Source organism: Streptomyces sp. 840.1 (assembly GCF_003751445.1).
Lineage (GTDB): Bacteria > Actinomycetota > Actinomycetes > Streptomycetales > Streptomycetaceae > Streptomyces.
The window spans coordinates 917,935-975,605 of the sequence record NZ_RJUU01000003.1 but is presented as its reverse complement, the minus strand read 5'-3'; the positions used below and the strand labels follow the sequence as shown (position 1 = coordinate 975,605).

Annotated in this window: 42 protein-coding genes, 1 tRNA gene, 1 pseudogene and 1 riboswitch (2 of these 45 only partly in view); of the genes and pseudogenes, 27 read left to right on the top strand and 17 right to left on the bottom strand. The window is 71.9% G+C overall.

All coding sequences use genetic code 11. From position 1 onward, the window contains the following. The 12 genes from EDD93_RS36790 to EDD93_RS36735 form a co-directional block, all read left to right on the top strand. Nucleotides 1–439 carry the 3' portion of a substrate-binding domain-containing protein gene (locus tag EDD93_RS36790; RefSeq protein WP_123530890.1) on the top strand. It extends 602 nt beyond the left edge of the window, so the window shows 439 of its 1,041 coding nt (coding positions 603–1,041); its start codon lies off the left edge, out of view; it ends in the stop codon at nt 437–439. Between the two features lie 68 nt (nt 440–507). Next, the gene (locus EDD93_RS36785; RefSeq protein ID WP_123530888.1) at nt 508–1,758 is read left to right on the top strand and encodes a Gfo/Idh/MocA family protein; all 1,251 of its coding nucleotides are present in this window, start codon (nt 508–510) and stop codon (nt 1,756–1,758) included. Nucleotides 1,759–1,770: 12 nt separating this feature from the next. Beyond that, nucleotides 1,771–2,775, top strand: a complete 1,005-nt coding sequence (locus EDD93_RS36780; RefSeq protein ID WP_123530886.1) for a sugar phosphate isomerase/epimerase — start codon at nt 1,771–1,773, stop codon at nt 2,773–2,775. Between the two features lie 384 nt (nt 2,776–3,159). Beyond that, entirely contained in the window at nt 3,160–6,873 is a 3,714-nt protein-coding gene (locus EDD93_RS36775; RefSeq protein ID WP_123530884.1) for a ThuA domain-containing protein, read from the top strand. 129 nt (nt 6,874–7,002) lie between these two features. After that, entirely contained in the window at nt 7,003–8,121 is a 1,119-nt protein-coding gene (locus EDD93_RS36770; RefSeq protein WP_123530882.1) for an inositol-3-phosphate synthase, read from the top strand. After that, nucleotides 8,118–9,062, top strand: a complete 945-nt coding sequence (locus EDD93_RS36765) for an SCO3242 family prenyltransferase (protein WP_123530880.1) — start codon at nt 8,118–8,120, stop codon at nt 9,060–9,062. The genes EDD93_RS36770 and EDD93_RS36765 overlap by 4 nt, the downstream gene beginning before the upstream one ends. Then, the gene (locus EDD93_RS36760) at nt 9,059–9,916 is read left to right on the top strand and encodes a sugar phosphate isomerase/epimerase (protein ID WP_123530879.1); all 858 of its coding nucleotides are present in this window, start codon (nt 9,059–9,061) and stop codon (nt 9,914–9,916) included. The genes EDD93_RS36765 and EDD93_RS36760 overlap by 4 nt, the downstream gene beginning before the upstream one ends. A gap of 37 nt (nt 9,917–9,953) precedes the next feature. Further along, entirely contained in the window at nt 9,954–10,682 is a 729-nt protein-coding gene (locus EDD93_RS36755) for an EboA domain-containing protein (protein ID WP_123530877.1), read from the top strand. Beyond that, entirely contained in the window at nt 10,682–11,530 is an 849-nt protein-coding gene (locus tag EDD93_RS36750) for a TatD family hydrolase (RefSeq protein ID WP_123530875.1), read from the top strand. Before EDD93_RS36755 ends, EDD93_RS36750 begins: the two co-directional genes overlap by 1 nt. A gap of 4 nt (nt 11,531–11,534) precedes the next feature. Continuing rightward, nucleotides 11,535–12,710 (top strand): metabolite traffic protein EboE, encoded by a 1,176-nt coding sequence (gene eboE, locus EDD93_RS36745; protein WP_123530873.1) that lies wholly within the window; start codon nt 11,535–11,537, stop codon nt 12,708–12,710. Next, nucleotides 12,707–14,095 carry a nucleotide pyrophosphatase/phosphodiesterase family protein gene (locus tag EDD93_RS36740; protein ID WP_123530871.1) on the top strand — a complete coding sequence of 463 codons (1,389 nt, stop codon included), beginning with the start codon at nt 12,707–12,709 and terminating at the stop codon, nt 14,093–14,095. Before eboE ends, EDD93_RS36740 begins: the two co-directional genes overlap by 4 nt. A 49-nt stretch (nt 14,096–14,144) precedes the next feature. After that, complete coding sequence (locus EDD93_RS36735; protein WP_123530869.1) at nt 14,145–15,323, top strand: sugar phosphate isomerase/epimerase; 1,179 nt, start codon at nt 14,145–14,147, stop codon at nt 15,321–15,323. Nucleotides 15,324–15,424: 101 nt separating this feature from the next. Here the strand turns inward: EDD93_RS36735 and EDD93_RS36730 are convergent, their stop codons facing one another. The 4 genes from EDD93_RS36730 to EDD93_RS36715 all read right to left on the bottom strand — a co-directional run bounded on the left by EDD93_RS36730 (nt 15,425) and on the right by EDD93_RS36715 (nt 21,958). Further along, entirely contained in the window at nt 15,425–16,819 is a 1,395-nt protein-coding gene (locus EDD93_RS36730; protein WP_123530868.1) for an OFA family MFS transporter, read from the bottom strand. Nucleotides 16,820–16,888: 69 nt separating this feature from the next. Further along, the gene (locus EDD93_RS36725) at nt 16,889–19,027 is read right to left on the bottom strand and encodes an acetate--CoA ligase family protein (protein ID WP_123530866.1); all 2,139 of its coding nucleotides are present in this window, start codon (nt 19,025–19,027) and stop codon (nt 16,889–16,891) included. 2 nt (nt 19,028–19,029) lie between these two features. Then, the gene (gene frc / locus EDD93_RS36720; RefSeq protein ID WP_123530864.1) at nt 19,030–20,259 is read right to left on the bottom strand and encodes a formyl-CoA transferase; all 1,230 of its coding nucleotides are present in this window, start codon (nt 20,257–20,259) and stop codon (nt 19,030–19,032) included. Between the two features lie 16 nt (nt 20,260–20,275). Further along, on the bottom strand, nt 20,276–21,958 hold the full coding sequence (locus EDD93_RS36715; protein WP_123530862.1) for a thiamine pyrophosphate-binding protein: 1,683 nt from the start codon (nt 21,956–21,958) through the stop codon (nt 20,276–20,278). A 177-nt stretch (nt 21,959–22,135) separates the two neighbouring features. Here EDD93_RS36715 and sucC point away from each other — a divergent pair, with 177 nt between their 5' ends. From sucC to EDD93_RS36700, 3 genes are all read left to right on the top strand, one after another. Next, nucleotides 22,136–23,272 carry an ADP-forming succinate--CoA ligase subunit beta gene (gene sucC / locus EDD93_RS36710; protein WP_123530861.1) on the top strand — a complete coding sequence of 379 codons (1,137 nt, stop codon included), beginning with the start codon at nt 22,136–22,138 and terminating at the stop codon, nt 23,270–23,272. An 11-nt stretch (nt 23,273–23,283) separates the two neighbouring features. Beyond that, nucleotides 23,284–24,180 (top strand): succinate--CoA ligase subunit alpha, encoded by an 897-nt coding sequence (gene sucD / locus EDD93_RS36705; protein WP_123530859.1) that lies wholly within the window; start codon nt 23,284–23,286, stop codon nt 24,178–24,180. A gap of 286 nt (nt 24,181–24,466) precedes the next feature. Then, nucleotides 24,467–26,041 (top strand): aldehyde dehydrogenase family protein, encoded by a 1,575-nt coding sequence (locus EDD93_RS36700; RefSeq protein WP_123530857.1) that lies wholly within the window; start codon nt 24,467–24,469, stop codon nt 26,039–26,041. 130 nt (nt 26,042–26,171) lie between these two features. On the opposite strand, the gene EDD93_RS36695 is transcribed toward EDD93_RS36700, so the two are convergent. Together EDD93_RS36695 and EDD93_RS36690 are read right to left on the bottom strand one after the other, a co-directional pair. Continuing rightward, on the bottom strand, nt 26,172–26,969 hold the full coding sequence (locus EDD93_RS36695) for a phytanoyl-CoA dioxygenase (RefSeq protein ID WP_123530855.1): 798 nt from the start codon (nt 26,967–26,969) through the stop codon (nt 26,172–26,174). A gap of 107 nt (nt 26,970–27,076) precedes the next feature. After that, nucleotides 27,077–28,381 carry a DUF2254 domain-containing protein gene (locus EDD93_RS36690; protein WP_123530853.1) on the bottom strand — a complete coding sequence of 435 codons (1,305 nt, stop codon included), beginning with the start codon at nt 28,379–28,381 and terminating at the stop codon, nt 27,077–27,079. A 236-nt stretch (nt 28,382–28,617) separates the two neighbouring features. On the opposite strand from EDD93_RS36690, the gene EDD93_RS36685 reads away from it, so the two are divergent. Beyond that, nucleotides 28,618–28,705: transfer RNA gene (locus tag EDD93_RS36685), tRNA-Leu, on the top strand. 97 nt (nt 28,706–28,802) lie between these two features. Here the strand turns inward: EDD93_RS36685 and EDD93_RS36680 are convergent. Continuing rightward, nucleotides 28,803–32,768, bottom strand: coding sequence for a DEAD/DEAH box helicase (locus EDD93_RS36680; RefSeq protein WP_185092636.1), 3,966 nt, complete (start codon nt 32,766–32,768; stop codon nt 28,803–28,805). Between the two features lie 345 nt (nt 32,769–33,113). Between EDD93_RS36680 and EDD93_RS36675 the strand changes: the two genes are divergently transcribed. From EDD93_RS36675 to rbsD, 5 genes are read left to right on the top strand one after another with little or no spacing between them, the layout of a single operon-like run. Beyond that, entirely contained in the window at nt 33,114–34,151 is a 1,038-nt protein-coding gene (locus tag EDD93_RS36675) for a LacI family DNA-binding transcriptional regulator (protein WP_123530849.1), read from the top strand. After that, complete coding sequence (locus EDD93_RS36670; RefSeq protein WP_260256111.1) at nt 34,148–35,743, top strand: sugar ABC transporter ATP-binding protein; 1,596 nt, start codon at nt 34,148–34,150, stop codon at nt 35,741–35,743. The genes EDD93_RS36675 and EDD93_RS36670 overlap by 4 nt, the downstream gene beginning before the upstream one ends. Next, nucleotides 35,733–37,700, top strand: a complete 1,968-nt coding sequence (locus tag EDD93_RS36665) for a substrate-binding domain-containing protein (protein WP_123530847.1) — start codon at nt 35,733–35,735, stop codon at nt 37,698–37,700. The genes EDD93_RS36670 and EDD93_RS36665 overlap by 11 nt, the downstream gene beginning before the upstream one ends. Before the next feature lie 53 nt (nt 37,701–37,753). Continuing rightward, nucleotides 37,754–38,683: a ribokinase gene (locus EDD93_RS36660; protein ID WP_123530845.1), complete on the top strand. Its 930-nt coding sequence runs from the start codon at nt 37,754–37,756 to the stop codon at nt 38,681–38,683. Continuing rightward, nucleotides 38,680–39,069, top strand: a complete 390-nt coding sequence (rbsD, locus tag EDD93_RS36655) for a D-ribose pyranase (RefSeq protein WP_123530843.1) — start codon at nt 38,680–38,682, stop codon at nt 39,067–39,069. The genes EDD93_RS36660 and rbsD overlap by 4 nt, the downstream gene beginning before the upstream one ends. A 36-nt stretch (nt 39,070–39,105) precedes the next feature. Here rbsD and EDD93_RS36650 read toward each other — a convergent pair whose 3' ends face one another. The 7 genes from EDD93_RS36650 to EDD93_RS36620 all read right to left on the bottom strand — a co-directional run bounded on the left by EDD93_RS36650 (nt 39,106) and on the right by EDD93_RS36620 (nt 46,887). After that, nucleotides 39,106–39,480 carry a hypothetical protein gene (locus EDD93_RS36650; RefSeq protein WP_123530841.1) on the bottom strand — a complete coding sequence of 125 codons (375 nt, stop codon included), beginning with the start codon at nt 39,478–39,480 and terminating at the stop codon, nt 39,106–39,108. A 392-nt stretch (nt 39,481–39,872) separates the two neighbouring features. After that, nucleotides 39,873–41,483: an FAD-dependent monooxygenase gene (locus EDD93_RS36645; protein ID WP_123530839.1), complete on the bottom strand. Its 1,611-nt coding sequence runs from the start codon at nt 41,481–41,483 to the stop codon at nt 39,873–39,875. A gap of 127 nt (nt 41,484–41,610) precedes the next feature. Next, nucleotides 41,611–42,591, bottom strand: a complete 981-nt coding sequence (gene sph, locus EDD93_RS36640; RefSeq protein WP_123530837.1) for a sphingomyelin phosphodiesterase — start codon at nt 42,589–42,591, stop codon at nt 41,611–41,613. A gap of 167 nt (nt 42,592–42,758) precedes the next feature. Then, a complete protein-coding gene (locus EDD93_RS36635) occupies nt 42,759–43,433 on the bottom strand; it encodes a class F sortase (RefSeq protein WP_123530835.1) in 675 nt (224 codons plus the stop codon). 91 nt (nt 43,434–43,524) lie between these two features. Next, nucleotides 43,525–43,929, bottom strand: a complete 405-nt coding sequence (locus EDD93_RS36630; RefSeq protein WP_123530833.1) for a hypothetical protein — start codon at nt 43,927–43,929, stop codon at nt 43,525–43,527. A 125-nt stretch (nt 43,930–44,054) separates the two neighbouring features. Further along, on the bottom strand, nt 44,055–46,079 hold the full coding sequence (locus EDD93_RS36625) for a HAMP domain-containing sensor histidine kinase (protein ID WP_123531650.1): 2,025 nt from the start codon (nt 46,077–46,079) through the stop codon (nt 44,055–44,057). An 82-nt stretch (nt 46,080–46,161) separates the two neighbouring features. Beyond that, nucleotides 46,162–46,887, bottom strand: coding sequence for a response regulator transcription factor (locus EDD93_RS36620; protein WP_185092635.1), 726 nt, complete (start codon nt 46,885–46,887; stop codon nt 46,162–46,164). Between the two features lie 169 nt (nt 46,888–47,056). Here EDD93_RS36620 and EDD93_RS36615 point away from each other — a divergent pair, with 169 nt between their 5' ends. From EDD93_RS36615 to EDD93_RS36605, 3 genes are all read left to right on the top strand, one after another. Further along, a complete protein-coding gene (locus EDD93_RS36615; protein WP_123530829.1) occupies nt 47,057–47,878 on the top strand; it encodes a maleylpyruvate isomerase family mycothiol-dependent enzyme in 822 nt (273 codons plus the stop codon). A 148-nt stretch (nt 47,879–48,026) separates the two neighbouring features. After that, nucleotides 48,027–48,695 (top strand): flavin reductase family protein, encoded by a 669-nt coding sequence (locus EDD93_RS36610; protein ID WP_123530827.1) that lies wholly within the window; start codon nt 48,027–48,029, stop codon nt 48,693–48,695. 212 nt (nt 48,696–48,907) lie between these two features. Beyond that, nucleotides 48,908–51,058 (top strand): tetratricopeptide repeat protein, encoded by a 2,151-nt coding sequence (locus EDD93_RS36605; protein WP_123530825.1) that lies wholly within the window; start codon nt 48,908–48,910, stop codon nt 51,056–51,058. A 6-nt stretch (nt 51,059–51,064) separates the two neighbouring features. Here EDD93_RS36605 and EDD93_RS36600 read toward each other — a convergent pair whose 3' ends face one another. The 3 genes and pseudogenes from EDD93_RS36600 to EDD93_RS36590 form a co-directional block, all read right to left on the bottom strand. Next, nucleotides 51,065–52,885: a hypothetical protein gene (locus tag EDD93_RS36600; protein ID WP_260256110.1), complete on the bottom strand. Its 1,821-nt coding sequence runs from the start codon at nt 52,883–52,885 to the stop codon at nt 51,065–51,067. Nucleotides 52,886–52,951: 66 nt separating this feature from the next. Then, entirely contained in the window at nt 52,952–53,431 is a 480-nt protein-coding gene (locus tag EDD93_RS36595; RefSeq protein WP_123530823.1) for a hypothetical protein, read from the bottom strand. Nucleotides 53,432–53,646: 215 nt separating this feature from the next. Further along, nucleotides 53,647–53,814: pseudogene (locus EDD93_RS36590) on the bottom strand (SAM-dependent methyltransferase); the annotation flags it as partial. Nucleotides 53,815–54,108: 294 nt separating this feature from the next. Here EDD93_RS36590 and EDD93_RS36585 point away from each other — a divergent pair. The 3 genes from EDD93_RS36585 to EDD93_RS36575 all read left to right on the top strand — a co-directional run. Next, nucleotides 54,109–56,175: a phosphocholine-specific phospholipase C gene (locus EDD93_RS36585; protein ID WP_123530821.1), complete on the top strand. Its 2,067-nt coding sequence runs from the start codon at nt 54,109–54,111 to the stop codon at nt 56,173–56,175. A gap of 153 nt (nt 56,176–56,328) precedes the next feature. Further along, nucleotides 56,329–56,438, top strand: a riboswitch (SAM riboswitch). A 49-nt stretch (nt 56,439–56,487) separates the two neighbouring features. Next, nucleotides 56,488–56,880, top strand: a complete 393-nt coding sequence (locus EDD93_RS36580) for a hypothetical protein (RefSeq protein WP_123530819.1) — start codon at nt 56,488–56,490, stop codon at nt 56,878–56,880. A gap of 203 nt (nt 56,881–57,083) precedes the next feature. After that, nucleotides 57,084–57,671, top strand: partial view of a cytochrome P450 gene (locus EDD93_RS36575; protein WP_123530817.1) — the 5' end (the start) only. The gene runs 708 nt beyond the window's last position; 588 of the gene's 1,296 nt are visible here — the first part of the coding sequence; the start codon lies at nt 57,084–57,086; its stop codon lies off the right edge, out of view.

The following is a 57,671-nucleotide window of genomic DNA, read 5'->3' as shown; positions in this document are numbered from 1 at the left end:
CGCGCTGAAGAACTACTCCAACATCAAGCTGGTGGCCCGTCAGGCGGCCGACTTCACCGTCGAGTCCGGCCAGGCGAAGATGGCGCAGCTCCTCCAGGCGCAGAAGAAGTTCGACGCGCTGTGGAACCACGACGACGACCAGGGCGTGGGCGCGCTGCGCGCCATCGAGCAGGCGGGCCGGGACGAGTTCCTGATGGTCGGCGGGGCCGGCGCCAAGTCCGCGATGGACGCCATCAAGGCCGGCAACAGTGTCCTGAAGGCCACCGTGCTCTACCCGCCGACGATGGCCGCCTCGGCCGTCGACCTGGCCCGCGCGCTCGGCCAGGGCAAGGGTGTCGCCGGACTCTCCGAGATGGAGATCCCGACCAACCTCACGCTCTACTCCGCGGTGGTCACCAAGGAGAACATCGACCAGTACCTGCCGACGGGCTTCAACTGAGCAGCCCCGCGGGAGGGTGCTGACCCTCCCGCCGCACCCACCGAACCACCGATGAGGAGGAAGTCCGGATGGCCCGTAGGGAAGAGACGGAGCAGGAGGCGGCGGCGCCGCCGACGTACCGGCCGATGCCGAGCGTGCCCACGCTCGGGGTCGGCATGGTCGGATACGCGTTCATGGGCGCCGCGCACTCGCAGGGGTGGCGCACGGCCGGCCACGTCTTCGAGCTGCCGATGCGGCCCGCTCTCGCCGCGATCTGCGGACGCGACCGCAAGGCGGTCGAGGCCGCCGCCGACCGGCACGGCTGGGCGGCGGCCGAGACCGACTGGCGGGCCCTGATCGCCCGGGACGACGTGCAGCTCGTCGACATCTGTACCCCGGGCGACAGCCATGCGGAGATCGCCATCGCGGCCCTGGAGGCGGGCAAGCACGTGCTGTGCGAGAAGCCGCTCGCCAACACGGTCGCGGAGGCCGAGGCCATGACCGAGGCGGCGGCGCGCGCCGCCGCCCGCGGCCAGGTGGCGGTGGTCGGCTTCAACTACCGCAAGGTGCCCGCCATCACCTATGCCCGGAAGCTGATCGCGGAGGGGCGGCTCGGCACCCTGCGGCACGTACGCGCCACCTACCTCCAGGACTGGCTGGTCGATCCCGCCTCGCCGCTCACCTGGCGGCTGGAGCGGGAACACGCGGGCTCGGGCGCGCTCGGCGACCTCGGGGCGCACATCGTCGACCTCGCCCAGTTCCTCGCGGGGGAGCTGCTGGTCGGGGTGTCCGCGGTCACCGAGACCTTCGTGCGCGAACGGCCCCTGCAGAACGGCTCGTCGAACGGCCTGGCCGGGATCGCGGACACCGCCGCGCGAGGAGCGGTCACGGTGGACGACGCCGCGCTCTTCACGGGGCGGCTCGCCTCCGGCGCGGTGGCCTCCTTCGAGGCGACGCGGATGGCGGCCGGCCGGAAGAACGCGCTGCGCCTCGAGATCAACGGGGAGCTGGGCTCGCTCGCCTTCGACCTGGAACGGCTCAACGAGCTGTCCTTCCACGACCACACCGAGCCCGCCACCACGGCCGGCTTCCGGCGGATCCTGGTCACCGAGCCCGAGCATCCCTACCTGGAGGCCTGGTGGCCGCCGGGCCACGCCCTCGGGTACGAGCACACCTTCATCCACCAGGCCCGGGACGTGGTCCGCACCATCGCGGAGAACGGCCCGCCCACACCGTCCTTCGCGGACGGGCTCCAGGTGCAGCGGGTGCTGGCGGCGGTGGAGGAGAGCGCCGCGAAGAACTCCGTGCACACCCCCGTACAACCGACCGCACAGCTCTAGGAGGTCCTGCGCATGCCCCGTCCCTTCACCCTCTTCACCGGTCAGTGGGCCGATCTGCCCCTGGAGGAGGTCTGCCGGCACGCCCGTGACTTCGGCTACGACGGCCTCGAACTGGCCTGCTGGGGCGACCACTTCGAGGTGGACAAGGCCCTGGCCGATCCCGGCTACCTGGAGAGCCGGCACCAGCTGCTCGACAAGTACGGGCTGAAGTGCTGGGCGGTCTCCAACCACCTGGTCGGCCAGGCCGTCTGCGACAGCCCGATCGACGAGCGCCACCAGGGCATCCTGCCCGCCCGGATCTGGGGGGACGGGGAGCCCGAAGGGGTGCGCCGCCGGGCTGCCGAGGAGATCAAGAACACCGCGAGGGCGGCCGCCGCGTTCGGGGTCGACACGGTCATCGGCTTCACCGGCTCGTCGATCTGGCACCTGGTGGCGATGTTCCCGCCGGTCCCGCCGCACATGATCGAACGGGGCTACGAGGACTTCGCCGAGCGCTGGAACCCGATCCTGGACGTGTTCGACGCGGAGGGGGTGCGGTTCGCCCACGAGGTGCACCCGAGCGAGATCGCGTACGACTACTGGACCACGCACCGCGCGCTGGAGGCCGTCGGCCACCGGCCGGCCTTCGGGCTGAATTTCGACCCCAGCCACTTCGTCTGGCAGGACCTGGACCCGGTCGGTTTCCTCTACGACTTCCGGGACCGGATCTACCACGTCGACTGCAAGGAGGCCCGCAAGCGGCTGGACGGCCGCAACGGCCGGCTGGGCTCGCATCTGCCGTGGGGCGACCCGAGGCGCGGCTGGGACTTCGTCTCGGCCGGGCACGGCGACGTGCCGTGGGAGGACGTCTTCCGGATGCTGCGGTCCATCGAGTACGACGGACCGGTCTCCGTGGAGTGGGAGGACGCCGGCATGGACCGCCTCACGGGCGCGCCGGAGGCGCTGGCCTCGCTGAAGCGGTTCGACTTCGACCCGCCGAGCGCGTCGTTCGACGCGGCGTTCGGCGGCAAGGACTGAGGCGCCCCGGGGGCGGGCCCTCTCCGGAGGCTCCGCCCCCGGGCCCCCGCGCCTCAGTCGCCGGCCCGGCTCAGGAAGCCCCCGGCCGGGGGCGGGGCGAGTAGGGGGAAGACACCGTGCCCGGCGGCACGTGGTACGCCGCCGGGCCGCTCCGTCCTGCCCTCACCCTGCTTTGTCCTGACCAAGGAAAAAGTTCAACAAGACCGCTGCACAAGGGCTTTCCAGCCAGGACGAACAGGTCTACCGTCCAGAACGTGTACACGACATGACTCTCGTCACCGGGGCCGCACAGGCCCCGACTGACCTGCGCGGCAGTCCCCGCGCGGAACGGCACGGCAGCACCCGCACCCGCCCGTACAACCGGCACTCTCCGGAGGACAACTCGTGCACAGAACCCGAAGCAGGACCGGATCACGGCTCCGCGTCCGTAAATCCCTCGCCCTGTTCACCGGCGCACTGCTCGCCGCCGCCACCCTCAGCCTGGGCACATCGGGCATCGCCACCGCCCACGAGGAGCCCGCCCCGGCCCCGGCCGCCGAGGACTTCCAGCAGGTGACCCTCGCCAAGGGCGCAGCCGAGACCGGCGAGCCCATGACCCTCGCCGTCCTCCCCGACCTCAGCGTGCTGCACACCTCGCGCAGCGGCGAGCTCCGGCTCACCGACAGCTCGGGCAACACCAGCATCGCCGGCACCATCCCCGTCTACTCGCACGACGAGGAAGGCCTCCAGGGCGTAGGCGTCGACCCGGACTTCGCCGAGAACCGGGCGATCTACCTCTACTACGCACCCCCGCTGGACACCCCCGACGGCGACGCCCCCGAGACCGGCACCGCCGCCGACTTCGCCCCGTTCGACGGCGTCAACCGGCTCTCCCGCTTCGTCCTCAAGGAGGACGGCACCCTCGACCTGGGCAGCGAGAAGAAGGTCCTCGACGTCAAGACGTCCCGCGGCATGTGCTGCCACGTGGGCGGCGACATCGACTTCGACGCGCAGGGCAACCTGTACCTGTCGACCGGCGACGACTCCAACCCCTTCGCCTCCGACGGGTTCACCCCCATCGACGAGCGCCCCGACCGCAACCCGGCGTTCGACGCCCGGCGCTCCGCCGGCAACAGCAACGACCTGCGCGGCAAGATCCTCCGCATCAAGGTCGCCGAGGACGGCTCGTACACCATCCCGGACGGCAACCTCTTCGCCCCGGGCACGGACAAGACCCGCCCCGAGATCTACGCGATGGGCTTCCGCAACCCGTTCCGCTTCAGCATCGACAAGGCGACCGGCATCATCTACGTCGGTGACTACGGGCCCGACGCCGGAGCCGCCGACCCGAAGCGCGGACCGGCCGGACAGGTCGAGTTCGCCCGGGTCACCAAGGCCGGCAACTTCGGCTGGCCGTTCTGCACCGGCGACAACGACCCGTTCATCGACTACGACTTCGCGACCAAGCAGTCCGGCGCCGCCTTCGACTGCGCGGCCCCGAAGAACACCTCGCCGCACAACACCGGCATCGTCGACCTGCCCCCGGCGCAGGCCGCCTGGATCCCGTACGACGGCGGTTCCGTCCCGGAGTTCGGCACCGGTTCCGAGTCCCCGATGGGCGGACCGGTCTACCACTACGACGCCGACCTCGACTCGCCCGTGAAGTTCCCGGAGGCGTACGACGGCGACTTCTTCGCCGGTGAGTTCGGCCGCCAGTGGATCAAGCGCATCGAGCAGGACGCCGACGGCAAGGTTGAGTCGATCAACGACATCCCGTGGTCCGGCACCCAGATCATGGACATGGCCTTCGGGCCCGACGGAGCGCTCTACGTCCTGGACTACGGCCTCTCCTGGTTCGGCGGCGACGAGAACTCGGCGCTCTACCGCATCGAGAACGCCACCGGGGGACGCTCCCCGATCGCGGAGGCCTCGGCCAGCAAGACCTCGGGCACCGCACCCCTCAAGGTGAAGTTCTCCTCGGCCGGCACCTCGGACGCGGACGGCGACGCCCTGACGTACGCCTGGGACTTCGGCGACGGCGGCACCTCCACGGACGCCAACCCCGCCTACACGTACAAGAAGAACGGCACCTACACCGCGACCGTCACCGCGAAGGACCCGACCGGACGCACCGGCAAGGCGAGCGTCCACGTCACCGTCGGCAACACCGCACCGAAGGTGAGCCTCGAACTCCCCGGTGACGGACAGCTGTTCACCTTCGGCGACGAGATCCCGTTCAAGGTCAACGTGACCGATCCCGAGGACGGCACGATCGACTGCTCCAAGGTCGAGGTCCGCTTCGTCCTCGGCCACGACAGCCACGGCCACCCGATCACCTCGGCGCACGGCTGCACCGGCACCATCAAGACGGAGATGGACGGCGGGCACGACCCCAACGCCAACATCTTCGGAGTCATCGACGCCTCCTACACCGATGGCGGGGGCGGCGGCCAGGCCGCGCTGACCGGTCACGACCAGTCGCAGCTCCAGCCGCGCCACCGCCAGGCCGAGCACTTCAACAACTCGTCCGGCATCAAGGTCTACGACAAGGCGAACGCCGAGGGCGGCAAGACCGTCGGCGACATCGACAACGGCGACTGGATCTCCTTCAAGCCGTACATCCTCGGAGACTCCACCAAGCTCACCGCCCGGATCGCCTCCGGCGGGGCGGGCGGCTTCCTCGAAGTCCGCTCGGGCTCGGCCGACGGAAAGATCCTCGGCTCCGCACCCGTCCCGGTGACCGGCGGCTGGGAGGTCTTCCAGGACATCGACGTACCCCTGCGCGGCGTCCCGAAGAAGGCCACCGAGCTCTTCCTGGTCTTCAAGGGAGGCGACGGAGCGCTCTACGACCTCGATGACTTCGAGTTCTCCAACACCCCGCCCGACAAGACCGCCAAGCGGGTCCTGGTCTTCTCCAAGACCGCCGGATTCCGCCACGACGCGATTCCCGAGGGCGTCGCCGCACTGAAGGAACTCGGCAAGGACAGCAACATCACGGTCGACGCGACGGAGGAGGCCGGCCAGTTCACCACCTCCAACCTGGCCCGCTACGACGCCGTGGTCTTCATGTCGACCACGGGTGACGTCCTCAACGCCGACCAGCAGAAGGCGTTCGAGAACTTCGTGACCACCGGCGGCGGATACGTCGGCGTGCACGCCGCCGCCGACACCGAGTACGACTGGCCGTTCTACGGCGGACTCGTCGGCGCGTACTTCGACAGCCACCCCGCCATCCAGCCCGTCACCGTCCGGGTCGAGGACCACAAGAACCCGGCCACCGCACACCTGGGCGAGGCCTGGGACCGCACCGACGAGCTGTACAACTACCGCACCAACCCGCGCGGCAAGGTCAAGGTCCTCGCCACCCTCGACGAGACGACCTACACCGGCGGCAACATGAAGGGCGACCACCCGATCACCTGGTGCCAGAGCTACCAGGGCGGCCGCTCCTTCTACACCGGCCTCGGCCACACCAAGGAGTCGTACGCCGACCCCGACTTCCGCAAGGTCCTCTCCGGCGGGCTGCGCTACGCGGCCGGCCAGGTGAAGGCCGACTGCAAGCCGGACACCGGCTACCGCTCGCTCTTCAACGGCAAGACGCTCGAAGGCTGGAAGCAGGCGGGCCCCGGCAAGTTCAACGTCGTCGACGGTGAACTGCGCTCCGAAGGCGGCATGGGCCTGCTCACCTACCAGGCCAAGGAGCTGAAGTCGTACTCCCTGAAGCTCGACTGGAAGCTGTCGGGCGACGACAACTCCGGAGTCTTCGTCGGCTTCCCGGAGTCCGACGACCCCTGGTCCGCGGTCGACAACGGCTACGAGGTCCAGATCGACGCCACCGACGCCCCCGACCGCACCACCGGCGCCGTCTACACCTTCAAGTCGGCCAACATCAAGGCACGCGACCAGGTGCTGAGGCCGCCCGGCCAGTGGAACAGCTACGAGATCAAGGTCCAGGGTGAACGGCTCCAGATCTTCCTCAACGGAGTGAAGATCAACGACTTCACCAACACCGACCCGGCCCGAAGCCTCAAGGACGGCTACATCGGCCTCCAGAACCACGGGGCCGACGACCAGGTGTCCTTCCGCAACATCCAGCTGAAGGAACTGCCCTCCGCATAGGGCCACCGTCCGGACGGCGGGCGGGCGGGACACCACACCCCGCCCGCCGTCCGCACCCCCGTCCCCATCCCCTCAGGCACAGCGCCACCAGCTCTGCACCGCCAGGACCCCCAGCCAGGGAGGCATCCCGTGTCAGCACACGCCGTTCGTACCGGAGTCTGGTTCATCGGAGCACGCGGCTCCGTCGCCACCACCGCCACGGCGGGGTGCGCAGCGGTCGCGGCGGGCCTCCACCCGGCCGCCGGCATGGTCACCGAGACCGCACCGTTCGCCGAGAGCGGTCTGCCACCCGTCGGCTCGCTGGTCTTCGGCGGGCACGACACCCTGGACTGCCCACTTCCCAAACGCGCCGAAGTGCTCGCCGCCGGGGGAGTGCTGCCGCACGGCCTGCCCTCCGCGGTGGAATCCGAACTCGCCGCGGCCGACGCCGAGATCCGCCCCGGCGGACCGCTCCCCGGCGACACCCGCACGGACGAGGAACTCGTCACGGCGTTCGCCGCCGACCTCACCGACTTCACCCGCCGGGGTGGCCTGGCCAGGACCGTCGTCATCAACGTCGCCTCCACCGAGCCGGCCCCCGAGCCCGGCGCCCGGCGGCTGCCCGCCAGCGCCCTCTACGCCGCAGCAGCCCTCCGAGCCGGCTGCCCCTACGTCAACTTCACCCCCTCCACCGGGCTGCGCACCCCCGCCCTCCAGGCCGCCGTCGCGGCGTGCGGACTTCCTCACGCGGGCCGCGACGGCAAGACCGGCCAGACCCTGCTGCGCTCCGTGCTCGCCCCGATGTTCGTCCAGCGGGCCCTGCCGGTACGGGCCTGGTCCGGCACCAACCTGCTCGGCGGCGGCGACGGGGCGGCACTGGCCGACCCGGCGGCGGCCGCCGCGAAGAACGCCGGCAAGGAACGCGTCCTGGCCGACACGCTCGGCGCCGCCCCCGAGGGCGAGGTCCACATCGACGACGTGCCGGCGCTCGGGGACTGGAAGACGGCCTGGGACCACATCGCGTTCGACGGGTTCCTCGGCGCCCGCATGGTCCTCCAGACCACCTGGCAGGGCTGCGACTCGGCACTCGCCGCGCCCCTGGTCCTCGACCTGGCACGGCTGCTGGCGCGCGCCCACGAGGTGGGCCTGACCGGGCCACGCCCCGAACTCGGCTTCTACTTCAAGGACCCGGACGGCGGCCCCGCCGCCCTCTCCGCCCAGTACCTGGCGCTGCTCTCCTTCGCGGAGCGGCTGCGGGGCGAGAAGTGACGGTACGCGCCTGGGCGGAACTGCTCAGGGTCTCCGCGCTGTTCACCGTGCCGGGCGACGCGCTGGCGGGCGCGGCAGCCGTCGGCCGCCGCCCAGGCCGCTCCACCGCCCTCGCCGTCGGCGCCTCGCTCTGTCTGTACGAGGCGGGCATGGCCCTCAACGACTGGGCCGACCGCGAAGAGGACGCCGTGGACCGCCCGCACCGGCCGATCCCCTCGGGCCGGATCACCCCCCGCGCGGCGCTCACCGCCGCCGGTGCGCTGACCGCTGCGGGCCTGGCCCTCGCCGCCCGCGCGGGCCGCCCGGCCCTTACGGTGGCCACCGGCCTCGCGGCGACGGTCTGGGCGTACGACCTGCGGTTGAAGCACACCCCGGCGGGCCCGGCGGCGATGGCGGCGGCCCGCGGCCTGGACCTCCTCCTCGGCGCGACGGCGACCGCGACGGCCAGTACGACCGCATCCGTCACCGCCACCACCACCCCCGATTCCGCGACCCCGCCCCCGGCCCGTACCGTGCCCGCCGCGCTCCCCGCCGCCGCCCTGCTGACGGCGCACACCTACGCGGTCACCGCCGTCTCGCGCCACGAGGCACAGGGCGGCTCCACCGCCGCACCCCTCGCCGCCCTCACAGCGGTCGCCGCACTCGGCGCCGCGACCGTGCGGGAGCGGCCGGGGAAGGGGGAGCGGGCGTCGGCCCCCGCCCGGCTCCTGCTCACCGCGCTCACCGGCGCCTACCTGCGCACCGCCGGCCGCCCGCTCGTGCACGCCGCGCTCAACCCGTCGCCACCGCTCACCCAGCGCGCCGTCGGCGGCGGCATCCGGGCGATGATCCCGCTCCAGGCCGCCCTCGCCACCCGGGCCGGCGCCTCCGGCACCGCGCTCGCCGTCATGGGCCTCGTCCCGCTCGCCCGCAGCCTCGCCCGGAAGGTGAGCCTCACATGACGATCCGCCTCGGCTACGGCACCAACGGACTCACCGACCTCCGCCTGGACGACGCGCTCGGCCTCCTCGCGGACCTCGGCTACGACGGCGTCGGCCTCACCCTCGACCACATGCACCTCGACCCGATGGGCCCGGACCTGGCCGCCCGCACCCGACGGGTCGCCGCCCGGCTCCAGGAGCTGGGGCTCGGCGTCACCGTGGAGACCGGGGCCCGCTACGTCCTGGACCCGCGCCGCAAGCACGGCCCGTCCCTGCTCGACCCGGACCCCGAGGCCAGGGCGGCCAGAACCGGGCTGCTCGTGCGGGCCGTGGACGTCGCCGCCGAACTCGGCGCCCACGCCGTGCACTGCTTCAGCGGGGTCATGCCCCTGGGCACCGATGCCGGGACCGGCTGGGACCGGCTGACCGGCGCGCTCGCCCCGGTCATCGACGCGGCGCAGCGGGCCGGGGTGCCGCTGGCCATCGAGCCGGAGCCCGGACATCTCCTCTCCTATCTCTCCGACTTCCACCACCTGCGCGCACTGTGCGGCGACCCGGAACCGCTCGGACTCACCCTCGACATCGGCCACTGCCAGTGCATGGAGCAGGCCTCGCCGGTCGACTGCGTGACCGACGCGGCCCCCTGGCTGCGGCACGTCCAGATCGAGGACATGCGCCGCGGCGTCCATGAACACCTGCCCTTCGGCGAGGGGGAGATCGACTTCCCGCCCGTACTCGCCGCCCTCGACGCCCTGGGCGACAGCGGATACCAGGGGCTCACCGTCGTCGAACTGCCCCGCCACTCCCACGCGGGCCCCGAACTCGCCGAAATCTCCATCGAGTTCCTCCGCAAGCACGGTCCGTCGAGCCACTAGCCCGCCGAACCGCCAGCCCGCCGAAGGGAGCCACGCCATGCCGAAGACCCCGCCGGACGCCCCGCTGCTGACCCGTAAGGAACTCGACGCACAGCTCGGGGGCGCCGCCCGCGCCTGGCTCGACGAAGCCCTCGCCGAGGCCGCCCACGCCGCCGCCCACCCGGACACCGGACCCACCGCCAACGCCTACGCCGTCCCCCCGTGGGAACTGCGCTACGCCGCGGCCGGCCGGCACTGCGGACTCGAACGCGGCGACTCCGTACGCGTCCTGCTGCTCACCGGGGCCCGCGCCGGACTCGACGCCGTGACCCGGCTCTACGAACAGGGCACCGCCGCCGAACGGCGCGCCGTGCTGCTCGCGCTGCCCGCACTGGGCCTCGGCGCCACCGCCGTCGCCCTCGTCGAGGACGCCCTGCGTGCCAACGACACCACGCTGATCGCCGCCGCCGTCGGCCCGTACGCCGGCGAGCACCTGGACCCGCACAACTGGCGCCACGCCGTCCTCAAATGCCTCTTCACCGGCGTCCCCGTCGACGCCGTCGACCAGCTGGCCCGGCGCGCCCGGGGCGACGCGGAACTCGCCCGGATGCTGGGCGACTACGCGGCCGAGCGCATCGCCGCGAACCGCCCCGTCCCCGCCGACCTGCACCACGTACTCGCCCTCACGGCCCCCGGCGCCGGCACCACCGGCACCGCCACCACCGGCCCCGCAGCCCCCGGTCCCGCCGCCCCCACGGCCTCAACGGCCCCATCGGAGGAGTCCTGATGCGCATCTTCGACCCCCACATCCACATGACGTCCCGCACCACGGACGACTATCAGGCGATGTACGACGCCGGGGTCCGGGCGCTCGTCGAACCCTCCTTCTGGCTCGGCCAGCCCCGCACCTCACCGAGCAGCTTCTTCGACTACTTCGACGCCCTGCTCGGCTGGGAGCCCTTCCGCGCCGCCCAGTACGGCATCGCGCACCACTGCACACTCGCCCTCAACCCCAAAGAGGCCAACGACCCGCGCTGCACCCCGGTGCTGGACGCCCTGCCGCGCTACCTCGTCAAGGACTCCGTCGTCGCCGTCGGCGAGATCGGCTACGACTCCATGACCCCGGCCGAGGACACCGCGCTGGCCGCCCAGCTCCAGCTCGCCGCCGACCACGGGCTGCCCGCACTCGTCCACACCCCGCACCGCGACAAGCTCGCCGGTCTGCGCCGCACCATCGACGTCGTACGCGAATCACACCTCGCCCCGGAGCTGGTCGTGCTCGACCACCTCAACGAGACGACGGTGAAGGACGCCCTGGACAGCGGCTGCTGGGCCGGCTTCTCCATCTACCCCGACACCAAGATGGACGAGGACCGCATGATCGCCGTCCTCAAGCTGCACGGCACCGAGCGCATCCTCGTCAACTCCGCCGCCGACTGGGGCAGGAGCGACCCGCTGAAGACCCGCGGCGTGGCCGACGCGATGCTGGCCGCCGGCTTCACCGAGGACGACGTCGACCAGGTGCTGTGGCGCAACCCGGTCGCCTTCTACGGCCAGAGCGGCCGCCTCCACCTGGACACCCCGGCCCCGCAGGCGCTCCACGAGGGCAACTCCATCCTCCGCGGCGGGGAGTGAGGCCATGCGCTTCCGCCACCCCGACGGATCCGTCGTCCACCTCGCGTACTGCACCAACGTCCACCCGGCCGAAACCCTCGAAGGCGTCCGTGCCCAACTGCGCGACCACTGCGAACCGGTACGCAGACGGCTCGGCCGCGACCGCCTCGGCATCGGACTCTGGCTCGCCAGGGACGCCGCCCGCACCCTGGTCAACGACCCCGCGCAACTGCGCTCCCTGCGCGCCGAGCTCGACCGCCGGGGACTGGAGGTCGTCACCCTCAACGGCTTCCCGTACGAGGGCTTCGGCGCCGAAGAGGTCAAGTACCGGGTGTACAAACCGGACTGGACGGACCCCGAGCGCCTCGCCCACACCACCGACCTCGCCCGGCTCCTGGCCACGCTCCTGCCCGACGACGTCACCGACGGCACCATCTCCACCCTGCCCATCGCCTGGCGCACCCCGTACACCGGCGACCCCGAAGCGGCCCGCACCGCCCTGGCCGCGCTCACCACCCTCGGCGAACGCCTGGACGCGCTGGCCGAACTCACGGGGAAGTCCATCCGGATCGGCCTCGAACCCGAACCCGGCTGCACCGTCGAGACCACCGCCGACGCCATCGCACCCCTCACCGCCATCGCCCACGAACGCATCGGCATCTGCGTCGACACCTGCCACCTCGCCACCTCCTTCGAGGACCCGGACACCGCACTCGACGCGCTCGCCGCCGCGGGCATCCCCGCCGTCAAGGCACAGCTCTCCGCCGCCCTGCACGCCGAGCACCCGCACCTCCCCGAGGTACGCACCGCGCTCGCCGCCTTCGCCGAACCCCGCTTCCTCCACCAGACCCGCGTCGCCACCGCCGCCGGGCTGCGCGGCACCGACGACCTCGACGAGGCGGTCACCGGCGAGACCCTGCCCGACAGCGCCCCGTGGCGCGCCCACTTCCACGTACCCCTGCACGCACCCCCCGCGCCACCGCTGACCTCCACCCTCCCCGTGCTCCGGTCCACCCTGACCCGGCTGGTCGGCGGTCCGCAGCCGCTCACCCGGCACCTGGAGGTCGAGACGTACACCTGGCAGGCGCTCCCGGCGGAGCTGCGCCCCAGGACGCGTGCCCAGCTGGCGGACGGTATCGCCGCCGAACTCACCCTCGCCCGCGACCTCCTGGTCGACCTCGGCCTCAAGGAGCTGCCATGACCACCGAGGGCTCACCCACGCCCCTCCTCGTCCTCGACGTCGTCGGGCTCACCCCCCGGCTCCTCGAACACATGCCGAACCTCAAGGCCCTCGGCGGGAGCGGCACCCACGCCCCGCTCGGCACCGTGCTCCCCGCCGTGACGTGCGCCGCCCAGTCGACCTTCCTCACCGGCACCATGCCCGCCGAGCACGGGATCGTCGCCAACGGCTGGTACTTCCGCGAACTCGGTGACGTCCTCCTGTGGCGTCAGCACAACGGGCTGGTCGAGGGCGACAGGATCTGGGACGCGGCCCGCCGCGCCCACCCCGGCTACACCGTCGCCAACATCTGCTGGTGGTACGCGATGGGCGCCGACACCGACTTCACCGTCACCCCGCGCCCCGTCTACTACGCCGACGGCCGCAAGGAGCCCGACTGCTACACCCGCCCGCCGGCCCTCCACGACGAGCTCACCGAGAAGCTCGGCACCTTCCCCCTGTTCCACTTCTGGGGACCCGGCGCCGACCTCGTCTCCTCGCAGTGGATCATCGACGCGACCCGGCACATCATCGACACCCGCCACCCCGACCTCGCCCTCTGCTACCTCCCGCACCTGGACTACGACCTCCAGCGCTACGGCCCCGACGACCCGCGCGCCTTCAAGGCCGCGGCCGACCTCGACCGGGCCGTCGCCCCGCTCCTGGACGACGCCCGCCGCGAGGGCCGCACCGTCGTGGCGCTCTCCGAGTACGGGATCACCCGGGTGGACCGGCCCGTCGACATCAACCGCGCCCTGCGCCGCGCCGGACTCCTGGAGGTCCACACCCAGGACGGCATGGAGTACCTGGACCCGATGACCTCCCGGGCCTTCGCCGTCGCCGACCACCAGATCGCGCACGTCTACGTACGCCGCCCCGAGGACCTCGAAGCGGCCCGCGAGGCGCTCGCCGGACTGCCGGGCATCGAGCAGCTCCTGGACGACGAGGGCAAGAAGGCGAACGGGCTCGACCATCCGCGCTCCGGCGAGCTGGTCGCCGTCGCGGAGCCGGACGCCTGGTTCACGTACTACTACTGGCTCGACGACGCCCGCGCGCCCGACTTCGCCCAGCTCGTCGAGATCCACCGCAAACCCGGCTACGACCCCGTCGAACTCTTCCTGGACCCCCAGGACCCGTACGCCAGGGTCAAGGCCGCGACCGCCGTCGCCCGCAAGAAGCTCGGCATGCGCTACCGCATGGCGGTCGTCCCGCTCGACCCGTCACCGATCCGCGGCAGCCACGGCCGCCTTCCCCTGAGCGACGAAGAAGGGCCGCTCATCCTCTGCTCCACCCCCCACGCTTTCAGCGGCCCGGTCCGGGCCACCGAAGTGAAGTCCCTGCTCCTCACGCTTGCCGGCCTCGCATGAGATCGGTCCGCGCGCAGCCCTGTGCGCGTCTTCGAGAAAGAGAGAGACCGTGACCGAGTACAACGACGAATCCGGAACCGACAGCGCCCTGCGCCGCACCCTCGGCGTCAACCGCCGCCGCTTCCTCAGCACCTGCACCGCCGCCGCGGCCACGGCGATCGCCGCACCCGTACTCGGCGCGTCGCCGGCCTTCGCCCACTCCTCCCACCCCGGGAAGGGCCACGGGCACGACCACGGGCACGGCAACGGCCACGGCCAGGCGCTGGTCCCGGCGTCGAAGCGCGGGATCATCCTCTACACCGTGCGCGACGCGACGGGCCGCGATCCGCTGAGCACCAGCCTTCCCTCGGGCTTCCGCGACGTCTTCAAGGAGCTCGCCCGCTACGGCTACAAGCAGGTCGAGTTCGCAGGGTTCGGCCAGCACGCCAACGCACCCGGCGGCAGCAACCTCGAGACGGTGGCGGGCGCGAAGCTGCTGCGCTCGTGGCTGGACGACTACGGCCTGCGCGCCCAGGGAAACCACGGCTTCATCCCGTCGTCCTGGCCGCTGAGCCAGAGCGATCTGGACCAGTTCAAGCGGAGCCTCGAAATAGCGAACATCCTCGGCATGGACCACATGGGTACCGGCGGCGACCCCACCGGCAGCGCCTACCGTGCCGACTGGGACGTGGCGGCCGACAAGTGGAACGCGATGGGGAAGATCGCCCATCGCGCGGGGATCAAGCTCTACACCCACAACCACGACGCGGCCTACGGCTTCCTGCTCGACGGCGGTCCCCTGGACGACCAGGGCCGGCCCACCCGCAGCTCCGGCATCCGCAAGCTGGAGTACTTCCTCAAGGTCACCGACCCCAAGACCGTATGGCTGGAGATGGACGTCTTCTGGGCGCACGTCGCCCAGTACAAGTTCCACACCTACACCGCGCTCGACGGATCGAAGCGGGAGAACGTCTTCGACCCCGCGGCACTGGTCCGCCGCAACAACAAGCGCTACCCGCTGTTCCACGCCAAGGACGGCGTCGCCAACGAGACCAGTGGCGAGGGCTACGACATGGTCGCCTTCGGCAACGGGATCATCGACTACCGGACCTTCTTCAGCCGGGTCGGCGAGGCGAACTACCGCAACCCGATGATCGAGCAGGACAACGCACCGAGCTCGACCGACCTCGGGCAGTCGCTGGACCAGGCGCGGACCAGTTACCAGGGCATCGCGGCGCTGCGCAAGTAGCACCCCGCCGGGGGCCCGCCCCCGCCGTGCCCCGTACGTCGGGCCTCCCCGCACACTGCGGGGAGGCCCGAGGCCGTGATGGAAACGGAAATGCGCTGCTCCTAGACGACTTCCCGGCTGATCGGCTGTGGATTGGGTGCGATATCCCGTGTCCGAGGCCGTCCCGGCTGCCTCAGCATCAGCGCGATGCACGCCGCCACCATGGAGATCGCCCCGGCCAGCGCGTAGGCGCCGTTGTAGCCCCAGGAGTCGACCACCATCGAGCCGAGCCCACCGCCGAACAGCCCGCTGACCAGCTTGCCGCTGTAGACGAGGCCGTAGTTGGTGGCGTTGTAGTTCTCCCCGAAGTAGTCCGGGGTCATGGCGGCGAACATCGGGTAGAAGGCGCCGCCGCCGAAGCCGGAGAGGAAGGCGAAGAACAGGAACAGCCACTCGCTGTGCAGGTTGCCGGCCCAGATCACACCGAACTGGGCGAGGCCCAGCACGACGATGACGAACACCAGGGTCAGCTTGCGGCCCCAGATGTCGGACAGCCATCCCACGACGGCACGCCCGACGCCGTTGATGACCGCCATGACCCCCATGGAGGACGCCGCGACCAGGGGGCCGAAGCCGACCTCCTTGGCGTAGTCCACCTGGAACGAGATCCCGAAGATGGACACTCCGGCCGTCAGGACGATGGTGATCCACATGAGCGGCAGCATCCCGGTCCTGATGGCCTCCTTCGGCGTATACTGCTTGGACGCCGGAGGATTCTTCGCCAGACTCGCGGAACTCTTCGTGTTCCCGGCGTAGTTCAGCGGATCCACCTCCGCCGGCCACCAGTTCTTCGGCGGGTCCTTGAAGAACCAGGCGCATATCGCCACGACGATCAGGACGTAGACACCGATGAGATCGAGCACCTCGTTGTAGTTACCGGTGTCGAAGGCGTAGTTGAAGATGAAGATGAAGGGCAACGCACCATAGGCGAAGCCTCCGTTGACAAAGCCCGTCTTCGCGCCGCGCCGTTCCGGGAACCACTTGCCGACCATGTTGATGCAGGTGGCGTAGATCAGCCCGGACCCCAGACCGCCGATGACACCGAAGCCGCAGATCGCGGCGAAGACGTTGTCGAGGTGCGAGAGCGCGAGGAAGCCGACGAGGCAGAGCGCGGCGCCGATGTACATCGCCCGGCGCGCGGTGAGTATGCCCTTCTCACGCAGCCACCCGGCCGGGAAGGCTATCCCGGCCTGGAAGAAGACCCACACGCTGAGAATCCAGAAGGTGTTGCTCTGTGTCCAGCCGTGCGCCTCGGAGAGGGTGTCCTCCGCCGAGCCGTACGCGTACTCGGACACGCTGATGGCCATCATCGCGATCCACGGCAGATACACCATGAACTTGCGGCTGTGGCCGAGAATGCTGAGGTCCGTCTCACCGACCCGGTAGACGCGGCCCTTGCCGTCCGTCACTTCCCGGTACGCGACGGCTGACGCGCCCGGTCGTCCTTCTGTGCTCATGAAACTCCCCTTGGCTTCGAAAGAACCTGGCCAGCGCCCCCTGTCCAAACTCCTCGTGCCTGGGAAGGGTCAGGTCAGCAGCCCCGCGGCCCTTGCCCAGCGGTACTTCGCACCGAGCGCCGCGACCGGCTTCTCGGTGGTATAGGGGTAGGCCACGACGCCGCGCTCGAAGAGATACGCGCAGGCCTCCTCGACCTCGGTGTCCCCGGCCAGCGACGCCACCACCGGCTTCTCGATCCCGCGCTCCCGGAACTCCTGGACCACCCGGGCGGTCAGCTCCGCGAAGACCATCGGCGGGGTCACGATCGTGTGCCAGTAGCCCAGCACCAGCGCGTGGATGCGCGGGTCCTCCATGCCGAGCCGGATCGTCGCCTCGTACGTCGAGGGCGGCTCACCGCCCGTGATGTCGATCGGGTTGCCTGCCGCGCCGAACGGCGGGATGAAGGCCTTGAACGCGGAGTCCAGATCCGGCGGGATCTCCATCAGCGAAAGGCCGTTGTCCACGATCGCGTCGGAGAGCAGCACGCCCGAACCGCCCGCCCCGGTGATGATGACGACGTTGTCACCCTTGGGCGCGGGCAGCACCGGGAGCGCCCGCGCGTACTCCAGCATCTCGTTCAGCCCAGGTGCCCGGATCACTCCTGCCTGGCGCAGGATGTCGTCGTACACGGCGTCGTCGCCGGCCAGCGCGCCGGTGTGCGAACCGGCCGCCTTCGCGCCCGCGCTCGTCCGGCCCGCCTTCAGGACCACGATCGGCTTCTTCGGCACGGTCGCCCGCGCCGCCGCCACGAAGGCGCGCCCGTCCTTGAGGTCCTCCAGGTGCATCGCGATGCACTCGGTGTGCGGGTCCTCACCGAACCAGGTGAGCAGATCGTCCTCGTCGAGGTCCGACTTGTTGCCGAGCCCGACGATCGCGGAGACACCGGTCTTCGTCGAACGGGCGAAGCCGAGGATGGCCATGCCGATGCCACCGGACTGGGAGGTCAGCGCCACCCCGCCCTTGACGTCGTACGGGGTGCAGAAGGTGGCGCACAGGTCCTGCCACGTCGAGTAGTAGCCGTAGATGTTCGGCCCGAGCAACCGCACCCCGTACCGCTCACCGATCGCCACGATCTCGTCCTGGAGGGCCTGTTCACCGGTCTCCGCGAAACCGGACGGGATCAGGACCGCGTTCGCGATGCCCTTGCGGCCCACCTCCTCCAGCGCCGACGCCACGAACTTGGCCGGGATCGCGAAGACCGCCACATCCACCTCACCGGGAACGTCCGTGACACTCTTGTACGCCTTGCGGCCCAGAATGTCATCGGCCCGCGGGTTCACCGGGTGAATCTCCCCCGCGAACCCGCCGTCGATGAGGTTGCGCATCACCGAATTGCCGATCTTCCCCGGCTCGTTGGAGGCGCCGATCACCGCGACCGAGCGCGGCTCCATCAGCCTGCGCATCGAGGCGAGGATCTCTTCCCGCCCGTACTTCCGGCGCTCCTTCACGGGCTCGGTGGCCAGCAGGATCCGGATGTCGGCGGCGACCGCACCGTCCGGGGCCGCGATCACCGGGTTCAGGTCGACCTCCGCGATCTCCGGGAAGTCTGTGACCAGCTGGGACACCCGCCGGATCTGCTCGGCCAGCGCCCACCGGTCCACCGGCGGGGCGCCGCGCACGCCGCGCAGGACCTCGGCCGCGCCGATCGAGTCGAGCATCGAGCACGCCTCGTCGGCGGTGACCGGTGCTAGCCGGAAGGTGATGTCCTTCAGCACCTCAACGAGGACGCCGCCCAGGCCGAAGGCGACCACTTTCCCGAACGTCGGGTCCGTGACCGCGCCGATGATGACCTCCTGGCCCGGCGGCACCAGCTGCTGCACCTGAACACCGTCGATCCGCGCGTCCGGCGCGTACGCCCGGACGTTCCCGACGATGCGGCAGAAGGCCTCCCGTACGGCCGGGGCGCCCGACACCCCCACGACGACGCCGCCGGCATCCGTCTTGTGCAGCACATCGGGGGAGACGATCTTCAGGACGACCTGCCCGCCGAGCCGGTCGGCATGGGCCACCGCCTCGTCCACGTCCCGGGCCAGCGCCTCGCCCGGCACGGCGATCCCGTAGGCGTCCGCCACGATCTTGCCCTCGGGGGCGGTGAGGGCGGTGCGTCCGGCGGCCCGGACGGATTCGAGCAAGCGCCCGATCTGTTCGCGATCCTGTGATTCGACCATGCTCAGATGACTCCGCTCGTCTTCAGCAGCCGCAGTTCCTCGTCACCGAGGCCCAGCTCACCGGCGTACACCTCTTCGTTGTGCTGACCGAGCAGCGGTGAAGTCACCACATCGACGGGGGAGTCGGACAGCTTCAGCGGGCTCCCGACGGTGGTGAACGTCCCGCGCTCGGGGTGCTCGACCCGAACGATCATCTCGTTGGCGGCCAGCGACTCGTCCTCCACGATCTCCTTGGTGGAGAGGATCGGCCCGCACGGGATGTTGTGCGCGTTGAGCTGCTCCAGGACGTCCCACTTGGGGAGGGTGGCGGACCACTCCTCGATGAGCTGGAACATCTTGCCGAGCTTCGGCAGGCGGGACTCCGGTGTCGCCCACTCGGGGTCGTCCACCAGCTCCGGACGGCCGATGAGCGAGGCGAGCGGGCTCCAGCCGACGGGCTGCACGATCACGTACACGTAGTCGTTGGGGCCGCCGGGCGCGCACCGCACCGCCCAGCCGGGCTGTCCGCCGCCGCTGGCGTTGCCGCTGCGGGGCACCTCGTCGCCGAAGTCCTCGTTCGGGTACTCGGCCAACGGCCCGTGCGACAGTCGCTGCTGGTCGCGCAGCTTCACCCGGCACAGGTTGAGCACGGCGTGCTGCATGGCGACGTTGACGCGCTGTCCCCGCCCGGTGCTCTCGCGCTGGAAGAGCGCGGCCAGGATGCCGGCGACGGCGTGGATCCCGGTGCCGGAGTCACCGATCTGCGCCCCCGTCGCCAGCGGCGGTCCGTCCTCGAAGCCGGTGGTGGACATCGAGCCGCCCATGGCCTGGGCGACCACCTCGTAGGCCTTGAAGTTGGTGTAGGGGCCCTCGCCGAACCCCTTGATGGAGGCGTAGACGATCCGGGGGTTGATCTCCTGGATGCGTTCCCAGGTGAACCCCATGCGGTCCACGGCCCCCGGGCCGAAGTTCTCCACCATCACATCGCTGCGGCGGATGAGTTCGGTGAGGATCTCCTTGCCCCGCTCGCTCTTGGTGTTGAGCGTGATGCTCCGCTTGTTGCAGTTGAGCATCGTGAAGTAGAGCGAATCGACGTCGGGGAGGTCGCGCAGCTGTTTGCGGGTGATGTCACCGCTCGGCGCTTCCAGCTTCACCACGTCCGCCCCGAGCCAGCCGAGCAGCTGGGTGGCGGAGGGACCGGACTGTACGTGTGTCATGTCGAGGACGCGCACGCCCTCAAGAGCTTTGGTCATGCCAACGGCTCCTCTGCTACTTGTACATGGTCTGGTTCATGGTTCCGGGGGCGTACGCGTCTGGATCGACCCATACGTTGATCAGGGACGGCAGACCGGACTCGCGGGCCCGCTGCAGCGCGGGCGCGATGTCGGCGGGGTCGCGGACCTCCTCGCCGTAACCCCCGAGCATCTGGGCGAACTTGTCGTAGTGCACGTCGCCCAGGGTGTTTCCGACCCGCTCGCGCTCGTCGCCGTACTTGGCCTTCTGGCCGTAACGGATCTGGTTCATCGAGGAGTTGTTGCCGACGATGCCGACGAACGGGAGGTTGTAGCGCACCAGCGTCTCGAAGTCCCAGCCGGTCAGGGAGAACGCGCCGTCGCCGAACAGCGCCACGACCTCCTTGTCCGGCCTGGCCTGCTTGGCGGCCAGCACGAACGGCACCCCGACCCCGAGCGTGCCGAGCGGACCGGGGTCCATCCAGTGGCCGGGCGACTTCGGCTGCACCACCTGGCCGGAGAACGTGACGATGTCGCCGCCGTCCCCGATGTAGATGGAGTCCTCGGTGAGGAAGTCGTTGATCTCGCTGACCAGCCGGTACGGGTGGATCGGCGCCGCGTCGGACCGAAGGCTCGGCAACCGCTTCTCGATCGCCGTCTGTTCGGCGGTACGCAGCTCCTCCAGCCAGGCCTTGCGCCTGACCGCACCCCCGTTGAGCCGCCCGCTCGCGGCCTCGGTGACGGCCTTCAGCACCATCCCGGCGTCCCCGACGATACCGAGGTCGATGTCCCGGTTCTTGCCCACCGTGCGGTAGTCCAGGTCGATCTGGACGACGGTGGCGTCGGGGGAGAGGCGCTTCCCGTAGCCCATGCGGAAGTCGAACGGGGTCCCCACGACGATGATGAGGTCGGCGTTGGAGAACGCGTAGCGCCGCGACAGCTGGAAGTGGTGCGGGTCGCCGGGCGGCAGGGTGCCGCGCCCCGCCCCGTTCATGTACGCCGGGACGTTCAGGGTCCGTACGAGTTCGGTCGCGCTGTCCGTCGCCCTGGTCGTCCACACCTGACTGCCCAGCAGGATGGCCGGCTTCTCCGCGTGCACCAGCAGGTCGGCGAGCCGCTCGACGGCCGCGGGGTCGCCGGCCGTACGGGTCGAGGCCCGGTACTGCCCGGCCTGCGGGACCCGGGCCCGCTCGACCGGCACCTTGGCGTCCAGCACATCGCGCGGGATCTCCAGGAAGGACGGGCCGGGCGCCCCGTGGTAGCACTCGCGGAAGGCCATCGACACCATGTCCGCAGCGCGTGCGGTGTCGGGAACGGTGGCGGCGAACTTGGAGATGGGGGACATCATCTCGACGTGCGGCAGGTCCTGGAGGGAGCCCATCTTGTGCTGGCTGTGCGCCCCCTGACCGCCGATCAGCAGCATGGGTGACTCGGCGCGGAAGGCGTTGGCGACCCCGGTCACCGCGTCGGTGGTCCCCGGCCCGGCGGTGACGACGGCGCAGCCGGGCTTGCCGGTGATCCGCGCGTACCCGTCGGCGGCGTGGGCGGCGACCTGCTCATGGCGTACGTCGACGACCTCGATGCCCTCGTCGACGCAGCCGTCGTAGATATCGATGATGTGACCGCCGCAGAGGGTGTAGATGCGTTCCACCCCCTCGGCCTTCAACGCCTTGGCGACCAAGTGCCCACCGGAAATGAGGTCCTGGCTGTCCTCGGGCATGAAGATCCCTGTCCCTTCGTAGGGGAGTGCGGGAGCCGCTCCAGCGCTCGGCGCAGTGACTCCGCAGTACATTGCATACAGTCGACGAATACTGTATGAACCTTGTTATCCCGCATCCGGTGGGTGGTGTCCAGGGGGCGTGCGGCACTTTCGCAATCGGCACGATCGGGAGTGACTATGGATCTGTACGAGCACCAGGCACGGCAACTCTTCGCGGAACACGGCATAGCGGTACCCAGGGCCGAGGTGGTCGACGACGCGGATGCGGCGGAACGGGCGGCCCGTCGGCTGGGTGGCCGCGTCATCGTGAAGGCGCAGGTCAAGACCGGTGGACGCGGCAAGGCGGGCGGGGTGAAACTCGCGGCGGACGCGGCGGCGGCCGCCCTCACCGCGCGTCAGATCCTCGGCATGGACATCAAGGGACATCGCGTCCGCACCGTGATGCTGGCCGAACCGGTCGACATCGAGGCCGAGTTCTACGTCGGCTACGTACTCGACCGGGCGGCCGGCACCTTCCTCGCCATCGCCTCGGCCGAGGGCGGCATGGAGATCGAGGAAGTGGCCGCGAGCCGCCCGGAGGCGGTGGCGCGGATCCCCGTCGACCCGGAGGAGGGAGTCACCGAGGGGGTGGCGCGGCGGATCGCCGAGGCGGCCGGACTGCCGCCGGAAGCAGCGCCGGTACTCCACCGCCTCTGGCAGGTGCTCACCCGTGAGGACGCCCTCCTGGTCGAGGTGAACCCGCTTGTGCGCACGGCCGACGGCAGAATCCTCGCCCTGGACGGCAAGGTCACCCTCGACGACAACGCCCGCTTCCGCCAGTCCCGTTGGGGCGCGGAGGCCGACGAGGCGGCCGACGGCGACCCGCTGGAGACCGAGGCCGCCGCCCGGGGCCTCAACTACGTCAAGCTCGACGGCGAGGTCGGCATCATCGGCAACGGCGCGGGCCTCGTCATGTCCACCCTCGACGTGGTTGCCGGCTGCGGCGCCCGCCCCGCCAACTTCCTCGACATCGGCGGCGGCGCCTCGGCCGGCGTGATGGCCGACGGGCTGTCCGTCATCCTCTCCGACCCCGGCGTGAAGTCGGTCCTGGTCAACGTGTTCGGCGGGATCACGGCCTGCGACGCGGTGGCCGACGGCATCGTCCGGGCGCTCGAGTCGGTACGGCTGACCAGACCCCTCGTCGTCCGCCTCGACGGCAACAACGCCGCCCGCGGCCACGCGATCCTCGACGCCCGCGCGCATCCCCTGGTCCACCGGGCCACCACCATGGACGGCGCCGCGCGCCGCGCCGCCCGACTCGCCAACACAGCGTAAGGAGTGCGGACATGGCCATCTTCCTCACCAAGGAGAGCAGGGTCCTCGTCCAGGGCATGACGGGCGCCGAGGGCATGAAGCACACCCGCCGGATGCTCGCCGCCGGCACCAGGATCGTCGGCGGGGTGAACCCCCGCAAGGCGGGCCGGACCGTGGACCTCGACGGCACCTCCGTGCCGGTCTTCGGCTCGGTCAAGGAGGGCATGGACGAGACCGGCGCGGACGTCACGGTCGTCTTCGTCCCGCCGCCCTTCGCCAAGGCCGCCGTCATCGAGGCGGTGGACGCCGGAATCGCCCTCGCCGTCGTCATCACCGAGGGCATCCCCGTGCACGACGCGGTCGCCTTCCACGCCCACGCCAGGAGCCGCCCCACCCGCATCATCGGCCCCAACTGCCCCGGCCTGATCAGCCCCGGCCACTCCAACGCGGGCATCATCCCGCCGGACATCGCCCCGGTCCCCGGTCGCATCGGCCTGGTCTCCAAGTCGGGCACGCTCACCTACCAGCTGATGCACGAGCTCCGCGAGAGCGGCTTCTCCTCGGCGGTCGGCATCGGCGGCGACCCCGTCATCGGCACCACCCACATCGACTGCCTGACCGCCTTCGAACAGGACCCCGACACCGAACTGATCGTCCTCATCGGCGAGATAGGCGGCGATGCCGAGGAGCGCGCCGCCGCCCACATCGCCCAGCACATCACCAAGCCGGTGATCGGCTACATCGCGGGCTTCACGGCCCCCGAGGGCAGGACGATGGGCCACGCGGGCGCGATCGTCTCGGGCTCGGCGGGAACGGCCGAGGCGAAGAAGCGTGCGCTTGAGGCGGCGGGAGTGGCCGTCGGCTCGACCCCCACCGAAACAGCCAACCTGACGAGAGCCCGGCTGAGGGGAGCGCTGGGCGGGACCTGAGAGACCCGTCGCGCTGTTTGCGGGCCTCGCGTGCTGTTCCGGGCCTGCGCGCATCCGAGGGCCCGCGCCTTCCCCTGCCCCGACCGGCCCTCCCGGCGCCGGCCGCCCCCCGGCCCCTCCCCATCCTCCGGTACCCAGCCCCTCCGGCGTCCGAGGAGCGGGGTCCGGGGCGGAGCCCCGGTCACGGGAAGGGGCGGGCAGGGGACAAGGCCCGCCGCAGGCGCCCCACCCGCCCCTTCCCGTCCGCACCACCCCGCCCCGACCGTGCACCGAGAGCGGAGACCCCATGACCCCCGACACCAGCCCCGCCCCGATCCCTACCCCCCTCGCCCTCAAACCCGGCACCGCCTGGCAGGACGCCTGGCACCGCTGCCTGACCACCGCCCCCGAGGCCTTCCAGGACGACCGGGTGCTGAACCTCTGGTCGGCCGGCTGGCAACGCGACGGCCGGGTGCTCCCCGCCACCACACCCGTGGACGGCACCCCCATCGCCGGACCGCCCCGGCTCGACGCCCGAACCGCCGCGCGCGCGGTCCGCGCCGCCCTCGACCAGCACCGCGCCTGGCGCCACGTCCCGCTCCCCGAACGCGGCGCCCGCGTCACCGCCGCTCTCGACGCCCTGACCGAACACCGCGAGCTGCTCGCCCTCCTCCTCGTCTGGGAGATCGGCAAACCCTGGCGCCTCGCCCAGGCGGACGTCGACCGGGCGATCGACGGGGTGCGCTGGTACGTGGACAACATCGAGGGGATGCTCACCGACCGCACCCCGCTCCCGGGCCCCGTCTCCAACATCGCCAGCTGGAACTACCCGATGTCCGTGCTGGTCCACGCGATGCTCGTGCAGGCGCTCGCCGGCAACGCGGTGATCGCGAAGGCCCCCACCGACGGGGGCGTCGCCTGCCTGACGCTGGCGTGTGCGCTGGCCGCCCGCGAGGGCATCCCGCTCACCCTCGTCAGCGGCAGTGGCGGCGAACTCTCCGAGGCCCTGGTCCGCGCACCGGAGATCGGCTGCGTCTCCTTCGTCGGCGGCCGCGACACCGGCGCCCGCATCGCCACAGCGGTGACGGACCTGGGTAAACGGCACATCCTCGAACAGGAGGGCCTCAACACCTGGGGCATCTGGAACCACACGGACTGGGACGCCCTCACGGCCGTGATCCCGAAACTCTTCGACTACGGGAAGCAGCGCTGCACCGCCTACCCCCGCTTCGTCGTGCAGCGCAGCGCGTTCGACGCGTTCCTCCTCGCGTACCTCCCGGCGGTCCGCAAGCTGCGCGTGGGCCATCCCCTCGCCGTGGCGGACCCGGCCGACCCGCTGCCCGACCTGGACTTCGGGCCCCTGATCAACGCGGCCAAGGCCAAGGAGCTGGCCGACCAGGTGGCCGAGGCGATCGACCGGGGCGCAATCCCGCTGCACCGGGCCGGCGCGACCCCGGGAGGCGGCCACTTCCTCCCGGGCCAGGACGCCTCGGCCTACCTCCACCCGGTCACCCTCCTCAACCCGCCGCCGTCCTCCCCGCTGCACCACGCGGAGCCATTCGGCCCGGTCGACACGATCGTCCTGGTCGACACGGAGGCGGAACTCCTCGCCGCCATGAACGCCTCCAACGGGGCCCTGGTCGCCACCCTTTCGACCGACGACCCGGCGACGTACGCGCGGCTCGCCCCCCAGATCCGCGCGTTCAAGGTCGGGCACGGCGTCCCGCGCTCCAGGGGCGATCGCGAGGAGCTCTTCGGCGGCTTCGGCGCCTCCTGGCGCGGCGCCTTCGTCGGGGGCGGACTCCTGGTCCGCGCCGTGACGGACGGCCCGCCGGACGAGCGCCCGCCGGGCAACTTCCCGGACCACCACCTGATGCCCTAGTAGCTCCGCTACGAGACCATGTCCGCGGCGTGCGATCGCACGCACCAGACGCCGCCGGCCCGCCCTCCGGGCGGACGACGCCACTTTCACAACACGCCCGAGCCGTGCCCGGCTCCGCCCGGTGCCGCAGTCAGCGCCCGGCACCGTCCGGACCGGACGTGTCCTGCCCCAGGCCGCGGCGGATCGCGATCTCCACGGGTGAGTAGGCGCCGTCGGACCGCCGGAGTTCGTACGGCGCGGCCGGCATCAGCGGCGGCTGGGCCATGAAACGCGGCCGCACCCCGTGGTGCGGTTGCGCCGAGTGCACCAGGAAGGGATGGCACAGGAAGACATCGCCCGGGGACCCGGTCGCGAGGCCGAGCGGCCGGTGGGCGGATGCGGCGACCAGATCGGGCGCGAGGACCAGCCCGCTCGCCCCGTCCTCCCCGTACTTCTCCAGCACCTTTGGCACGTCGAGGTGTGAGCCGACGCGGATCCGGGTGGGGGCGTCCTGTTCACCGACCTCGCTGAACAGGAACAGCATCAGCAGCGCCCGGCCCCGGGAGCGCAGATTGGTGAAGTACCAGCTCTCACCCTCCGGCAGGTAGCTCCCCTCGATGTGCCAGCCCGAGTCGTCCGGTTCCTCCGCGTGCGGGAAGCGCAGGGGGAACGTGCCGAGCGAGTAGCGCGGCTCCCAGCGTCCCGCGCCGACGAGAAGGTCGTAGGCGTGCTGAAGATACGGGGAGTTGGGGGCGGCCGCGAACGGCCCCTGCGCCATGCCGGGCACCCGGTGCACGGGCTGCGTCCACGTCGCCGGATCCTCCGGATCGCAGCCCGTCTCGCGCCACAGCAGGTGCGCGCAGTCCGCGGCCACGCGTGGTGCGACGGCGCCCTCCAGCTTCACGAAGCCGTCGCGGAGAAAGCGGGATACCAAGGTCGTGTCGTCCATGCGCTCATCGTGCGGCGACGCCGTCACCGGCCGCCCGACATCTTCCGCACCGCTTTTGTCGGGCGCCGCCGAGGATCGGGGTGGGGCCGGGCCGGGACGGTCGGGGCTCACCCGATGCCCTGCCGGTCGGGGAGCAGCGCGAACTCCCGCTCGGCCGGATCGGGCACCGTGCGCTCCACCGCCTGGATCAGCAGCGCACGATGCCGGACCAGGGGCTGCTGCCGGCCGGGCGGTGCCAGCAGCAGAAGATCGTCGATCCCGGCCAGCAGCCGCCGGGTGACCTGCGGACTGTTCGCCGCGCACCGCCGGACCTCCTCGAAGCCGAGATCCACCAGGTCCGCCCACTCCGGTACGTCCTGCACCAGCCGCACGACCCCCTTGCGGTCCCGGTGGTGGACGGCGCCGAGGGGCAGGTCCACGACGGCCGCGAGGAACTGCACGATCCGGTCCAGGCACTGCACGGTGGTGGTCGGATCGTTCACCGCCGGGGACAGGGCCCGCAGCGCGATGTCCGACAGCTGGCGCAGCCCGAACGCGAGGTCCTGGTGCAGGGTGCGCTCGACCCCGACGGACACCGTGTACCGCAGCGCGCTCCGGGGCGGCGCGGCCCCGCCGTGCACCGCAAGCACCGGCGTCCCCGGCACGACGAAGTCCCCGAGCCGGGGGATCAGCCGCAGGACGACGCCCTGGTGCCGCGCGGCGCGGACCAGCCGTGCCACGTTCACGTCCCGCAGGACCCCGGCCCGCCCCTCGTGCACGAGCTGCCCGCTCTCGGCGGCGAGCGGTCCCTCCTGGGGCCGGCCGCCCGGCATCCGCGCCAGTACCCGGAACGAATCCCGGGTGATGCGGTCGACGACCGGGCCCACCTGCATCAGACGCAGCGTGGAGCTCACGTAGGCGATGAAGAGCAGCAGGCTGAGCCCGACGAGCGCGGCGGTCAGCACACTCTGCACGAACGGCACGGACGTGATCAGGCGCGGATCAGTCTCGCTCTCGTACGAGCTCAGCACCAGCAGCGAGAAGACGAACGTCGCCAGGAACACCGACAGCGTGAGCTTGCTGATCCGGCTTCGTACGAAGATCCGCACCACCCGGGGCGTGAGCTGCCCGCTCGCCATCTGCACGGCCACCAGCGAGATACTGAAGACCACACCGATGAAGGTCATCATCGCCGAGCTGACCGTGACGACGATCTGCTTCGTGTCCTCCGCGACCGAGACCAGATCCTTGACCTCGTCGTACGCCTGCTCGTCCTTGAGGTAGGAGACGAGTTGCTCGTCGACCGCGGAGGCGGCGAACCAGAGCGCGATGGCGCAGACCAGTGTCAGGGTCGGAGCGAACCAGAAGGTCTCACGCAAGTGCTCACGCAGCGGTGACAGCGCGCGGGGTGGCCGATAGCCGCGATCACTCATGCCGGCGAACGTAACCCGCCCCGCCCGCGCCTTCGTGGACGTCGCCGCCGACCCTCCGGACACACCGTGCGTACGCGTGCGACGACGGATCGTGCGCAGGCGCGGGGGCGTGCCGTCCGGAACATCCGTCCGATCCGCTCGCACCTCGCTGACCACCCAATATGCAGGTGAGGTGGACCCCAAACCCCTGGTATTGTTTTCTTTGTCGCCACGGGGAACCGCGGCAGACACACCCGGTCCGGGTGGCGGAATGGCAGACGCGCTAGCTTGAGGTGCTAGTGCCCTTTATCGGGCGTGGGGGTTCAAGTCCCCCCTCGGACACCAGAGGTCGATCGACCCAAAAGAGCCGGTCAGAGCGAAGCAATATCGCTCTGACCGGCTCTTTTGTCTGTCCCGGTGCCGCCGCACACCTCCGGGCCGCCTAAGGGCTGTCCGGCGACCAGGTGGTGCGGTCGCGGCGGTGGTCGAATACATCGAGTTCGTCCGCGAGGACATCGAAATGGGGAAGCGGCGCCCACAGGCCGCGCTCACCGATGACGTAGAGGCGGCGTTTGGCGCGGCTCGCGGCGACGTTGAGCAGATGCGGGGTGCGGGCCGCCCACTCCCGGGCTCCGCGACGGCCGCCCCCGAGCACCAGGACCACGACGTCGGCTTCCTTGCCCTGTGCTCGATGGACGGTGGCGCAGCGCTCGTCCAGGTGTTCGGCGGTCCATCCCGTGCGGCTGCGGCAGACCTTCTTGCACTCGGCGACGAGGGCCCGGAACGGGGCGATGACGCGTATGCGCTCGACGCCCACGCCGTGCCGGTCCAAGGTGTCGAGGACGAACTCGAACGCACGGCGGTCGCGTTCGCCCCACGGGGCATCGGCCGGGCGGGAGGGGGCGTCGGTGTTGAGCCAGCGGCTGGGCAGCAGTCCGTTCCGTTCCCCGTCGGGGAACTCCTGCCGCGCGGTGCCGTAGACCATGAGGCCGTCGTAGGCGACCTCGTTGCTGACGGTGAACATCGGTTCCTCGCAGCGGCGGTGGACGCGCAGCGGCGACCCCACCCAGACGTGCTCCTCGTCCCCGTCCGGGTCGGGCAGGTAGGTGCCGAAGCGGTTGGTCCGGTCGGCCACGGCCTGGGCCGAGGTGGCCGAGGGCAGCCACCTCTCGTCGACGCCGTAGGCGCGCAGCAGCCTGCGCTGCAGAGCCGTGGGCATCGTGACGACCGGCTCCAGCTGGAGGGGGTCGCCGACCAGGACGGCGCGGCGAGCCCGCCACAGCGCGCCCACGGCTGCCTGTGGGGTGGCCTGCCCGGCCTCGTCCACGAGCAGCCAGCCGATCGACTCCCGGCCGAGGCGGGCGAACATGCTGCCGACGGAGGAGAACGTGGTGGACACGACGGGCACCAGGAGGAAGAGGGTCTGCCAGGCATGCTCGACCTCTTCGTCGGGCAGCGGCCCATTGGTGCCCGCCATCAGCTCCACGAGGACCTGGAGGTTGCCGCGGACCTGCTTCGCGGCTCCGGCCACGAAGGCGCGGTGCAGGTCGAGGGCGCGCAGGAACAGGTCGCTGCGTGCCGTGGACCACTTCTCGTCGGACCAGGGGGAGCCGAGCTCCTGGACGTCTTCGCCGAGGTGCAGCCAGCCGAGCGGCAGTGAGGGCAGCGTCCGGGCCGCGTCCCGCAGCGCGGCATGGCGTCCGTCCAGCTCGGTCCTGGCAACGCGCAGCTCGCGGCGGGCTGTGTCAGCGGTCTCCCGGGCCCGGCTCACAGCGGTGTCCGCCGCGGCCTGCCGGGCGTGAGCGGTGCGTTCGTGTCCGCGGGCGGCGGTGACCCCGGTGGCCGCCTCGTCGACGGCGGTGGCGCACTGGGAGGTCCTGCCCACGGCCAGGGACTCGGCGCGGACGGCTGCGGCCACCTGCGCCATGGAAGCGTCCAGGGCTGCGCTCTGCTGGACGAGCAATTCCGCGATCTCGGCCTGGGTGCGCTCCTGCTGCCGCTCGGCGGCCTGCCGGTCCGCAGCGCTCTGAAGCAGCCGCCGCAGTCCGCCTCGCAGACCCCCCTCGACGACGGGCGGTGCGTCGTGGCGGGCAGTGAGCGCGGTGACGTAATCACGGTGGTGCGCGGCCAGTTCACGAGCGGCAGACAGATCCGCACGGGCAGTGGCCAGCTCCTGCCGGGCTCGTGTCACGTCGTCGGTGGCCGCCCGGTGCCGGGCCTCGGCGGCCGAGGTGGCACGCCGGGCCCCGTCGGTAGTGACGGCGGCCTGCTCGACGGCGGCCGTCGCGGCGTCGATCTGCTGGTCCGCGCGGCGGGCGGCGGCTTCCAGGCCGGTGATCCGCCGCCCGGCCGACGGGGATTCGACGACTGCCAGGGCCGAGGCCAGCCGGGCGCGCTCGGCGCGCAGCCGCTCGACCTCGGCCTGGGCGGTGCGGAACGCGGTGACGGCGGCGGTCCACGACGGCACCGGCTCGGCGGGCCCCGCCGCCGCGTCCGGGTTTGCGGAGGCGGAGCGCCGGCTGCCGGGCGCAACCCTCGGCGGGATCCAGTCGCTCAGAACAGCCCGCATGCCGCGCAGTGGCGGCTGTTGCGCCGCGGAACGGGCGGCGGCCTCCTTCTCGGGCAGCCGGCCCCACCAGAAGCGGTCGCAGAACTCCCTGCGGTTGGTCTTGTTTCCGAGCACCGCCGCGATCAGCCCCCATGCGGGGCCGCCGAGGAGAGCAGAGGCGAGGTCCGGGAAGTGGTCCGTGGTGTCGTGCCAGTGCTCGCCGAGCGCGCCGATGCCCGGCAGTTCGGCGGTGACGTTCTCGACCGCGCCGTTGTTGGAGGAGGCGACCACGATCTCGAAGCCGGTCAGCCGGGGGTCGAGCCGCGACACGAACCGAGGATGACTGCCCTGCCGGTCCTTGCCCCGCCAAGCCGGCGCGGGGAAGGCCTGACCGGGCCGGTCGAACGTCGCCAGCACCGCCGCCCGCTCGACCACCAGGGCGGCGACCAGATCGCGCAGCATCGTCGTCTTGCCCGTGCCGGGCGGGCCGTTCACGGAGAACATCCCGCCGCCGGTGCCCGCGCGGTCGGCGAGCATCCGGTCCACCGCGAACTGCTGGCTCAGCGCCAGCGGGAATCGTGCCGGTGCGGGCCACCGCCCCGACGGAACCAGCGCCGGATCAACCCCGGCCAGCACGACTCCGCGCTCCTGACGCACATCCGTCCGCCGGCCCGGGGCAAGGGCGTCATGCCCGGTCAGATACGCGTCCAGAGCCGGGCCGATCCCCTTGCCTACCGCCCCGGCCACCCGGGCGAGATCAGGAGGGAGCAGGCTGTTCAGGAAGGGCGCTGCGGCGGTGGCCTTCGCCTGTGGATCCTTGGGCCGGTGGACCAGCCTGCTCCGCACCCGGATCACCTGGGGTCGCAGATGGTCCCGCACCCCGCACAGGTCGGCGATCTGCGCGGTCAGGGCGACGAGGTCGGCGAACCCGAGCGGGCGGGGACCGGGGCCGGCTCCGGGCGCCTCCGACGTGTCCGCAGAGCCTGCCGGCACAGGTGCGGGATCGCTGCTGCCACTCGCCGGATCCCCGGGCTCCCGTTGGTCCGCGACGGTCCGGCGCGCCGTCGCCCAGTCGGCGGCGCGGCTCACCAGCGGTTCGGCCGCGCCTTGGAGGGCGGCGCCGGCGACCTCGCCGAACAGTGCCTCGACCGCTCCGACGGCGGCCCCGCCCAGGATCTCGCCGAGCAGCCGCTGCCAGCTCACCCCGCCGCCCCCGGCCGCACCTCCCGGCCCGCGCCCGGATCCGGACCCCTGCCCGGACACCGAGTCAGGGGACGGCGCGGCGAAGCCGTACGGAATCGCGGTGGCCGTCAGCTCGTCGATCGCCGCGCCGAACGCGTCGTCGAGCTCCTCGAAGCCGTCCAGCCAGCCGGGCGCGGAGGGCCCCGGATCGAAGAGGCGGCCGGTCGCCCAGGCGCACGCGGAGATCACGGACGTGTCCTCGACCGGTCGTCCCGCATCGTCCAGGACCAGGGCGAACATCGCGCTCTGGCCCGGCACCGTCAGCTCCGACTGCGGCACACCGGGATCCGGATCGGTCCCCGCAGGCAGTACCGCGATCATCGCCTGACGGAGCAGCTCGAGATCGAACACCCCGCAGTAGATCTCGTGACGCCACATACGGCCGTACGGCGCCCGGCGCGCGCCTGTCTCCGGATGACCGGCATCCCACGGCAACCGCGGCGATATGTGTCCGGGCTGCGGCGTCAGATCGACGATGTACTCGTCTCTCGTACCGGACCCGGAGGCGGAGCGCCGCCGGGGCAGTGCGGGGATGCCCGGCGGGCCGAACAGCTCGATGGCACGCCAGGATTCCAGCAGTGCTTCCCTGCGGTGGCCCTGCCCCTGTCCGCTCCGCACCCCCGTGCCTCCAGTCCACACGCGGCGGCCCCCGGCCGCTCCCTTTGCCGATGAGCTGTCCGCCGAATCTACCGGACCGCCCACAGGCCGGGCCGGGCCAGCGCTGTCGGCGGTCCGGCCGTCTGCCCCGGGGTGGGAGCGCCCCGGCACTCGGTGACCTCCGCCGGTGACCTGCGTACGAGATCTCCCGGGCAATCCGCCCCTCGCGTCACGATCCGGTCTCGGAGGGCAGGTAGGGGGTTGTTTTCGGCCATGTAATCGATTCCAATCTTCCGTGTAATCGATTCCACGGCCCCGGCCGCTGGTTTCGAGGCGCACGGAAACCACAAGGAGGTGGTCCCGGAAATGGCGAGCATCAAGGATGTCGCGGCCCAGGCAGGAGTCTCTGTCGCCACGGTCTCCCGCGTCCTCAACAGCCATCCCTCCGTCAGCCCGGACGCGCGCAGACGCGTCCTCGCCGCCGTCGAAGCCCTCGGCTACCGGCCCAACACGCTGGCCCGCTCGCTGCGCACCGATCAGACCCGAACGCTCGGTCTCGTCATCAGCGACGTGCTCAACCCGTACTTCACCGCCCTGGCCCGTTCCGTCGAGGAGGAGGCCCGCGCCCTCGGCTACAGCGTGATCATCGGCAACGCCGACGAGCGGCCCGAGCAGCAGGACGACCACGTCCGCACCCTCCTGGACCGCAGGATCGACGGGCTCCTCGTCTCGCCGGCCGACGGTGACTCGCCGCTGCTGCACGACGTCGCGCGCGCCGGTACCCCGATGGTCTTCGTGGACCGCTGGATGCCGGGTGTGGACGTCCCCGTCGTGCGCGCAGACGGCCACCGGGCCATTCAGGACCTGGTCGCCCACCTGTACGCACTCGGTCACCGCAGGCTCGCGATCATCGCCGGGCCCGCGGCCACCACCACCGGTGACGAGCGTGTCGAGGCCTTCCGGGCGGCGATGAGCGCGCACGGACTCGCGCTGCCCGACGCCTATATCGGCCAGGGCGACTTCCAGGCGGCCAGCGGCCGGCGCGCCACCGAGCACTTCCTCGCTCTCCCCGAACCGCCCGAGATCGTGTTCGCGGCGGACAACCTCATGGCGCTCGGCGCCCTGGACGCCATCCGCGCCCACGGCCTGCGCGTCCCCGAGGACATCGGGCTCGCCGCCTTCGACGACATCCCCTGGTTCGTCCACACCGCACCGCCGATCACCGCGATCGCCCAGCCCACCGGCGAACTCGGCCGCGCGGCCGTACGCGCCCTCGTCGACATCGTCGAGGGCCGCCCCCCGCAGTCCGTCACCCTGCCCGCCCGGCTCGTCGTACGCGGCTCCTGCGGTGAGCGCACGGACGGGCCGGACCCGTCCGCCACCGAGCCGAGGAGCAACGCGTGAGCGAGTCAGTCGAGTTGCTGCGCATCGAAGGCGTGCGCAAGACCTTCCCCGGGGTGGTCGCCCTGGACAGCGTCGACTTCGATCTGCGCAGCGGCGAGGTGCACGTCCTGCTCGGCGAGAACGGCGCCGGCAAGAGCACCCTGATCAAGATGCTCTCCGGTGCCTACCGCCCGGACAGCGGCCGGATCTTCGCCCGGGGCAGTGAAGTCCGCATCCACGGCGCACAGGACGCCGAGAAGCTCGGGATCGCCACGATCTACCAGGAGTTCAACCTGGTGCCCGATCTCACGGTGGCCGAGAACATCTTCCTCGGCCGCCAGCCGCGCCGGTACGGACTGATCGACCGGCGCCGGATGGAGGCCGATGCCGAGGTCCTGCTGAACCGCGTCGGCCTGCACGTCTCGCCTCGGGCGAAGATCCGCGAACTGGGCATCGCCCGGCTGCAGATGGTCGAGATCGCCAAGGCCCTCAGCCTGGAGGCGCGCGTCCTGATCATGGACGAGCCGACGGCGGTCCTCACCTCCGAGGAGGTCGACAAGCTCTTCCGGATCGTGCGCAGGCTGCGCGAGGACGGCGTCGGGATCGTCTTCATCACCCACCACCTGGACGAGATCGCCGCCCTCGGTGACCGCGTCACCGTCCTGCGCGACGGCCGCAGCATCGAGCAGGTGCCCGCCTCGACCCCCGAGGCGGAACTCGTCCAGCTGATGGTCGGCCGCAGCATCGACCAGCAGTACCCGCGTGAACGTGCCGACGCCGGGGAGCCGTTGCTGTCCGTGCGCGGGCTCAGCCGCGACGGCGTCTTCCACGACATCAGCTTCGAGGTGCGCGCCGGTGAGGTCGTCGGCCTCGCCGGACTCGTCGGGGCCGGCCGCACCGAGGTCGCCCGCGCCGTCTTCGGCGCCGACCCGTACGACGCCGGAACGGTCGACGTACGCGGCGAGCGGCTCGGCAGGCACGACGTCACCGCCGCGATGAACGCCGGGATCGGCCTCGTCCCCGAGGACCGCAAGGGCCAGGGACTGGTGCTCGACGCCTCCGTGCAGGAGAACCTCGGCCTGGTCACCCTGCGGGCGGCGAGCCGGTCGGGGCTCGTCGACCTCAAGGGCCAGCGCGCGGCCGCAGCCCGGATCGCGGACCAGCTCGGCGTACGGATGGCGGGCCTCGGCCAGCACGTCCGTACCCTCTCCGGCGGCAATCAGCAGAAGGTCGTCATCGGGAAATGGCTGCTCGCGGACACCCGCGTGCTGATCCTCGACGAACCGACCCGGGGCATCGACGTCGGCGCCAAGGTCGAGATCTACCAGCTCATCAACGAGCTGACCGCCTCCGGCCACGCCGTCCTGATGATCTCCAGCGACCTGCCGGAAGTCCTCGGCATGAGCGACCGGGTGCTGGTCATGGCCCAGGGCCGGATCGCCGGTGAGCTCACCGCCGAGCGGGCCACCCAGGACGCCGTGATGGCCCTCGCCGTCGGCTCCGCCCCCGAGGCCGAGCCCGTCAACGACCTCATCAAACCGACCAAACCCACCAAGCCCAGCGAATCCACCGAACGCATCGAGAACGACGAGGAGGGCCCCCGTGGCCACTGACACCCACCCGGGCAAGGCGGGCGCGGGAGCCGCCGGGCCGGGCCTGCGCCGACTGCTCCTCGACAACGGGGCCCTCACCGCCCTGGTCGCCCTGCTGCTGGCGATGTCCCTGCTCTCCGGGGACTTCCTCACCACCCAGAACCTGCTGAACGTCGGCGTGCAGGCCGCCGTCACCGCGATCCTCGCGTTCGGCGTCACCTTCGTCATCGTCTCCGCAGGCATCGACCTCTCCGTCGGCTCGGTCGCCGCGCTCTCCGCGACGGTCCTGGCCTGGTCGGCGACGTCGGCGGGGATGCCCGTCGTACTCGCGGTCCTCCTCGCGGTGGCCACCGGCATCGCCTGCGGCTTCGTGAACGGCGCCCTTGTCGCGTACGGGAAGCTGCCCTCGTTCATCGCGACGCTGGCCATGCTGTCGATCGCGCGAGGCCTGTCCCTGGTGATCTCCCAGGGAAGCCCGATCGCGTTCCCCGACTCCGTGTCCACACTCGGTGACACGCTCGGCGGCTGGCTGCCCGTACCGGTCCTCGTCATGATCGCCATGGGGCTGATCACCGCCCTCGTCCTGGCCCGCACCTACCTCGGCCGCTCGATGTACGCGATCGGCGGCAACGAGGAGGCGGCCCGGCTCTCCGGGCTGCGGGTCAAGAAGCAGAAGCTGGCCATCTACGCGCTGTCCGGCCTCTTCGCCGCCGTCGCGGGCATCGTCCTCGCCTCCCGGCTGACCTCCGCCCAGCCGCAGGCCGCGCAGGGGTACGAGCTCGACGCGATCGCGGCGGTCGTCATCGGCGGCGCCAGCCTCGCGGGCGGCGTCGGCAAGGCGTCCGGCACCCTGATCGGCGCGCTGATCCTCGCGGTGCTGCGCAACGGCCTCAACCTGATGTCCGTGTCCGCCTTCTGGCAGCAGGTCGTCATCGGTGTCGTCATCGCCCTCGCGGTGCTGCTCGACACGCTGCGCCGCAAGGCCGGCTCCGGAGCCCCGTCCTCGGCCGGCTCCTCCGCCGCCGGGCCCGGATCACCGGGATCGGGACGCAGGGGAGTGATGAAGGCCGGTCTCGCACTGGTCTGCGTCGCGGCTGTCATCGCCGCCGTCACGTTCTTCAACTCCGGTTCCTCCGGCGGCAACACCCGGGTCGGGATGTCCCTGTCCACGCTCAACAACCCCTTCTTCGTCCAGATGAAGGCGGGCGCGCAGGCACAGGCCAAGGCCGCCGGGATCGACCTCACCGTCACCGACGCGCAGAACGATGCCTCCCAGCAGGCCAACCAGCTCCAGAACTTCACCAGTTCCGGAGTGGACTCGATCATCGTCAACCCGGTGGACTCCGACGCGGTCGGACCGGCCGTGCGCAGCGCCAACGACGCCGACATCCCCGTGGTCGCCGCCGACCGGGGCGTCAACAAGGCGGACACGGCGACGCTCGTCGCCTCCGACAACGTGGCCGGTGGCAAGCTCGCCGCCAAGGCCCTCGCCGGCAAGCTCGGCGGCAAGGGAAGCATCGTCGTCCTGCAGGGCACCGCCGGCACCTCCGCCAGCCGTGAGCGCGGGGCGGGCTTCGCCGCCGGCATCAAGGCCTACCCGGGCATCAAGGTCGTGGCCACCCAGCCCGCCGACTTCGACCGCACCAAGGGCCTGGACGTCATGACCAACCTCCTCCAGGGCCACCCCGGCATCACCGGTGTCTTCGCCGAGAACGACGAGATGGCGCTCGGCGCGGTCAAGGCGCTCGGTGCCAAGGCAGGGAAGTCGGTCTCCGTGATCGGCTTCGACGGCACCCCGGACGGTCTGAAGGCGGTCGGTGCGGGCACGCTGTACGCGTCCGTCGCCCAGCAGCCCAAGGAGCTCGGGAAGATCGCCGTGCAGAACGCGGTCCGGGCGGCCGACGACAAGAAGGTCGCCGGCACGGTCAAGGTGCCGGTCAAGGTCGTCACCCGGCAGAACGTGGCCGACTTCTCCTGACCGGGCAGCACACCCCGGCCACGTACTCCACGGAAGGAAGGCAGTAGCAGCAGATGTACGAGAACGAGGACTCCGGTCCCGCCCGGTACGACCTCCTGGTCGTCGGCTCGGCCAACGCCGACCTGGTCGTCGGCGTCGAACGGCGCCCGGCACCGGGGGAGACGGTGCTCGGCTCCGACCTCGCCGTCCACCCGGGCGGCAAGGGCGCCAACCAGGCGGTCGCCGCGGCCCGCCTCGGCGCCCGCACGGCGCTGCTGGCCCGGGTCGGTGACGACGCGCACGGCAGGCTGCTGCTCGAATCGCAGCGGTCGGCGGGCGTCGACACCGGCGGAGTCCTCGTCGGCGGAGCGCCCACCGGGGTCGCCCTGATCACGGTCGACCCGACGGGCGACAACAGCATTGTCGTGTCGCCGGGCGCCAACGCACGGCTCACCCCCCAGGACATCCGGGCGGCGGCCCCCCTCCTCGCCGCCGCCCGGGTCGTCTCCGTCCAGCTGGAGATCCCCCTGGAGACGGTCGCCGAGACGGCCCGCGTCCTGCCCGCCGGAACCCGCCTCGTCCTCAACCCGTCCCCGCCCGCCCCGCTGCCCGCCGAAGTGCTGGCGGCCTGCGACCCCCTGGTGGTCAACGAGCACGAGGCGCGCTCGATCCTCGGCCGGGACGCGGGTGCCACTCCCGAGTCCTGGGCACGGGCGCTCACGGCACTCGGCCCCCGCTCGGTGGTGATCACCCTGGGCGCCGGCGGTGCGCTGGCGGCCGACACCCGTACCGGCGACTGTGTACGGGTCCCGAGCCCCGAGGTCGACGCGGTCGACACGACGGGCGCGGGCGACGCGTTCACCGCGGCCCTGGCCTGGCGGCTCGGTCTGGGCGAGGATCTCCCCGCGGCCACCGCCCTCGCCGTCAGGGTCGGCGCGGCCGCGGTCACCAGGGAGGGCGCGCAGGCGTCCTTCCCCACAGCGGAAGAGATCGGCGCACTGTGAAGAAGTCAGGCATCCTCAACCGTCACCTCGCGGGCGCCCTGGCCGAGTTGGGCCACGGCGACGGCGTGCTGATCTGCGACGTCGGCATGCCCGTCCCCCCGGGCCCCCGTGTCGTCGACCTCGCTTTCCTGGCGGGAATCCCGTCGTTCGCGCAGGTGCTCGACGGGCTGCTGGACGAACTGGTGGTGGAGGGCGCGACGGCGGCGCAGGAGATCCGGGAGGCCAATCCGGACGCGTCGCGCCTCCTGACCGAACGCCTCCCGGGGCTCACCCACGTACCCCATGACGCCCTCAAGGCGCTCACGGCGGACGCCCGCCTGGTGGTGCGTACGGGAGAGGCGCGGCCGTACGCGAACGTGCTGCTGCGCTGCGGGGTCTTCTTCTGAGAGCCCGTCAACACGGCCCGGCCGGGAGCGGCCAGGTCACTCGGCCGTCACGATGCCATGGCGCGTGACGGCCACGAGCACCCGCCGGTACTCCACAGGGCGGGCCGCGAAGTCCACCCGCGCGGCCGGCCCGGCGGCGTCACTGTTCTGGCCGCGCAGCAGATCCACCGACGTCTGCGCGAACCGTTCCGCGAGTCCGTCCCGCGCGGCTGAGGTCGGCTCCTGACGCAGCAGCGCCACGGACTCCCGGGCGAGACGGCGCCGGTCCGGTCCGGCACGCAGTATCTCCCGGTATCCGCCGCACGGCTCGGCGTCGGCCAGCAGCGGCTCCAGCCGCTCGGCCAGGGGCCTTCCCGTCTCCGCCGTGCGCCGGGCCGCCGCCCCGCCCTCCGCCTGCACCTGAAGGGCCACCAGCAGAGCCGCGGTGCGGGGCTCGGGCCGGTGGGGGTCGACCAGTACCGCTGCGGTGGTCTCGGCCCGCTAGGAGAGCCGCCGCGCGGCGGCCATCGCCCGGCAGGCCGCCCGGGGCCCGGCCCCCGGCCCAGCACCTGCCGCAGCTCGGGGAGGCCCGGCGCGGCGAAGTGCGCACCCAGCGAACAGCCGATCAGCACCAGGCCGACCGCAAGCACCCACCGGAACACAGGCACCTGCCTCATACCGTCCCCCCTCGCCCCGCGACAGACGTCCTCCCGCCCTGCCGGCTTGCGCCGCGGCAACGCCAGGCAACAAGAAGCGGGACCGGCAGCCCCGGCCCCCGGTGACTTCCTGGTTCCGGCAAGCGGGTGCGGTCCGGCCGGCACCGGTCAGTCGGTCGCCGCGAACAGGGCGTCTAGGTAATCCGATACGGCCCGGGAGACATCGGAGAGCGGGAAGCGGGCGCCGAGCTGTCCGTCCGGGCGTATGACGAAACCGGTGGGCCCGTCCGGGCGGTAGAGCCGGGCGAACTCGCCTGCCGTGTCGCGGTACCCAGGGCTGTCCGCCGGGGCGTCGCGTCCGAGGACGGTGACCGTGTGCATCCCGGCCGCGTCCGCCGCTCCGGCGCCGGTGCTCCCCTCCGTGTACAGAACCAGTACGTGGTCCGGGTGTTCGCGCAGGACGTCGAGCAGGCGCAGCGGGTAGGTGGCGATGGGGACGGTCAGGCCGCCGCAGTCCGGGGCCCGGTCGCCGGGCTGCGGTGCGTCGGGCGGGCCGTACGGGGCGCCGGCCAGGGGGCCGTCGCGGTATCCGACGAGCAGTTGGGCCTCGCGGAGCATCAGGGTCTGCGGATCGTCGGCGTCGTTCTCCATGCCCTGGGTGGCGTGCCGGACGGTGCGGCCGACGACCTCCTCACCGACCGGGCGGCGCTCGGCGTCGTACGTGGTGAGCAGGGCGGGTCCGGCCTCGCCCCGGACGACGAGGGCCAGCTTCCAGGCCAGGTTGCAGGCGTCCTGGATGCCGGTGTTCATGCCCTGGGCGCCGGTCGGCGGGTGGATGTGTGCGGCGTCGCCGGCGACGAAGACCCGGCCCTCGCCGTAGCGGTCCACGATGCGGTGGCTGATGCGGAAGACGGAGGACCAGCGCATCGTGGACAGGGTCGCCGGACCGGGCGCCAGACGGTCGACGACGGCCTGGATGTCGCTGAGCTGCGGGGTACGCCCACCCTCCAGCCCGTGCGCCACCTCGCCGGTCCCCGGCGCCGGGTTCTTCGGACGGGCGGAGAGCTCGGGCGGTACGAGCATCGACATCCGGTAGCGGCCCGTGCCCGGAAGCGGGATGCAGACCAGCAGATCGTCGGTGGAGCCGTCCTCGGCGGTGTGGCTGGAGCGCAGGCCGTAGCCGTGGGGCAGGTCCCAGTCGGTCTCGACGTCGGCCAGCATGTACTCCTCGGCGAACGCCCCGCCCTCGAAGCCGAGCCCCAGCCCCTTGCGCACGACGCTGTGCGCGCCGTCGCAGCCGATGAGATGGCCGGCCCGGACCTCCTCGGTCGCCCCGGAGGCGGTGCGCAGCCGGGCCGTGACACCGTCCGTGTCCTGGGTGAACCCGAGAAGTTCGGTGCCGCGCTCGACGGCCGTGCCCAGGCCCGCGACGTACTCCTCGAGGATGCGCTCGGTCTCGTACTGGGGAAGGGCGGCGAAACCGTACGGCACCTCGGGCGGCAGCCCGAGGTCCATTCTGGCCACCTGGCGGCCGTTGACGCGGATGAGCTGGCCCCGCATCGGGACGGCTGCCTCCAGCACGGTGCGGGCCAGGCCCATCCGGTCCCAGAGCTCCAGCGTGCGCGGCTGGACACCGACCGCCTTGGCATAGGGGAGCCGGGCCGGCAGGCGGTCGATCAGGCGGCACGCCACCCCGCGGCGGCGCAGTCCGGCCGTGGCGCTCAGCCCGACCGGGCCCGCGCCCGCGATCAGTACGTCGGTGGAATGGGCGTGTGCCACGGATGCCTCCCGGTACCTGGCCCGGCCGCCCCCTCACCTCCATGGTCGCCCGATCGGACGGGGGCGGCGAGCCGGGCTCTCCGGGCCACGCGGTACACGCGTACCGGTCACCGGCCGCGACCACCGGCTACTGGCCCGACGCCACCAGGGGGTAGTGGTCGGAGAGGTTCGTGTACGTGTAGTCCGTCCCCCAGCTCGACACCGTCCACGGCGCGCTCTCCTCCTTGATCACCTCGTTCGTCCATCCCGACGGCTTCGCGTGCCCGGTGCGGTGCAGGACGTGGTCGAGGTCCTCGCGGGGATCGTCGGGGTAGCGCTCGGATGCGATCGAGTTGTCCTGGGTGTCGAACGAGTAGGGGTGCCCGGTGCGGGAGTCCGCAGCGGTCAGTCCGGCGTTCGCGAGCATGGTGGCGTACTCGGGCGAGCGGGAGTCCACGTTGAGGTCGCCCGCCACGATGACCTGTTCCGAGGCGGGGATGTTCTTCGCGTCGAGGAACGCGTCGATCCGGCGGAACTGCCGAGCCCGGATCTCGGCAGCCTCGCCCGATGCACAGCCCGGATCGGTCGACTGGGTGTGCGTGCCCACCACGTGAACACGCGCACCGTTGACGTTCAACTCGGCATACGCGAAGCCCTTGTTGGACCACCAGTCGCTGCCGCAGGCGTCCTGGTAGATGTGCTGCTCCTGGCGGACGACCGGCCATTTGCTCAGGATCGTGACGCCGCCGTCCTCCGGCGTGGTGGCCGAGTAGGCGCCGCTGGTGGCATCCCAGCCGCTCCGGCTCCGGCCCACCACCGGTGTGTGGTACGGGTATTGGCCGGAGGCGTTACGGGTCAGGGCGTCCGAGGCGCTGTTGTCGAACGCTTCCTCCAGTACGACGACGTCGTTGCCCCGGAAGAAGCCGGCCTTCGGTATCTCGGCGGCCCGGTGCGCCTGCCCCCAGTTCGGGTAGAGGTTCGTGCTCATCAGGAACGTGTTGTACGTGAGCACCCGCAGTGGCGGGGTGTCCGAGGCCGACGCCCGAGGTGCGACGGCCACGAGTGCGGCGGCGGTGAGCACGGCGGACAGGGTCACGCCGGAGACGCGGCGGAGTGCGGAGTGCGGCACGGGGTACTCCTGAGTCTGCTGCTGCATGGGGGCGGGCGAATGCTGGGACCCATGAAAGCAGGGGGAGTTACCCGTGGGTAGACGGCAGGTGCCGGGATCCCTGCCCGCAGCCGTCCATCAGGTGCCCGCCTGCCGGGGCAGCTGTCACCTCCGCCTTCGGTTGCCCGTCACTTCCTCTCGGCGTACACGATGAGGTTGTCCACGGGGTGGCCCGCGGCGTCGAACGCGCCGTCGCAGGTGATCAGCCGCAGCGCGCGCGCCTCGGTCCTGCCGTAGACCCGCGAGGTCGGGAACGCCTTCTTGCTCGCCGTCTCCCGGCCGGTGACCTGGAAGTGGATCTCGGTGCCACGCTTGTCGCGGACGGCGATGTCCGCGCCCTTGGCGATCTTCTTGAGGTCATGGAACACGGCTCGGCCGAAGCGGGTGTCGTTGTGGCCGATCAGCACGGCGGGGCCCGGCCGGCCGGGTACGGAGCCGCCGGTGTACCAGCCGACCGTCATGCCCTTGTCGGCGGGCGGCACCTCGACCGTGCCGTCGGCGTTGAGCCCGAGGCGCATGACCGCGCTGTCGATGCCGAGGGAGGGGATGGAGACACGGACGGGCGGCGAGGCGGGCTTCGCGGATGTGGAGCCGGCCTCGGATCCGGATGGGGACGAGGGGCCGGACGCGGTTGCCGGGCCGGGCGAGGGACTTCCGGTCGTCGCGGACGAGCCGGCGCTCCGGGCCGGGGACTTCGCCGGGGAGGCGTCGGAGCAGCCGGTCAGCGAGGTCAGTGCGGTCAGCGCGAGGCAGGCGTACACCGGCAGTGCGGTGCGCCGGAGGAACTGGGGCGTGCGGGACATGAGGACGGGCTCCAGGAGAGATCGGCCGACGGCAGTGGCGCCGCCCCGATGCGGGACGGCGCCACTGTCGGCTCTTTCGGCTGAGGGTTGGTCAGCCGTTGCGGCGGCCGGTGGAGCGGCGTCGCAGGACGACCGTTCCGGCGCCCGCGACCAGGAGGGCCGCCACGGCGGACCCCGTGACGGCGGCGGTGTTGTCGCCGGTGCCGGTCGGGCGCTCGCCCGCCGCGACTCCGCCGCGAGGCGTGCTCGCGGACCGGACCGCGGGCGCCGGTGCGGGGCTGTCGCCCGCGGCGACTCCGCCGCGCGGGGCCTTGGTGGGCACGGCGGAGGCGGGGGCGGGGGCGACCGAGGGGGCCTCCGAGGGGGCCTCCGAGGGGGTGGCGGCCTTGGTGGGGGCGGGGGAGGAGTCGGCGAAGGCCGAGGTGGCGGGGACACAGACCGCGCCGGCCACCACGGCGGCGAGGACGGCGGTACGCAAGGACGAACGCAGGGACATGGATATGGCTCCGTTCCAGGACGGCCTCGACGGCTCCGTGATGCGGAATCGCACCGCGGTGCGAGGCGTGCCGACAGGCTGTCCGGGAGTTATGAAGAAGCTGTCAGGACGCTGTGTTCATCGCATCAGGGCTGTCCGGAGCCGCCCTCGGAACGGTCCGGTCCCTGGGCGGCGACGTCTGCGGGCGGAGGTTCCTCCGGCGGGCCGTCACCGGCCGCATCCCCGCGGTCGGCCGGAAGGCGGAGGGTGAACACCGACCCCTGCCCCGGCTCGCTCACCGCCGTGACCGTGCCGCCGTGCGCCTCCGTGAGCTTGCGTACGATCGCCAGGCCCAGCCCGCTGCCCCCCGTACGCCGGCTGCGGGACTTCTCGCCGCGCCAGAAACGGTCGAAGACATGGGCGAGATCCTCCGGCGCTATGCCACTGCCCGTGTCGGTGACGTCCACCAGCACCGCGTCCCCGGACTCGGAGCCGTACGGGCGCAGCGTGACGCTTCCGCCGGACGGGGTGTGGCGTACGGCGTTGGAGACCAGGTTGCCGATGGCCTGGCGCAGCCGGACCGGATCGGCCGTCAGCCCCGGGACCGGGCGGTCCGGGGGTGCGGGCAGCACCGTCAGCGCGACCCCGGCCGTCTCGGCGCGGGCCTGGTGCGCGGCGGCCACCTGGCTGAGCAACTCCGCGATGCGTACCGGTCCGGCGTGCAGCCGCAGCGCGCCCGCGTCGGCCTGGGCCAGGTCCTGGAGGTCGTCGATGATGTGCTGCAACTGCACCGCCTCCTCGTGCAGCGAGGCGATGAACGCCGGGTCCGGGTCGGCCACTCCGTCCTGCGCCGCCTCCAGCCAGCCCCGGATGTTGCTGAGCGGGGTGCGCAGTTCATGGGCGACATCGCTGACCATGGCCTTGCGCTGGGCCTCCAGCCGGGCGCGGTGGGCGGACATGTCGTTGAACGTGGCGGCGAGCCGCCCGATCTCGGTGTCCGCGGCGACCAGCACCGGCACGCTGTCCTCGCCGTCCCGCATCCGCTGGGCGGCGCCCGTCAGCGCGCGCAGCGGGCGCACGAGCCGTGCACCCACGAGCACCGACGCGCCGACGGTGAGGGCGAGGACGAGAGCCGCCGTGCCCGCGATCTTCGCGGTGTTCGCCGGTGAGAGATCGAAACCGGGCACCGTCGTGCCGCCGGTGTCACCGATGAACAGCAGGGCGGGCGAGGCGACGTACGAGCCGAGCTGTTCGCGGCGGGCGGTGCCGACGCAGGAGGCGATGGCCCGGTCGTCCTCACCGTTGCCGACGGCGGCCGAGGGACGGGCGTCACGGTCGCCGGGCGGTTCGGTGGGCGCGTAGGTCGGAACGGGGGTGGGCGACTCGTCCGGCTGCTTGCTGGGGGCCGCAACCGCCGGCATGGGTTCCGGGGGCTGCCCCCAGGACAGGTCGAGCTTCAGGTGGACGCCGGCCCGGTCCTGGCGCTTCAGACAGGCGTCGGCCAGCTGGTTGAGGGCCTTCAGCGCCTTCTTCTCGGTCGCGGTCGGGACGTCCAGTTCATCGGTGGCACAGCGCGTTCCCAGGAGGCGGTCGGGGTCGTTGCCCACCACCTGGATCCGCGGGCGCCCGCTCGCACTGCGGACCACGTCCGAGGCGATCCCGGTCGAGCCGAGGCAGGCCACCTTCCCGTCCGCGATCTTCTGCAGCGCCTCACGCTCCTCGGCGGGCAGCCGGAACGGCCCGACCGCCCGCGGATCGACCCGGTCGGCCGGAGCCCCGGACGCGCCCGCGGTCTCGGCCGCCAGCGCGGTGTCCACCGACAGCGGGTCGACGATCGCCGAGGCCTGCGCCGGCAGCGCGGCGGACGACTCCGGGTCGGCCGAGTCGGCGAGCGGCGCGCGCCGTTCCGTCGTCAGCGCGATCCGCCGGCCGGACTGCTCGGCCAGGTCACGGACCGTCTTCCCGACGCCTTCCCAGGTGGGATGAGCCGCCGCGTAACCGAGCAGGCTGTGGTAGATCCGGGCGTCGGCCGTGAGGTTCTGTCCCTGCTCCTGCCTGATCGCGCCGGACGTCGTCTGTACGGCGAGCCAGGCGGTCGCGGCGACCGAACACGCCGCCACGAGCGCCGAGACGGCCAGCAGCCGGGCGAAAAGGCTCTTGCGCAGGGGCAGTCGGGCCCGTGGTCCGGAGCCGGCCGTCCGCTGCCCGGGGTCCGGGGCCCGTCGTCCGGAGCCGGGCGCCTGTCCTTCGCTGCTACGACGACGCACGTGTCGCCGCCTTCGCCGGGTCCGTCAGCTTGTACCCGACGCCGAAGACGGTCAGCAGCCGGACCGGTCTGCGCGGGGCTGGTTCCACCTTCTTGCGCAGGTTCATGATGTGTACGTCGACCGTGCGGTCGCTGATGTACCGGTCGAAGCCGTGCAGTTCCGCGAGCAGTTGCTGCCGTGAGAAGACCCGGTCCGGCTCGGCCGCGAGCGCGGCGAGGATCCTGAACTCACCGGGGGTGCACTCGACCGGCTCACCGCCGACCGACACCAGGTGCCGGGCCGGATCGACGACGAGTGAACCGACGGTCAGCAGCGAGTCGTCGGCCGGATCGGCGCCCGTGGCGCGGCGACTGCGGCGCAGCAGCGTACGGACCCGGGCCATCAGCTCACGCGGGCTGTACGGCTTGGTCACGTAGTCGTCCGCGCCCAGGTCGAGTCCGAGCAGCAGATCGTCCTCGGTCGTCCGGGCCGTCAGCATCAGCACCGGCAGCTCCCGGCACTCGGCACGCAGGACACGTACCACGTCCAGACCGTCGGCACGAGGCATCATCACGTCGAGGACCAGGAGGTCCGGCTCGCAATGCCTGACCAGGTCCAGGGCCGCGAGGCCGTCGCCGACGAGGGTGACGGCATGGCCTTCCCGTTCGAGGTACCGGCGAAGGAGTTCGGCCTGCTTCTCGTCGTCTTCAGCGACGATCACGTTTGCGCACACGTGCTCGATCGTAGAGGGGTTCGAACGGTGGACGTCGATCCCTTGCCCGAGGCACCCCCGAGCTGCTCTTGTGTACTCGCAGGTAACTGGCCTGCGCGACAGCCCGCGCGCGTCGCACGCCGGACGAGGCGTACGCGACGGGCACGGCGTTCACGAAGGCGGTAACAGGGTGGAGCCGGTGGCGGGGCACGAGGTACGGGGCAGGCTGCCCGAAGGGCTGGCGGACGCCGTACGGGCGACGGCCGCGGACATCGCGGCGCTGCTGCGCGCCGCCCCCGGCACCGGTCGGCCGGTCCCCAGGTCGCAGTGGACGGTGGGGGAGGCGGCGGCGCACCTGGCGCAGGCCAACCAGCTCATGGCCGAGGTGGCCGCCGGCCGCCCGCGCGACCACGGGGATGGCACCCCGCAGGGCCTGGCGGCGGCCAACGAACGGGCCCTCGCCGCGTTCGGCGAACGCGCGGGGGAGCCGCTGGCCGCGATGATCGAGGCGCAGACCGACGCGTTCCTCGACGCGGTGGCCGCGCACCCCGTGGACGAGACGCTGAAGACGCCGATGGGGCCGATGAACCGCGCGGTCCTCGGCTCGTATCTCCTCACGCACATGCTGGGCCACGGCTACGATCTGGCGCGGGCCCTGGGCCGCCCGCACATGGTCGACCGGCCCAGGGCCGGGCTGACACTGCCGTTCTTCGTCGAGGCCATGCCCCGGGTGACCGACGCCGCCGCCACGGCGGGCCTCACCGCCCGCTACGCGGTACGGCTGTGGGGCGGCGGCCGTTTCGGGGTGACGTTCACCGACGGTGCGGTGACGGTGGGCCACCGGCCGCCGGAGCGCCCGGACTGCACGATCTCCATCGAGCCGGTCACGTTCCTGCTGATGGCACTCGGCCGCATCGCCCCGGCGGGCGCCATGGCCAGGGGGCGGGTCCTGGCGTGGGGGCGCAAACCGTGGATCGGGCCGCGCTTCCCGGAGTACTTCACCGCGCCCTGAGCCCCGTCCGACGGCCGGTCCGGTACGGGCCGCCGCGCTACGGGGCTCCCCGCACGGGCGCGCCGCCTTCCGGCCGTTCGTCGCGCTCCGTCGTCACCCCGTGATCCTTCGGCCGGCACCGAAGCGTCCGCGCCCTACCGTCGGCCGTATGAACACCGCAGCGCCAGACCGCGTGCCCACCGACCCGCCGTCGGACCGAGTGCCCACCGACCCGCCGTCCGAACACGTGCCCGTCACGCCGAGCATCCTGTACTTCGGAACGCCGGTCGTGCTGCTCTCCACCGAGAACGAGAACGGCTCCTTCAACCTGGCACCGATGTCCTCGGCCTGGGCGCTGGGCCACGTGATCGTCCTCGGCCTCGGCGCGGCGGGACAGACAGCCCGCAACCTCCGCAGCCGACATGACCTGGTGATCAACCTCCCCGCGTCCGCGCAGTGGGCCGCGGTGGAGCGACTGGCACCGCTGACCGGGCGTGCCCCGGTCCCCGAGCACAAGCGCGACGCCTTCCGTTTCGAGCCGGACAAGTTCGCCGCCGCCGGACTGCGCCCCGAGCCCTCCGAACTGGTCCGGCCGCCCCGCGTCGCCGAATGCCCCTTGCAACTGGAAGCCCGCGTCGCCCACGCCCGCCCCGATGCCTCCGGCGACTTCCTCATCGTCGAGGCCCGCGTGCTCAAGGTGCACGCCGATCCCCGGATCGTCGTCCCCGGCTCCCAGCACATCGATCCGGCGGCGTGGAGCCCGCTGATCTACAACTTCCGCCACTACTACGGACTCGGGCCCGAACTCGGCCACAGCTTCCGCTCCCGGACGGCCTGACGAGTACGCGGGACATCCCGAGCGCGAGCCCCCCGGCAGATCAGGAGCATCGCCCGGTTCCTGGGACGGTCGCGGGAACAGTCAACTCCCCCTCCGGGAGCGCGTGCGCACACCTGGCACCGCCCGACTCGGTAGATTGCATTCGCACGGTGGCAGCGGCGGTGCCGGGGAGGGCGCATCGCGCGGAACGCCGGGAACGGGGAGTGCGCCACATGCTGGATCCCATTTCGCTGACGGCCGTTTCGGCGGTGCTCGGTGCGGTCGGCTCGGGAATGGCCAACGAGGCCGGGAAGTGGGCGTGGGAGTCGACGGGCGGATTCGTCCGCCGCATCGCCGGCCGCGAGGTTCCGGCGCCCACCGCGCCCGGCGAACTCGACGCCGTGGCGCGCATGGTGTCCGACGGGCTCCGCCAGGACCCTCGACTCGCCTCCTCCTGGGCGGCGTTCGCGAGCGGGGTGGGCGGCGCGGGCCGGGGTCCCGCAGGCGCCGTGCCCCGGGCCGGTCAGCCGGGTCTCCCCGCCTCGACGAGGTTCTTCACCGACCGCAAGGAGGGGCTCAAGAGCCTCGACCGGGAGGCGTCGCGTCGCGCGGACGGAACCCCGAGGCTGGCTCTCGTGCACGGCGCCGAAGGCATGGGAACCAGCGCGCTGGCGGTGCACTGGGGGGTACGCCAGGCGGGCCTGTTCCCCGACGGACAGCTCTACGCGGACCTTGCCGGCACCGCTGCCGCCGCGCGTGGGACGGGAACCGTCATCCGTGCCCTGCTGCGCCAACTCGGTGTACCGGACGAGGAGATGCCCACCTCTGCCGACCGGCTGAGCGAGTTCTTCCGTCTCTGTGTGGCGGACCTGAGACTGCTGATCGTTCTCGACCACGTGTACTCGGCAGCCCAGATCCGGCCGCTCCTCACCTCCGCGCCGGCCGTGTTCACGATCGTGGTGGCGCGTAACCCGTTCCCCGGTCTCGACGCGGTACGCGTTCCGGTCGGCCCGCTGACGGACAAGGACGCGGTACGGCTGCTGACCCGGCTCGTGGACAAGCCGGCGATCGCCGCAGCCCGTGCCACCCTGCCCTCCGTCCTCGCCCGCTGCGGCGGATCGCCCTACGCCCTGCGCGCGGCGGCCCCCCGCCTCACCGCCCCCGTCTCGGGCACGCCGGCCGGCGGCGACCCCGTACGGGCGGCGGCGCAGGACACCTACGGCTCCCTGGAACCGGGGACGGCGAAGCTGTACCGACTGCTGGCGGTACGCGAATGGCCCGCCCTGGACGCGGCGGTGGCCGCCCGGGTGACCGGGACGACTGCCGAGGACGCCGAGCGGCGACTGGACGAACTGGCGGACGGACTCCTGCTGGAGCGCAACACCACCACCCATGCCCTGCCCCGCTACCACTACCGCCCGGCAGTCCGCGTGCACGCCGAGGCCGCCGCCGTACAGGAGGAGGGCATCGCCGCCTGCTCGGCCGCGCTGGCGCGGGCCCTGCGCTGGTACGTCGACCTGTCGACATCCTTGGCACACCAGGTACTGCCCGAGAGCTGGCGGGTCCCCGCGCCCTCCGGCGCCCGAGGGACACCGGCCTTCGAAAGCCGGGGCGACGCGCTCGACGCACTGGTCGCGGAGTCCGGGAACCTGGTCCAGGCAGTCCACTGCGCCGAGGAGTCCGGTGATCCGGCCTCGGCCGTACGCCTGTGCCGTTCCCTGTGGCCGCTGCAGCTCAAGGCCGGTCGCCACGAGACGCTGCTGCCCGCACTGCGCGCCGGAGCGCGGCTCGCCGAAGCCCACCTGCCCGGAAGCGCGGACGCGGGGGCCCTGCACGCCCAACTCGCCCACACACTGACCGAGCTGCGCCTGTGGGACGAGGCGGAGGCCGAGGCGCTCGCGGCGGCGCGGGCCGAGGAGTCGGCGGGGCACAAGCGGGGCCAGGCGTCGGCCACGGAGTTCCTCGGGCTGCTGAGGCTGCGGCAATGGCGGTTCCAGGAGGCCTACGAGTGCTTCGAGGCGGCGGACGCCGTGCTGATCACGATGCGGGCCGATGACGAGGGGGCCGCCGACGTCCCCCGCGCACGCGCCCTGCTGGAACGCCACCGAGGCCGTGCCCTGCGCGGGCTCGGCAGGTTCGAGGAGTCCCGGGACCGGCTGGATACGGCGCTGGGTCACTTCCGTGCGGGCGGCGACACGTACAACACGGCCCGGACCCTCACGGACCTGGCCGAGACCTGGCTGGACGAGTCGGACGTGGCCGCCGCGCGCCCCCTGATCGAAGCCGCGATGACGACGCTGAGCGGTCAGAGCGCCGAGTACCACGTGGCGTATCTGCGCTCCATGCGTGAGCGCTGCACGGCCGGGGAGCGGGACAGCGGCTGAGGCGCGTCACCCGGGGGACAGGCCGACGACGCGGACCCGCGCACTCCGGGCCCCGGTCCGGACCGTGAAGCCGCCGTCGGCCAGCAGGGCCACGAGCCGGCCGGCCACGGCGTTCCCGCCGCCGTCCCCGGCACCCAGCAGTGCGTGGAGGGCGGAGGCGGCGGCAGCGGGGTCCACCGGGGCCTCGGGCGCCGACGTCAGACCGAGGAGCCGCCCGCCCCTCGGTCTGACGACACATTCGGACGGCCCGGCCACGAACGCGGCCAGCGCGCAGCCGGGGTGGCGGTCCAGCACCTCGGCCGTCCAGAGCGCCGGAGAACCGAAGCGCGGGTCGTCGGGCCGGCCGTCCCGGAAGACGACGTCGGCCAGCTCCAGTCCGTCCACGTCACGGGTGTCCTCGTGCACGGCGATGTGCACGTCCCCGTCCGCGCATCCGGCCGACGGGGGCGCACCCGCCCAACGGGTCATCGTGACCTCGCCCCGGTGCGACACCCGGGTCAGCACGTGGAGGGGGACCGTGACGGACACGGGCTCGTGGCCGGGCAGCGGCAACGGCTGCAACGAGGCGGGCCACTCCGGCTCCGCCGCACCCATCATCGAGTAGAAGAGGGACCGCAGGCGTGCCGCCGCCTCACCCGGCACTGACGTCGTGAACTCGGCGGGCCCCGGCAGCGGCCGGTGGCGCTCGACGAGCCGGTCGACCTGCTCGCGCAGCGGCGCACCGGGATCGAGCCGGGGCGCCACCCGCATGAAGTCGGAGATCGGCGCCTCGGGATCGAGTTCGTGCAGCGGGGCCGCCGCCAGCAGCACCGGAGTGCCGAGCGCCGCCGCGTAGAAGGTGACCGACCCGTGGTCCCCGACCACCGCGTCGGCCGCCACCAGCGCCTGCCGCCAGCCCTCCAGCGGATCGATCAGCGCCAGCCCGCCACGCCGCGCCCGGTCGAGCCAGGCCCGCACCTGGCCGGGGCCGTGGCCGTGCCAGATGTTGGGGTGCAGGACGGCGGCGAACCGGTACTCGTCCACGGGGAACTCGCGCGCGAGCCGGGGCAGCAGCGCGGGCAGCAGATCGTCGCCGCCCGTGCCGCCGTCCCCGAAGAAGGATGCCGGATTCCACGTGGAGTTGAGGACGATCAGCCGCTGTCCGGCCCGTACCCCGAGGGCCCGGCGGAAGCGCTCGCGGTAGGGGCGGGCGGCGAGTACGCGGTCGAAGCAGGGGTCACCGGCGAGTACGGCGGTCGGCGCTGCCTCGGGGCACGCGGCACGCAGCCGGTCGCACTGCTCGGGATGCGAGAGAACGAGGGCGTCCGCCACGGGTACGCCGTCGGACAGAACCCACTGCGGGGCCTGCCCGAACACGGGCACGGGACCGGACTCCGATCCAGCCCTGGCACCAGCCTCTGTCCCTGCCGCGGCCCCGGCATCCGGTGTCCGGTGTCCGGTGTCCGGTGCAGCCAGCCTCTTAGTGTACCCAACGCCATGCGAGAGCACGGCCAACTTGCCCCGAAGCAGCTCCAGTTCGCCACCGAAGCTGGCGGACACGGCCAGGTCCACCGGCGTCTGCAGAGCTTGTTCCCACGGCAGTACCGGCACGCCGGTTCCGGCCAGGAGCTCGGCCGTGCCGGCCGAGAACGCGGAGGACTGCGGGCAGGTGGCGAGGAGCTGGATCCGCAGATCGCCGTCGAAGAGCGGCAGCACATCCAGGAGCCGGGTCGCGGAGGTCACGTTGTGCACGACGACCAGCACCCGCAGGCACTTCCCGCGGGTGGCCCACCGCACGGCTCCGTCCCCGACCGGCACCCGCAGCCATTCGGCCCGTCCCTGTGTCACCCGCGCCCCCACTCGGCCCATGGACCGCGCGACTGCCCGGCCGGCAGGCCACGATATCGGCCCCCGTCAGGCGGCCATGGCCACGGAAGTCTTCCTGAGCACCCGGGTGCGGGCCCCCGCTGCCTTCCGCTCCCCGAAGACCACCACGCGCAGCAGCGCGAACCGGCCTGTCCCGGCGAGCGCCGACGCCGACAGGTACACGCTCTGCTCGACCAGGGCCGACGGATCGGACCGGAACGCGTACAGGCAGAGCAGCGCGCCGGTCGTGAAGGCGTAGCTCACGGCGACGGTCAGGCCTGACTGGAGGTGCACACCCCACCCCCGGCGCCCGCTGCGGAAGGAGACCCGGCTGTGCAACTCGGTGGCTATCACCGTGGACACCACGGTCACCAGCGCGTTCGCCAGGGCCAGCGGCATCCGGTCGTGGAGCAGGATCAGCACCCCGCTGGAAGCGACCCCGACCCCGCCGCCGCAGACGACGAAGCGCACGAAGGCCGCGACAAGGGCGTGGGGCGTGCGAGTCGGCTGACGGTCTGGCGCGGTCACGAGCTGCCTCCGGAGGCTGTGGTGGGGCGGTAAGAAGATCTCACCCCAGAACCTACGGACCCGGCGTCCTCCCCACGACCCGGTTTTCCCCCGACCTTCCTGGGGGTTGTCCCCCAGGGGACAACGGGGCACTTGCGACGAGAGGGCGCCGGCGAACGTCCCCGGCGCCTGCGGTCCGGTGTGCGGTGCGGACGGCCGGCGCCGCTGCGGGCGCGTCAGGGCTTGCGTGCGAGGCCGCCGTGCTCGCCGATCTCCCGGGGGGCGGAGGACAGGGCGTCCGGGCGCCAGAGGGGGACGGAGACGACCCCGGGGTCGAGGAGTTCGAGGCCGTCGAAGAACGCCGCGATCCGGTCGACGGGGCGCAGGAAGCAGGGGACGGCGCCGCCGGTCATCCGGTCATCCGGGCGGAACAACTCCGCCGTCCCCAACGCAGGTGCCAACAACCCTGACACGTCCGGCGGTTCGTACCGGAGACGGGAGGGGCCCAGGTCGCTGAGGGCGGCTGGGATGCCGGACCCCTGTCGAGGCTGTGGACAGGATTTCCACCGCACCGTCGCCGACTGTTCGGCCGAATGCCACCGCGTGCACACCGCACGGGTCTTCCGTCGGCCCGCCGGTTCTGGAACACTCCTGTCGTTTTCGCCCTTATGTTTCCTCACCCCACAGAGGCCCCACTCATGGCAGAACTCAACCGTCGCCGCCTCCTGCAGCTCGCTGGAGGCACGGTCGCCTTCAGCGCGTTGTCGAGCAGCATCGCCCGTGCCGCCTCGCTGCCCGCGAAGGGCCGTACCGGCACGCTCCAGGACGTGGAGCACATCGTGGTGCTGATGCAGGAGAACCGTTCCTTCGATCACTACTTCGGCACCATGAGGGGTGTGCGCGGCTTCGGTGATCCGCGTCCGGTCACGCTGCCCAGCGGGAAGCCGGTCTGGCACCAGAAGGACGGACTCGGCAAGGAGGTGCTGCCGTTCCGGCCCCCCGCCGACGACCTCGGGCTGCAGTTCCTCCAGGATCTGAACCACGACTGGGCCGGCGGTCACCGGGCGATGAACAAGGGCGCGTACGACCAGTGGGTGCCGGCCAAGACGGCCACGACGATGGCCCACCTCACACGCGCAGACATCCCGTTCCACTACGCCCTCGCCGACGCGTTCACCGTCTGCGACGCATATCACTGCTCGTTCCTCGGCTCGACCGACCCGAACCGCTACTACCTGTGGAGCGGGTACACCGGCAACGACAAAACCGGCGGCGGCCCCGTGCTCGGCAACGACGAGGCGGGGTACGGCTGGAAGACCTATCCCGAGCGGCTGGAGGAGGCCGGGGTGTCGTGGAAGGTCTACCAGGACATCGGCGACGGGCTCGACGCCGCCGGTTCCTGGGGGTGGATCGACGACGCGTACCGGGGGACGTACGGCGACAACTCGCTCCTCTACTTCAACAATTATCGCAACGCCAAGCCCGGCGACCCCCTCTTCGACAAGGCGCGCACCGGTACCGACGTCAAGAACGGCGACGGGCTCCTCGACGACCTGAAGGCCGATGTCCGGGCCGGTACGCTCCCCAAGATCTCCTGGGTCGTCTCGCCCGAGGCCTACAGCGAGCACCCCAACTGGCCCGCGAACTACGGAGCCTGGTACATCTCACAGGTGCTGGACGCGCTGACCTCCAACCCCGAGGTCTGGGGCCGGACCGCCCTCTTCATCACCTACGACGAGAACGACGGATTCTTCGACCATGTCGTGCCGCCGTTCGTGCCGTCGGGCGCGGCGCAGGGACTGTCGACCGTGGACACCTCGGCCGACCACTTCCCCGGCGACGTCCGGTACGCGGCCGGGCCGTACGGGCTCGGCCAGCGCGTGCCCATGACGGTCGTGTCCCCCTGGAGCACCGGCGGGTTCGCGTGCTCGGAGGTCTTCGACCACACCTCCGTCATCCGGTTCATGGAGAAGCGCTTCGGCGTGCGCGAGCCCAACATCTCGCCCTGGCGGCGGGCCGTCTGCGGTGACCTCACCTCGGCATTCGACTTCAGCCGCACGGATGCCGCACCGGCCGAGCTGCCCTCCACGGACGGATACGCGCCGCCGGACGGGGCCCGGCACCCCGACTACGTACCGGTACCGCCGGTCTCCGGCCGTGTGCCGAAGCAGGAGACCGGCACCCGGCCCACCCGGCCGCTGCGGTACGCGCCCCTCGTGGACGGAGCGGCCGACCCCGGGGCCGGGAAGTACCGGCTCACCTTCAGTGGGGGCGACGCGGCCGGGGCGCAGTTCCTGGTGACGTCGCCGAACCGGGGCGACGGGCCCTGGACCTACACCACCGAGGCGGGCAAGTCGGTCTCCGACAGCTGGAACACGGCCTACTCCGGCGGAGTGACCGACCTCACCGTGCACGGTCCGAACGGGTTCCTGCGCGGCTTCCGTGGGCCCGGCAAGGCGGCCGGACCGGAGGTGACGGCGCGTCACAACCCGGCCAGTGGTGCCCTCGACCTGACCCTCACCCACACCGGTTCGGGGACCGTCCAGCTGACCGTGCGCAACGCGGACGCGTACGGCGGGGGCGCGCAGACCTTCGCCGTGCGGGCGGGCGCCACCGTGAAGCACACCGTTGACCTGCGGGGGAGCAAGCGCTGGTACGACGTCACGGTGGTGTCGGACGCGGACGCCACGTTCCTGCGCCGGTTCGCCGGACACGTCGAGACGGGCGAGGCCGGCACGAGCGACCCGGGCCTCGTCACCGGCTGACCGGCCGCCCCGGCGCCGTAACCGGCAGCCGGCGCGGAGTGTCGGGGGCGCACGGGCCGGGCCGGCCCGGCCCTGTGCGTTCCTGACTGCCCGTCGGCTGATTGGGCCCGGCGTGTCGGAGGGTGCCGCCGCGGTGCGTTAGGGTTTTTGCCGGGTCATGAGTTCCAGTGCGCAGCCCCGGCTTGCTGGACGGCACCCCGCTCCGCTGCGGGTGCTCCGGGTGACGACCTGCCCCGTGCGCGAGGTACGGGGAACAGCGGACCGCGGTGCAGAGCGCTCGGGGTCCATCATCCCCGGGAGGCGGGAATCACCATGCTGCGTCATCTCACCGAGCACGGCTCCGTGCGGAGCGAGGACTGCGACCGGTACGCCGCAGGCCATCAAGTGCACTGGATCCATGCCAAGAAGTGCCGGCAGGAGCCCGGTCAGGCCGTTGAGATACTGCTGACCGCCGGTGATGTCCGGGACGATGGGTGGGTCGAGCTGCGTGCCGCGTTCGACTGCGCGGGCAGCCTTCCTAGGGTGTGGACGCACGCTCCCGACGGGCTGCGGGAATCGCTCGCCGGTCACCGGGGGCGCGTGTACTGGCTCGCCCGGTGGCATGCGCTCAAGCTCGTCGACGGTGCCGACCGGGTCGCCGGACTCGTCAACGTCGCCTTGGAGAGCGGCGAGTTGTGCGGAGACCTGGCTTCCGGACGCTCGTAGCCGAGTGCGGCGGCTGCCGTCCCCGGGTGGAGACGGGGCTTCGACGGGGTGATCAATTGTCGTGACTTGTCAGCCTGTTGCTTCATTCGGGGCGCACAATTGATCGCCATTGACCGCTGTGGCGTCACATAACATCCTTATAGTGGACGTGCGTTGATCGCACGATCGTGACGCGTGACGTGTTCGCCACAGAAGTCAGGACGATGACGCGCCCATCCTCCACAGAGCCCGAGTCCGCCTCGCCCCCTCCAAAGTGCCCCGCGCACGCGGGGACGGGGGCCGTGCCCCTCAGCGGGCCCTCGTTCCAGACCGAGCCGCAGGCCGTCTACCGCGCCATGCGGCGGGACCACGGGCCGGTCGTCCCCGTCGAGCTGCCGGGCGGATTCCCCGCCTGGCTGGTCATCGGGTACCGCGAGCTCCATCAGGTCACCAGCGACGGTGAGTTGTTCCCCCGCGATGTCGGACTGTGGAACCAGTGGGAGCACATCCCCGACGACTGGCCGCTGCTGCCCATGGTCGGACGACCGCTGCCGTCCATCTACTTCAGCGCCGGGGACGAGCACCGGCGGCACGCGCGGATGGTCGGACCCGCCCTCGAAGGGGCCGACCCGTTCGAGATCCGCCGCCACAGCGAGCAGCTGGCCGACCGGCTGATCGACGCCGTGTGCAGCCGGGGCGCCGCCGACCTCGTCGCCGACTTCTGCGAACCCCTTCCCGTGCTCGTCCTCGCACGGCTGGTCGGCTTCCCCGACGACGAGGGCGCCGGCATCGCCCGGGTGCTGAAGGACCTG

Coding starts and splice junctions, on each gene's coding strand:
- eboE (WP_123530873.1), top strand. CDS start 11,535: ATGCGCTTCCGCCACCCCGACGGATCCGTCGTCCACCTCGCGTACTGC.
- EDD93_RS36725 (WP_123530866.1), bottom strand. CDS start 19,027: ATGGTCGAATCACAGGATCGCGAACAGATCGGGCGCTTGCTCGAATCC.
- EDD93_RS36610 (WP_123530827.1), top strand. CDS start 48,027: ATGAACACCGCAGCGCCAGACCGCGTGCCCACCGACCCGCCGTCGGAC.
- EDD93_RS36700 (WP_123530857.1), top strand. CDS start 24,467: ATGACCCCCGACACCAGCCCCGCCCCGATCCCTACCCCCCTCGCCCTC.
- sucD (WP_123530859.1), top strand. CDS start 23,284: ATGGCCATCTTCCTCACCAAGGAGAGCAGGGTCCTCGTCCAGGGCATG.
- EDD93_RS36585 (WP_123530821.1), top strand. CDS start 54,109: ATGGCAGAACTCAACCGTCGCCGCCTCCTGCAGCTCGCTGGAGGCACG.
- EDD93_RS36760 (WP_123530879.1), top strand. CDS start 9,059: ATGACGATCCGCCTCGGCTACGGCACCAACGGACTCACCGACCTCCGC.
- EDD93_RS36750 (WP_123530875.1), top strand. CDS start 10,682: ATGCGCATCTTCGACCCCCACATCCACATGACGTCCCGCACCACGGAC.
- EDD93_RS36630 (WP_123530833.1), bottom strand. CDS start 43,929: ATGTCCCTGCGTTCGTCCTTGCGTACCGCCGTCCTCGCCGCCGTGGTG.
- EDD93_RS36695 (WP_123530855.1), bottom strand. CDS start 26,969: ATGGACGACACGACCTTGGTATCCCGCTTTCTCCGCGACGGCTTCGTG.
- EDD93_RS36660 (WP_123530845.1), top strand. CDS start 37,754: ATGTACGAGAACGAGGACTCCGGTCCCGCCCGGTACGACCTCCTGGTC.
- EDD93_RS36580 (WP_123530819.1), top strand. CDS start 56,488: ATGCTGCGTCATCTCACCGAGCACGGCTCCGTGCGGAGCGAGGACTGC.
- EDD93_RS36755 (WP_123530877.1), top strand. CDS start 9,954: ATGCCGAAGACCCCGCCGGACGCCCCGCTGCTGACCCGTAAGGAACTC.
- EDD93_RS36730 (WP_123530868.1), bottom strand. CDS start 16,819: ATGAGCACAGAAGGACGACCGGGCGCGTCAGCCGTCGCGTACCGGGAA.
- EDD93_RS36715 (WP_123530862.1), bottom strand. CDS start 21,958: ATGCCCGAGGACAGCCAGGACCTCATTTCCGGTGGGCACTTGGTCGCC.
- EDD93_RS36605 (WP_123530825.1), top strand. CDS start 48,908: ATGCTGGATCCCATTTCGCTGACGGCCGTTTCGGCGGTGCTCGGTGCG.
- EDD93_RS36785 (WP_123530888.1), top strand. CDS start 508: ATGGCCCGTAGGGAAGAGACGGAGCAGGAGGCGGCGGCGCCGCCGACG.
- EDD93_RS36690 (WP_123530853.1), bottom strand. CDS start 28,381: ATGAGTGATCGCGGCTATCGGCCACCCCGCGCGCTGTCACCGCTGCGT.
- EDD93_RS36780 (WP_123530886.1), top strand. CDS start 1,771: ATGCCCCGTCCCTTCACCCTCTTCACCGGTCAGTGGGCCGATCTGCCC.
- EDD93_RS36740 (WP_123530871.1), top strand. CDS start 12,707: ATGACCACCGAGGGCTCACCCACGCCCCTCCTCGTCCTCGACGTCGTC.
- EDD93_RS36635 (WP_123530835.1), bottom strand. CDS start 43,433: ATGTCCCGCACGCCCCAGTTCCTCCGGCGCACCGCACTGCCGGTGTAC.
- EDD93_RS36675 (WP_123530849.1), top strand. CDS start 33,114: ATGGCGAGCATCAAGGATGTCGCGGCCCAGGCAGGAGTCTCTGTCGCC.
- sucC (WP_123530861.1), top strand. CDS start 22,136: ATGGATCTGTACGAGCACCAGGCACGGCAACTCTTCGCGGAACACGGC.
- frc (WP_123530864.1), bottom strand. CDS start 20,259: ATGACCAAAGCTCTTGAGGGCGTGCGCGTCCTCGACATGACACACGTA.